The 57,671-nt window shown below is 49.1% G+C and carries 55 protein-coding genes, 3 tRNA genes, 1 pseudogene and 1 riboswitch (2 of these 60 cut by a window edge); of the genes and pseudogenes, 25 read left to right on the top strand and 34 right to left on the bottom strand.

Features of this window, described 5'->3' with window-relative positions; all coding sequences use genetic code 11:
• Positions 1 to 1,543, top strand: the 3' portion of a protein-coding gene (locus tag AB3Y96_RS03635) for a YjjI family glycine radical enzyme (RefSeq protein WP_139130944.1). Its footprint begins 20 nt before the window's first position; only the last 1,543 of its 1,563 coding nucleotides appear in the window; the start codon falls outside the window, past its left edge; its stop codon occupies positions 1,541 to 1,543.
• The gene (locus AB3Y96_RS03630) at positions 1,515 to 2,378 is read left to right on the top strand and encodes a YjjW family glycine radical enzyme activase (protein ID WP_367298518.1); all 864 of its coding nucleotides are present in this window, start codon (positions 1,515 to 1,517) and stop codon (positions 2,376 to 2,378) included. Before AB3Y96_RS03635 ends, AB3Y96_RS03630 begins: the two co-directional genes overlap by 29 nt.
• 169 nt (positions 2,379 to 2,547) lie before the next feature.
• Here AB3Y96_RS03630 and AB3Y96_RS03625 read toward each other — a convergent pair whose 3' ends face one another.
• The 12 genes from AB3Y96_RS03625 to AB3Y96_RS03570 all read right to left on the bottom strand — a co-directional run bounded on the left by AB3Y96_RS03625 (position 2,548) and on the right by AB3Y96_RS03570 (position 11,063).
• The gene (locus AB3Y96_RS03625) at positions 2,548 to 3,528 is read right to left on the bottom strand and encodes a glutathione S-transferase family protein (RefSeq protein ID WP_367298517.1); all 981 of its coding nucleotides are present in this window, start codon (positions 3,526 to 3,528) and stop codon (positions 2,548 to 2,550) included.
• 136 nt (positions 3,529 to 3,664) lie between these two features.
• A complete protein-coding gene (locus AB3Y96_RS03620; RefSeq protein ID WP_072309078.1) occupies positions 3,665 to 4,060 on the bottom strand; it encodes a DoxX family protein in 396 nt (131 codons plus the stop codon).
• Positions 4,061 to 4,380: 320 nt separating this feature from the next.
• A complete protein-coding gene (locus AB3Y96_RS03615; protein ID WP_072309079.1) occupies positions 4,381 to 4,674 on the bottom strand; it encodes a YqjK-like family protein in 294 nt (97 codons plus the stop codon).
• Complete coding sequence (locus tag AB3Y96_RS03610) at positions 4,671 to 5,072, bottom strand: phage holin family protein (protein WP_072309080.1); 402 nt, start codon at positions 5,070 to 5,072, stop codon at positions 4,671 to 4,673. The genes AB3Y96_RS03615 and AB3Y96_RS03610 overlap by 4 nt, the downstream gene beginning before the upstream one ends.
• Complete coding sequence (locus tag AB3Y96_RS03605; protein WP_004846778.1) at positions 5,072 to 5,377, bottom strand: YqjD family protein; 306 nt, start codon at positions 5,375 to 5,377, stop codon at positions 5,072 to 5,074. The genes AB3Y96_RS03610 and AB3Y96_RS03605 overlap by 1 nt, the downstream gene beginning before the upstream one ends.
• Positions 5,378 to 5,513: 136 nt before the next feature.
• Positions 5,514 to 5,903 (bottom strand): DUF1090 domain-containing protein, encoded by a 390-nt coding sequence (locus tag AB3Y96_RS03600; RefSeq protein WP_072309081.1) that lies wholly within the window; start codon positions 5,901 to 5,903, stop codon positions 5,514 to 5,516.
• Positions 5,904 to 6,165: 262 nt separating this feature from the next.
• Positions 6,166 to 6,567 (bottom strand): EnvZ/OmpR regulon moderator MzrA, encoded by a 402-nt coding sequence (gene mzrA / locus AB3Y96_RS03595; RefSeq protein WP_367298516.1) that lies wholly within the window; start codon positions 6,565 to 6,567, stop codon positions 6,166 to 6,168.
• Between the two features lies 1 nt (position 6,568).
• The gene (locus AB3Y96_RS03590) at positions 6,569 to 7,246 is read right to left on the bottom strand and encodes a DedA family protein (RefSeq protein ID WP_072309082.1); all 678 of its coding nucleotides are present in this window, start codon (positions 7,244 to 7,246) and stop codon (positions 6,569 to 6,571) included.
• Between the two features lie 82 nt (positions 7,247 to 7,328).
• Positions 7,329 to 7,847: a hypothetical protein gene (locus AB3Y96_RS03585; protein ID WP_072309099.1), complete on the bottom strand. Its 519-nt coding sequence runs from the start codon at positions 7,845 to 7,847 to the stop codon at positions 7,329 to 7,331.
• A 262-nt stretch (positions 7,848 to 8,109) separates the two neighbouring features.
• A complete protein-coding gene (gene crcB, locus AB3Y96_RS03580; RefSeq protein ID WP_367298515.1) occupies positions 8,110 to 8,505 on the bottom strand; it encodes a fluoride efflux transporter CrcB in 396 nt (131 codons plus the stop codon).
• A gap of 286 nt (positions 8,506 to 8,791) precedes the next feature.
• A complete protein-coding gene (gene exuR / locus AB3Y96_RS03575; RefSeq protein WP_025799089.1) occupies positions 8,792 to 9,565 on the bottom strand; it encodes a transcriptional regulator ExuR in 774 nt (257 codons plus the stop codon).
• Between the two features lie 202 nt (positions 9,566 to 9,767).
• Positions 9,768 to 11,063 (bottom strand): MFS transporter, encoded by a 1,296-nt coding sequence (locus tag AB3Y96_RS03570; protein ID WP_072309083.1) that lies wholly within the window; start codon positions 11,061 to 11,063, stop codon positions 9,768 to 9,770.
• Positions 11,064 to 11,692: 629 nt separating this feature from the next.
• On the opposite strand from AB3Y96_RS03570, the gene uxaC reads away from it, so the two are divergent.
• The 4 genes from uxaC to AB3Y96_RS03550 all read left to right on the top strand — a co-directional run bounded on the left by uxaC (position 11,693) and on the right by AB3Y96_RS03550 (position 16,951).
• Positions 11,693 to 13,102 carry a glucuronate isomerase gene (uxaC, locus tag AB3Y96_RS03565; protein ID WP_367298514.1) on the top strand — a complete coding sequence of 470 codons (1,410 nt, stop codon included), beginning with the start codon at positions 11,693 to 11,695 and terminating at the stop codon, positions 13,100 to 13,102.
• A 229-nt stretch (positions 13,103 to 13,331) separates the two neighbouring features.
• Positions 13,332 to 14,807: a tagaturonate reductase gene (locus AB3Y96_RS03560; protein ID WP_367298513.1), complete on the top strand. Its 1,476-nt coding sequence runs from the start codon at positions 13,332 to 13,334 to the stop codon at positions 14,805 to 14,807.
• Positions 14,808 to 14,829: 22 nt separating this feature from the next.
• A complete protein-coding gene (locus AB3Y96_RS03555; protein ID WP_367300271.1) occupies positions 14,830 to 16,320 on the top strand; it encodes a UxaA family hydrolase in 1,491 nt (496 codons plus the stop codon).
• Positions 16,321 to 16,417: 97 nt separating this feature from the next.
• The gene (locus AB3Y96_RS03550; RefSeq protein ID WP_072309086.1) at positions 16,418 to 16,951 is read left to right on the top strand and encodes a YgjV family protein; all 534 of its coding nucleotides are present in this window, start codon (positions 16,418 to 16,420) and stop codon (positions 16,949 to 16,951) included.
• A 157-nt stretch (positions 16,952 to 17,108) separates the two neighbouring features.
• On the opposite strand, the gene AB3Y96_RS03545 is transcribed toward AB3Y96_RS03550, so the two are convergent.
• The 11 genes from AB3Y96_RS03545 to AB3Y96_RS03495 form a co-directional block, all read right to left on the bottom strand.
• A complete protein-coding gene (locus AB3Y96_RS03545) occupies positions 17,109 to 18,374 on the bottom strand; it encodes a NupC/NupG family nucleoside CNT transporter (protein WP_175421607.1) in 1,266 nt (421 codons plus the stop codon).
• A 227-nt stretch (positions 18,375 to 18,601) separates the two neighbouring features.
• A complete protein-coding gene (locus AB3Y96_RS03540; RefSeq protein ID WP_367300270.1) occupies positions 18,602 to 19,402 on the bottom strand; it encodes a TatD family hydrolase in 801 nt (266 codons plus the stop codon).
• Positions 19,402 to 20,598, bottom strand: a complete 1,197-nt coding sequence (locus AB3Y96_RS03535; RefSeq protein ID WP_072309089.1) for a patatin family protein — start codon at positions 20,596 to 20,598, stop codon at positions 19,402 to 19,404. The genes AB3Y96_RS03540 and AB3Y96_RS03535 overlap by 1 nt, the downstream gene beginning before the upstream one ends.
• Positions 20,599 to 20,608: 10 nt before the next feature.
• Positions 20,609 to 20,797: a stress response protein gene (locus AB3Y96_RS03530; RefSeq protein ID WP_025799074.1), complete on the bottom strand. Its 189-nt coding sequence runs from the start codon at positions 20,795 to 20,797 to the stop codon at positions 20,609 to 20,611.
• 110 nt (positions 20,798 to 20,907) lie between these two features.
• Positions 20,908 to 21,069: a DUF1328 domain-containing protein gene (locus tag AB3Y96_RS03525; protein WP_004846733.1), complete on the bottom strand. Its 162-nt coding sequence runs from the start codon at positions 21,067 to 21,069 to the stop codon at positions 20,908 to 20,910.
• Between the two features lie 137 nt (positions 21,070 to 21,206).
• A complete protein-coding gene (gene osmY, locus AB3Y96_RS03520) occupies positions 21,207 to 21,821 on the bottom strand; it encodes a molecular chaperone OsmY (protein WP_367298512.1) in 615 nt (204 codons plus the stop codon).
• Positions 21,822 to 22,348: 527 nt separating this feature from the next.
• Positions 22,349 to 23,938, bottom strand: a complete 1,590-nt coding sequence (gene prfC, locus AB3Y96_RS03515; RefSeq protein WP_367298511.1) for a peptide chain release factor 3 — start codon at positions 23,936 to 23,938, stop codon at positions 22,349 to 22,351.
• Between the two features lie 267 nt (positions 23,939 to 24,205).
• Positions 24,206 to 25,474 carry a type II toxin-antitoxin system HipA family toxin gene (locus AB3Y96_RS03510; RefSeq protein WP_367298510.1) on the bottom strand — a complete coding sequence of 423 codons (1,269 nt, stop codon included), beginning with the start codon at positions 25,472 to 25,474 and terminating at the stop codon, positions 24,206 to 24,208.
• 2 nt (positions 25,475 to 25,476) lie between these two features.
• Positions 25,477 to 25,806 (bottom strand): helix-turn-helix domain-containing protein, encoded by a 330-nt coding sequence (locus tag AB3Y96_RS03505; protein ID WP_072309093.1) that lies wholly within the window; start codon positions 25,804 to 25,806, stop codon positions 25,477 to 25,479.
• Positions 25,807 to 25,979: 173 nt separating this feature from the next.
• Complete coding sequence (gene rimI / locus AB3Y96_RS03500; RefSeq protein WP_367298509.1) at positions 25,980 to 26,447, bottom strand: ribosomal protein S18-alanine N-acetyltransferase; 468 nt, start codon at positions 26,445 to 26,447, stop codon at positions 25,980 to 25,982.
• Positions 26,416 to 26,826, bottom strand: coding sequence for a DNA polymerase III subunit psi (locus AB3Y96_RS03495; RefSeq protein WP_072309095.1), 411 nt, complete (start codon positions 26,824 to 26,826; stop codon positions 26,416 to 26,418). Before AB3Y96_RS03495 ends, rimI begins: the two co-directional genes overlap by 32 nt.
• Before the next feature lie 184 nt (positions 26,827 to 27,010).
• Here AB3Y96_RS03495 and rsmC point away from each other — a divergent pair, with 184 nt between their 5' ends.
• From rsmC to AB3Y96_RS03475, 4 genes are all read left to right on the top strand, one after another.
• Positions 27,011 to 28,051 (top strand): 16S rRNA (guanine(1207)-N(2))-methyltransferase RsmC, encoded by a 1,041-nt coding sequence (gene rsmC / locus AB3Y96_RS03490; protein ID WP_072309096.1) that lies wholly within the window; start codon positions 27,011 to 27,013, stop codon positions 28,049 to 28,051.
• Positions 28,052 to 28,286: 235 nt separating this feature from the next.
• Positions 28,287 to 28,373: transfer RNA gene (locus AB3Y96_RS03485), tRNA-Leu, on the top strand.
• Positions 28,374 to 28,407: 34 nt separating this feature from the next.
• Positions 28,408 to 28,494 (top strand) — tRNA-Leu (locus AB3Y96_RS03480).
• Between the two features lie 80 nt (positions 28,495 to 28,574).
• A tRNA-Leu gene (locus AB3Y96_RS03475) sits at positions 28,575 to 28,661 on the top strand.
• 98 nt (positions 28,662 to 28,759) lie between these two features.
• Here AB3Y96_RS03475 and AB3Y96_RS03470 read toward each other — a convergent pair.
• On the bottom strand, positions 28,760 to 29,050 hold the full coding sequence (locus tag AB3Y96_RS03470; protein WP_367298508.1) for a DUF1435 family protein: 291 nt from the start codon (positions 29,048 to 29,050) through the stop codon (positions 28,760 to 28,762).
• 304 nt (positions 29,051 to 29,354) lie between these two features.
• On the opposite strand from AB3Y96_RS03470, the gene AB3Y96_RS03465 reads away from it, so the two are divergent.
• The 8 genes from AB3Y96_RS03465 (at position 29,355) to AB3Y96_RS03430 (ending at position 39,878) form a co-directional block, all read left to right on the top strand.
• Positions 29,355 to 30,419, top strand: coding sequence for a GGDEF domain-containing protein (locus AB3Y96_RS03465; protein WP_367298507.1), 1,065 nt, complete (start codon positions 29,355 to 29,357; stop codon positions 30,417 to 30,419).
• A gap of 311 nt (positions 30,420 to 30,730) precedes the next feature.
• Positions 30,731 to 31,522 carry a siderophore-iron reductase FhuF gene (fhuF, locus tag AB3Y96_RS03460; protein ID WP_367298506.1) on the top strand — a complete coding sequence of 264 codons (792 nt, stop codon included), beginning with the start codon at positions 30,731 to 30,733 and terminating at the stop codon, positions 31,520 to 31,522.
• Between the two features lie 133 nt (positions 31,523 to 31,655).
• Entirely contained in the window at positions 31,656 to 32,030 is a 375-nt protein-coding gene (locus tag AB3Y96_RS03455) for a DUF805 domain-containing protein (RefSeq protein ID WP_072310241.1), read from the top strand.
• Positions 32,031 to 32,366: 336 nt separating this feature from the next.
• The gene (locus AB3Y96_RS03450) at positions 32,367 to 34,541 is read left to right on the top strand and encodes a TonB-dependent siderophore receptor (RefSeq protein ID WP_367298505.1); all 2,175 of its coding nucleotides are present in this window, start codon (positions 32,367 to 32,369) and stop codon (positions 34,539 to 34,541) included.
• A 175-nt stretch (positions 34,542 to 34,716) separates the two neighbouring features.
• Entirely contained in the window at positions 34,717 to 36,057 is a 1,341-nt protein-coding gene (locus AB3Y96_RS03445; protein ID WP_367298504.1) for a lysine N(6)-hydroxylase/L-ornithine N(5)-oxygenase family protein, read from the top strand.
• On the top strand, positions 36,054 to 36,656 hold the full coding sequence (locus tag AB3Y96_RS03440; RefSeq protein ID WP_367298503.1) for a GNAT family N-acetyltransferase: 603 nt from the start codon (positions 36,054 to 36,056) through the stop codon (positions 36,654 to 36,656). The genes AB3Y96_RS03445 and AB3Y96_RS03440 overlap by 4 nt, the downstream gene beginning before the upstream one ends.
• A complete protein-coding gene (locus AB3Y96_RS03435) occupies positions 36,653 to 38,488 on the top strand; it encodes an IucA/IucC family siderophore biosynthesis protein (RefSeq protein ID WP_367298502.1) in 1,836 nt (611 codons plus the stop codon). Before AB3Y96_RS03440 ends, AB3Y96_RS03435 begins: the two co-directional genes overlap by 4 nt.
• Positions 38,489 to 38,663: 175 nt before the next feature.
• The gene (locus tag AB3Y96_RS03430) at positions 38,664 to 39,878 is read left to right on the top strand and encodes an MFS transporter (RefSeq protein WP_072310246.1); all 1,215 of its coding nucleotides are present in this window, start codon (positions 38,664 to 38,666) and stop codon (positions 39,876 to 39,878) included.
• Positions 39,879 to 39,941: 63 nt separating this feature from the next.
• Here AB3Y96_RS03430 and ygiD read toward each other — a convergent pair whose 3' ends face one another.
• A complete protein-coding gene (gene ygiD / locus AB3Y96_RS03425) occupies positions 39,942 to 40,724 on the bottom strand; it encodes a 4,5-DOPA dioxygenase extradiol (RefSeq protein WP_130985382.1) in 783 nt (260 codons plus the stop codon).
• 232 nt (positions 40,725 to 40,956) lie between these two features.
• On the opposite strand from ygiD, the gene zupT reads away from it, so the two are divergent.
• A complete protein-coding gene (gene zupT / locus AB3Y96_RS03420) occupies positions 40,957 to 41,730 on the top strand; it encodes a zinc transporter ZupT (RefSeq protein ID WP_367298501.1) in 774 nt (257 codons plus the stop codon).
• A 69-nt stretch (positions 41,731 to 41,799) separates the two neighbouring features.
• Here the strand turns inward: zupT and ribB are convergent, their stop codons facing one another.
• Positions 41,800 to 42,453, bottom strand: coding sequence for a 3,4-dihydroxy-2-butanone-4-phosphate synthase (gene ribB / locus AB3Y96_RS03415; RefSeq protein ID WP_025799042.1), 654 nt, complete (start codon positions 42,451 to 42,453; stop codon positions 41,800 to 41,802).
• Between the two features lie 119 nt (positions 42,454 to 42,572).
• A riboswitch (FMN riboswitch) is annotated at positions 42,573 to 42,750 on the bottom strand.
• A 207-nt stretch (positions 42,751 to 42,957) separates the two neighbouring features.
• Here ribB and AB3Y96_RS03410 point away from each other — a divergent pair.
• Positions 42,958 to 43,236, top strand: coding sequence for a ubiquinone biosynthesis accessory factor UbiK (locus tag AB3Y96_RS03410; RefSeq protein ID WP_278808352.1), 279 nt, complete (start codon positions 42,958 to 42,960; stop codon positions 43,234 to 43,236).
• Positions 43,237 to 43,316: 80 nt separating this feature from the next.
• On the opposite strand, the gene yjeH is transcribed toward AB3Y96_RS03410, so the two are convergent.
• Both yjeH and hldE read right to left on the bottom strand, forming a co-directional pair.
• Positions 43,317 to 44,573, bottom strand: coding sequence for an L-methionine/branched-chain amino acid transporter (yjeH, locus tag AB3Y96_RS03405; RefSeq protein ID WP_367298500.1), 1,257 nt, complete (start codon positions 44,571 to 44,573; stop codon positions 43,317 to 43,319).
• A gap of 30 nt (positions 44,574 to 44,603) precedes the next feature.
• On the bottom strand, positions 44,604 to 46,034 hold the full coding sequence (gene hldE, locus AB3Y96_RS03400) for a bifunctional D-glycero-beta-D-manno-heptose-7-phosphate kinase/D-glycero-beta-D-manno-heptose 1-phosphate adenylyltransferase HldE (RefSeq protein ID WP_367298499.1): 1,431 nt from the start codon (positions 46,032 to 46,034) through the stop codon (positions 44,604 to 44,606).
• A 166-nt stretch (positions 46,035 to 46,200) separates the two neighbouring features.
• Here hldE and AB3Y96_RS03395 point away from each other — a divergent pair, with 166 nt between their 5' ends.
• Positions 46,201 to 47,130 carry a Kdo(2)-lipid IV(A) acyltransferase gene (locus AB3Y96_RS03395; protein ID WP_367298498.1) on the top strand — a complete coding sequence of 310 codons (930 nt, stop codon included), beginning with the start codon at positions 46,201 to 46,203 and terminating at the stop codon, positions 47,128 to 47,130.
• 66 nt (positions 47,131 to 47,196) lie between these two features.
• Here AB3Y96_RS03395 and AB3Y96_RS03390 read toward each other — a convergent pair whose 3' ends face one another.
• The 4 genes and pseudogenes from AB3Y96_RS03390 to AB3Y96_RS03375 all read right to left on the bottom strand — a co-directional run bounded on the left by AB3Y96_RS03390 (position 47,197) and on the right by AB3Y96_RS03375 (position 52,112).
• Entirely contained in the window at positions 47,197 to 47,514 is a 318-nt protein-coding gene (locus tag AB3Y96_RS03390; RefSeq protein WP_072310253.1) for a CcdB family protein, read from the bottom strand.
• Positions 47,514 to 47,759, bottom strand: a complete 246-nt coding sequence (locus AB3Y96_RS03385; protein WP_040046244.1) for a type II toxin-antitoxin system CcdA family antitoxin — start codon at positions 47,757 to 47,759, stop codon at positions 47,514 to 47,516. The genes AB3Y96_RS03390 and AB3Y96_RS03385 overlap by 1 nt, the downstream gene beginning before the upstream one ends.
• A gap of 92 nt (positions 47,760 to 47,851) precedes the next feature.
• Positions 47,852 to 50,596, bottom strand: a pseudogene (gene glnE / locus AB3Y96_RS03380) (bifunctional [glutamate--ammonia ligase]-adenylyl-L-tyrosine phosphorylase/[glutamate--ammonia-ligase] adenylyltransferase); the annotation flags it as partial.
• A gap of 193 nt (positions 50,597 to 50,789) precedes the next feature.
• Positions 50,790 to 52,112, bottom strand: coding sequence for an inorganic triphosphatase (locus tag AB3Y96_RS03375; protein ID WP_072310279.1), 1,323 nt, complete (start codon positions 52,110 to 52,112; stop codon positions 50,790 to 50,792).
• A gap of 158 nt (positions 52,113 to 52,270) precedes the next feature.
• Here AB3Y96_RS03375 and AB3Y96_RS03370 point away from each other — a divergent pair, with 158 nt between their 5' ends.
• From AB3Y96_RS03370 to AB3Y96_RS03355, 4 genes are all read left to right on the top strand, one after another.
• Positions 52,271 to 52,951 carry a TIGR00153 family protein gene (locus AB3Y96_RS03370; protein WP_072310254.1) on the top strand — a complete coding sequence of 227 codons (681 nt, stop codon included), beginning with the start codon at positions 52,271 to 52,273 and terminating at the stop codon, positions 52,949 to 52,951.
• A 53-nt stretch (positions 52,952 to 53,004) separates the two neighbouring features.
• The gene (locus AB3Y96_RS03365) at positions 53,005 to 54,270 is read left to right on the top strand and encodes an inorganic phosphate transporter (protein ID WP_367298497.1); all 1,266 of its coding nucleotides are present in this window, start codon (positions 53,005 to 53,007) and stop codon (positions 54,268 to 54,270) included.
• A gap of 220 nt (positions 54,271 to 54,490) precedes the next feature.
• Positions 54,491 to 55,108, top strand: a complete 618-nt coding sequence (locus tag AB3Y96_RS03360; protein WP_367298496.1) for a TIGR04211 family SH3 domain-containing protein — start codon at positions 54,491 to 54,493, stop codon at positions 55,106 to 55,108.
• A gap of 177 nt (positions 55,109 to 55,285) precedes the next feature.
• Positions 55,286 to 56,533 (top strand): multifunctional CCA addition/repair protein, encoded by a 1,248-nt coding sequence (locus AB3Y96_RS03355; protein WP_072310257.1) that lies wholly within the window; start codon positions 55,286 to 55,288, stop codon positions 56,531 to 56,533.
• Between the two features lie 59 nt (positions 56,534 to 56,592).
• Here AB3Y96_RS03355 and bacA read toward each other — a convergent pair whose 3' ends face one another.
• Positions 56,593 to 57,411 carry an undecaprenyl-diphosphate phosphatase gene (gene bacA, locus AB3Y96_RS03350; protein WP_043490814.1) on the bottom strand — a complete coding sequence of 273 codons (819 nt, stop codon included), beginning with the start codon at positions 57,409 to 57,411 and terminating at the stop codon, positions 56,593 to 56,595.
• Between the two features lie 137 nt (positions 57,412 to 57,548).
• Positions 57,549 to 57,671: the final stretch of a bifunctional dihydroneopterin aldolase/7,8-dihydroneopterin epimerase gene (gene folB, locus AB3Y96_RS03345; RefSeq protein ID WP_040046250.1), read on the bottom strand. It continues 234 nt past the right edge of the window; the window shows 123 of its 357 coding nt (coding positions 235-357); the start codon falls outside the window, past its right edge — the gene reads right to left on this strand; the stop codon is at positions 57,549 to 57,551.

The following is a 57,671-nucleotide window of genomic DNA, read 5'->3' as shown; positions in this document are numbered from 1 at the left end:
TTCTGAACTACCTGCTTTACTACAGCGTTGCCAGCAAATTGCGACCAGCGAAACACTGTCTCCAGAGCAAAAACGTCACTTTCTGGCTCTAGAAGCCGAGAACGCCCTGCCGTATCCCAATTTACCACCAGAAGCTCGTCAGGCACTGGATGAGAACGTGATTTGCGATATGTTTGAAGGGCATGCGCCGTACAAGCCACGCTACGTTCTGCCGGATTACGCCAAGTTTTTGTCACAGGGCTCCGAATATCTGGAATTGGAACCGGCGCAGGACTTTGACGACGCACTAAATATGCTGTGCATCCTGTACCACCATGTACCTTCCGTCACCTCTATGCCGGTATTTCTCGGTCATTTAGACAGCTTATTGCTGCCTTATGTTGGAATTCTAACAGAAAACGAATTATATATCCGCATAAAACGTTTCTGGCGTTATCTGGATCGCACTTTACCAGATGCCTTTATGCACGCAAACATTGGGCCGAACGATAACTTACTGACTCGCCTGATTTTACGCGTAGATGCAGAGCTGAAGCAGGTTGCGCCTAACCTCACGTTTATTTACGATCCACAAATCACGCCTGAATCTTTGTTACTTCAGGCGGCTAAAAATATTTGTGAATGCAGTAAGCCTCACATCGCCAACGGCCCTGTGCATGATAATATTTTCACAAAAGGTGGCTACGGCATTGTCAGTTGTTACAATTCTCTGCCGCTTGCCGGGGGCGGAAACACCTTAGTTCGTATTAATTTGCGGCAGGTTGCGTTACGCAGCGAGTCTTCACAGGACTTCTTCACTCGCCAACTACCGTATTATTGTCGCCAGCAAATTAATATTATTGATGCTCGAACCGACTTCCTCTACAACCAATCGCATTTCTTTGAGCAAAGCTTTCTCGTAAAAGAAGGTTTAATCGATCCTCAGCGCTTTGTGCCTATGTTTGGGATTTATGCGTTGGCAGAAGCCGTAAATATTTTGCAGGAGAAAGACGGTTTATCGGGAGTTTACGGTGAAAACGAGCAGGCTAATCAGCTTGGCTACCGTATCAGTGAGCAATTAGCTGAATTTGTAGCGCAAACGCCGGTTAAGCACGGCTGGAAACAGCGTGCGATGCTGCATGCCCAATCGGGTATTAGTTCTGACATTGGCACCACGCCGGGCGCACGAATTCCTTACGGCACAGAACCCGATCCCGTCACCCACTTGATGACCGTTGCGCCTCACCATGCGTATTACACATCGGGCATCAGCGATATCTTAACGCTGGAAGAGACCATCAAGCGCAATCCTGAAGCCATGATGCAGCTTTGCCTCGGTGGTTTTGCCGCGGGTATGCGTGAGTTTTCAGCTAACGTCTGCGGCAACGATCTGGTTCGCATCACCGGTTACATGGTGCGTCTGTCTGATATTGAAAAATTCAATGCGGAAGGCTCTCGCCTAAATACCACGTGGCTGGGAGAGGAAGCGGCCAAAAACACCGGGATTATGCAACGCCAGCCACGAGTGATTAGCCATGAGCAAACGATGCGCTTCGGTAAGTAAGATCTTACCGTTCTCCTGCGTCGATGGGCCAGGCAGTCGCCTGGCCATTTTTCTGCAAGGGTGCAATCTAAACTGTAAAAATTGCCACAACCCCTACACCATTGGCCTTTGTGACCACTGCGGCGACTGTGTAGCAACCTGCCCTCATCAGGCACTAAGTCTGGTGGAAGGGAGCGTGCGCTGGGATGAGAAAGCCTGCCAGCAATGCGATACCTGCCTGCAAACCTGTACGCGGCAGTCCAGCCCGATGGTGCAGCGCTACAGCGTAGATTCCCTTTTAGCACAGGTAAAACGTAATGCGCTGTTTATCAATGGGATCACCGTTAGCGGCGGCGAGGTAACGCTGCAACTGCCCTTTTTATATGATCTCTTTACCGCGATTAAATCCGCGCCAACGCTCAAGCATTTAACCTGCCTAATCGACAGTAACGGCGAACTATCCACCGCTGGCTGGGAGAAAATCGCACCATGGATGGACGGTGCTATGATCGATCTTAAAGCTTGGGGAAGCGAATGCCACAAGGCATTAACGGGGCGAGATAATCAAAGGATCAAGCAAAGTATTCAGTGGTTGGCAAAACACGACAAGCTCAGCGAACTGCGTCTGCTGGTGATCCCACAGCATAGCGATCATCTGCAACATGTCGATGAATTAGCACAGTTTATTACCGCACTCGGTGAGATTCCGGTACGCCTTAACGCCTTTCATCATCATGGTGTTCGCGGTGACGCGCAGGCATGGCAAAGTGCCACAAAAGAAGATATTGAAACGCTAGCCGCCGCGCTTACCCAGCGTGGCGTAAAGCAGATTATTCGCCCTGCGCTGTATTTGTGAGAAATAAAGAAGTCTCGCTAAGGTGTAATCCCGTTCGTTTAAACGATCGAGATACACGGGGCTAGCGCACCGCGGGGCCTCCGGCAGCTAAAGCTGCTACGACCCCATCGGTGTACTTCCCCTAAAATCACGCTTAAGTGAACAGCATTGCCGCTAAAGTGCGGCTTAATTAACGTTTATCGCGGCCGTGCGGAGCCTCAAGATCTTGCTTTGGCCCGATCGAAATAATGCCCGTTGGGTTGATGGTTTTATGGCTGCGATAATAATGATTACGGATGTGTTCTAGATTGACCGTCTCTTTAATACCCGGTATCTGATAGATATCGCGCAGGAATCCATATAGATTCGGATAGTCACTGATCCGCTGCCAATCGCATTTAAAATGCGTCACGTATACTGGGTCAAAACGCACTAACGTGGTCCACAAACGAAGATCGGCTTCGGTCAAGCGCTCGCCAGTTAAGTAACGTTGACGAGAAAGAATGTTTTCCAGCTTATCTAATGAGGCAAAAACCGCGCTAACGGCTTCATCATAGGCCTCTTGCGACGTCGCAAACCCTGCTTTATAGACGCCATTATTGACAGTGTCATAAACCCAGCTATTGAGTTCATCAATCTCAGCACGCAATTCCAACGGATAGAAATCACCCGGCTTAGCGCCTAAATCATCAAACGCAGTATTAAACATACGAATGATATCTGAGGATTCATTGCTGACGATGGTTTGGGTTTGTTTATCCCACAGCACAGGGACAGTAACGCGCCCGGTATAGTGTGGATCTGCCTGTAAATAGAGCTGATAGAGAAAATCATGCTGATAAAGTTGATCACCGGTCGCGGCCGCGAAAGAACGATCAAACGTCCAGCCACTTTCCAGCATCAGCGGGCTGACCACGGAAACAGGTATCAGCGTTTCCAACCCCTTGAGCTTTCGAACTAACAACGTGCGATGTGCCCACGGACAGGCCAAAGAGACATAAAGATGGTAGCGATCTTTTTCAGCCTTAAATCCCGGTTCATTATTTGGGCCAGCAGATCCATCAGGAGTGACCCAGTTACGGAATTGCGCGTTTGAACGCTTAAAACGTCCACCGGTAGATTTGGTGTCATACCAGATATCCTGCCAGATACCGTCAACGAGTTGTCCCATAAATCCTCCTGATTGTGCCCAATAATTTGCCGGGAAGTGACTTTATACCAAAGCATAAAGGGGCGTTTTCGCCCCTTTACTATCTCACTATAGCCCTTTTTACTCTAAATCATTCGAGCTGTAGAAAGGCAAGTCATTACCATTTTTTGTTCAGTAAACGGTCGATGCTGAATGCGCCAGGGCCTGCAACTGCCAGAACCAAGTATCCACCAGCGATAGTTAGGTTTTTCATGAACATCAGTTGGTTAACACCTTCCGCAAAGTTCGAGTGGAACAGGAACGCGGTCAGAATCGTGAAGCCTGCGGTAAACAGTGCAGTAGTGCGAGTCAGTAAACCGAACAGAACGGCTAAACCACCACCCAGCTCTAATAAAATAGTCAGCGGCAACAGTGCGCCGGGAACACCCATGGCTTCCATGTATTGCTGTGTGCCAGCGTAGCCAGTGACTTTGCCCCAACCCGCAGAAATAAACAGGATTGGCATCAGGATACGGGCGGCCAGCAGTGCGATATTTTCTAATTTGTTGCTCATTTTCATGCTCCAGACAATTTTATGTTGCCGCTTATGCAGCGCTGTTCGGTGTGAGGCGTGCAATCCATGTGGCGTTAGCCATATTGTGGAGCGCGTTTCTCTCGATGGGCTAATACTAGGACAAAGCATGAAGGAGTGTTAGCGAGTAAAATTGCTGGAATTCTTCAAAAAAACTGAAGTCAAAAAGTTATAAGAAAATAATCAAATACAATAAGTTAAAAGATAGTATGCGAGTGATTTCGCAAGTTATTACTTTTAATTTAGATAAACACGCAGGATTTTTGTGGGATTTTTATCGATTTGAAGAAAGAGAAATTGGGCTAGGATTTTGAGTAAAACGCTTTACGTACCACTTTAACCACGCCCCATACACTGAATGCACGGCGCGTCCAGCGAGCGGTTTTAGCCGGATGACGAGCGCCATATAATGCAAGCAGGCTTGAGCCTAACAGCATAAATTTGCGTAACCGCATCACGGCCGAAACACGGTGGTCAAATTTCGCAGTGAGCTGCAACCATGCACGACGCTCACCGGCTAAATCAAGACGTTGCTGCTGAACTTGACGCAGCAAACGTGCTTTCTCCAAAGCGAGTTCTTGTCGATTACGGCTCACTTGCGATCCTCTTCCAGTAGCTCTCGGTCAATCTCTAACTGCCGGCGGGTTGACCCTAGCAGCGTTGATCGTCGAGCTTTGGTGATAGTCCAAATTGCCCCAATTAATGCTAACCCCAGTAAAACAGCGGTGGTGATACCTAAAGCCATCAAACGATAGGCTGGATCAATCGCCCAAAAGAGCAAAACCAGCAACGTCATCAAACCAAACGCCGTAAACAGCAGCGTAATGCCCGCCATCATCAGCAATTGAATAACGTTAGCCTTTTCCTCTTCCAGCTCCACCACGGCCAAACGCAGCCGAGTTTCTACCATGCCAACAATAATGGTGACAATGCGCTGAGCGGTACTCAGAACCCCGCGAGCGGGGCCCTGAGAAGTTGCGTTATCAGCAGGCATTAGCGGCGAGCCAATAGTACGCCTAGCACCACACCGACCGCTGCGCCGATGCCAACACCAGTCCAAGGGTTATCATGAACATAGCTATCTGCACGATCTGCGATCTCTTTGGTTTGTGCAGCCACTTTCTCACCGGCCGCGTTCAAGCGTGCACGGCTACCTTGCAATGCGCTTTCAGCTTTCGCACGGATTTTTTCCAGCTCGGCCTTCGGCTTATCGGTAGAAGAGTTCAGAACTTCTTCTAAGGTATCGGCAAGGGACTTCAGTTCAGCACGTAATTGCTCGGAAGTTGAATCGTTAGCCATTCCTAGACTCCTTAACTTTACTGATATGGTCTTTTAACATAGCGAGCTTTTTCCATGAGCGCAAAGGTAATTGCCACATATCCTTCTGCATCTGCCGTATTTGGTATGAAAAAACTCGGTTTTTTGGCGACGCTAATTACTGCCCTAACGCCTGCTGCGCCTCTTTCAACTCATCTTGAGCTTCGACCAGTTTTTTCTCTTTTTTACTGATTTTGTCAGTTTTACCGGTTTGCTGAGCTTCGCTGAGCTCCTGCTGGCGTTCAGCAACTTTCTGCTGTTTTTCTGTTACGTCCTTTTGCAGATCGGCGCGTAGCCCGGCTTCAGTGCAGTTGCTTTTCACTTCACTAAGCGCCTTCTGCAAACCTGCAACGCGATGCGTATTGTTGTGCTGTTGGGCATATTGGATCTGTTCTTCAATACTTTGTTGCTTGCTAGCACAGGTCACCGCCGCAGCATTAGCAGCTGCGCTCATCATGCCCAAAGAGGCAACGGTCATAGCAAAAATTACGGTTTTTTTGAATGTCATGAAAAGTCCTTATTAAGTTTGAAAGTGCCCCACTCCTGGGACATGTATCTTTGTATCATCGAAACAAACATACGATTCGATAAGCATAACGCGATCGCTGAAGTGCGTCCGACCGTTATAACTATAACCTGCAATTATTAACGATTACTTATCACTATCATTAAATAATAGGTGCTTTGTCGTCAAAAAAGGGAGCCGGTAATCGAAAAATCAGACAATCCTTAAAAACCAAAACAGAGCCATAAGGCTCTGTTTTTAATGTTTAGCTGCTAAGTCTCGGTTGCCTGGGAAGATCCTTGACGTCACCCTCGCCTGACTGAAATAGCGTGCGCCGATGCGTTTTAGAAGCAATGCTATAGCCACGCGGCAGCACCGTCTGAAGCACATGCATTGCCTCATCTTGCTGTTCGGGCTTAGCTAAATGAACCAGCAAACCGTTCCCGTCTGGCGTGATGCTTTTAATACTGATGCCGTGCTCATCGAGTTTCTGGTAGACAAAAAAACCATCGGGCGTTGCTAAACCAGACTGCGTTGCGCTGATTTGCAGCGTGGTTTCCTTATGCACCAAATGTGGCACCACCCACCATGCAAATGCAGCGACGATCAGCGCCAAAAGCAGCAAAGCACGCTTCCATCCAAGCCGTTGAATAAGTAACAGAGTCACGTTATTTCCTTTGCTCAGGCTGTGTTGTTGCATGTTTTTTACGCCATAGCACGACCAATGACCCCACCAATCCCACGACCAGAAGAACCAGCGGCAGCATCATCAACAGGAACATCAGCTGGTCTTCATAACGCAGGAATAACGGCGTTTTACCCAGCACATAGCCTAGCGTTGTCAAAATAATGACCCACAGAAAACCGCTCACCCAGTTAAAGAACTGGAAGCGAGTGCTGCTTAAACCCGAAAGACCCGCAATCAGCGGCAACAGCGTGCGCACGAAAGCAAGAAAACGTCCGACCAACAGTGCCGAAAGACCGTGCTTGTGGAACAAATGATGCGAGCGCTGATGGTAGTGTGCGGGAAGATGAGAAAGCCACTTTTGCACCAGCCTGGTATTGCCTAACCATCGCCCTTGGATATACCCCACCCAACAGCCGAGGCTAGCCGCGGTAGTTAGCACAAAAATAGTCATGCCAAAGCCCATAGTACCTTTAGCAATCAGCACGCCGACGAGGATCAGTAAACTATCACCCGGTAAAAAGGCCGCCGGCAGCAAACCATTTTCCAGAAATAAAATCACAAACAAAATGCCGTAAATCGTCCACACTAGCGATGGATTCGCCAGTGTTTCATAGTCCTGCTGCCACAGGGCGTGTATCAATTCGTTAATCATATCCATCGAGTATTCCTAACTGAAAATTCGGAAGGTCCATCCGCCAGCTCATCTCATGGACGTCACAAAGGACGATGGAGTCAGGGAGCTAGCTAAAGTTAACCAACGTGCGCGTGGCATCCGGTTGGTCATACGTCAGCTTTCCTCTGTATAGAATATTACTCTCTTTCCAGCCACCCAGCCGATTTTGATGTGGGGGAAGCTGTAATGTTCGTAATAGAGCAAGAGAAACAACCTCGGCGCTATACTGTCGAGAGGCTTCGAAATAGGGAATTTCCGCGCGCAGCGGTAGAGGAGCATCCGGCAACTTAGGCGACGCTCGCCCTTGTTCTGATCCCGATTGCATATGGAGGCGCAGCAGCGCCGCCAGTTTCCGCGAATTAGATTTACGAGAAAGATATTGCTGACGTTCACTAGGCAGTTGCATGACCGACATGGACAAACTGTCTATGAATATCTCGTCTAAATCGCTATCTGCTTTAACAACGTAGGCTGGATTAGCATAGTGATTCGCATTGTGCGAATGCCAAGCCGTTTGCTTGCCAGAGGCCATACTGACCCAGCATAACAACAGTAACATAACGGTGGCAGACGAAAGACGCTTCAATATTTTGTTGCTTCCAGACATATGCAGAAAAAAGTCGGCTAACTGTAGCAAAATCACCGTCTAGGAAACAGCAGAAAATACGCATTTATCACGACGAATTTAGCGATATATAGGCTTATTTGCGTCTAGTTTCCACGAGGTTCAAGAAAAGGAAACAAGAAGGAAAAAAAGTAGGTATTAGTATGATCAATGAACCATGCCGTGTTTACCTATTACTCTCAATAAACACACGATCTCAATAAACACGGCTAGACATGACTGGTTAACCTGGCATTGAACCACGGCTTAGCAGCGCATAGCCTGCGGCAACCGCAATCATACACAGCACCAGATTCAAAATAACGTTCATGGCCGCCCGCAGCCAAAATCCTTGAGTAAACAACGCTAGGGTATCAAACGAGAACGTGGAAAAGGTGGTTAATGCCCCCAGAAAACCAACCGCAATCAGTGGGCGCCAATGAGGAGAAATTAGCGTTCCGGTATTTAGCGCCGCAACCAATAACCCCATGATAAAACAACCCACCACGTTCACCGTCAACGTTGCGTAAGGGAATGAACTCCCAAACCAACCGTTAAACCAATTGGTAATTTGAAAACGGGTAATAGCTCCCACGGCGCCACCAAAGGCAACAATCAGTAGTGTTAGGCCATAGCTCATGGCGTGCTCCTTGATAATAACAAGCATGTTATAAATGAAGACTGTTAGCAGCGACGATTTGATTGACTACAGGGAGAGAATTTTAGCCCGGCAGCCAAACACTATCGCCCTGAATAAACAGAGAAATAAAGCTCAGACTTCTGCCAGGCGTCATCAGCGAAAAGAGATAGCTCTTTTGGCGGTTTTTAGTTGCCGAGAATTTAGCAACCAACGGTGGAGCACCATCACCGATTGAATTATAGATTAAGCCGACGATTCTTTACAACATACAATCAGTTGGGTGAAATCATTTAGCGTTGGTCACGCCGTCCAAATGAACCACCGGGTTTTCAGCGAACAGATAGCGATCGACGTTAAACTCAAAGTCATCGGTGGTTGCTTGGAAAAGCATTTGCTTCGTATTTTCCAAATGTTGCCACATCGCCACCTTCGCGCCGTAAGGATCTTTACGCATTAGCGCTTTGAGGATCTTGTCATGATCTTCGCACCAGCTTTCGATCGACACATCATCGATATGCTCATGGAGTTTTAGCCAATACGGGTTATGAATACGCTGGCTCCACATCTGCTCCACAATCGTAGCCATAGCTGAGTTCTGCGTGGCCAAAGCGACCTGCACATGAAATTTCAAATCCCATTCAGAATCACGGAAACGATCTTCCTGACGCGCATGCTCCTGAATTTCCATCAGCGCCACAATGTCCTGTTTGGTGACCTGAGTCGCCGCAAACTCAGCAATATTACTTTCAATCAGCTGACGTGCTTGCAGCAGCTCAAACGGCCCTGCACTCGCAAACTGAATATTGCGGTTGGGCTGAACCAACGTTTTTGGCTGATTGCTGATGACATGGATGCCAGAACCTTTACGCACCTCAACATAGCCCTCTACCTCCAGCATGATGATAGCCTCGCGAACCACTGTGCGGCTCACGTTCATCTCTTCGGCGATAAAACGCTCGGCTGGCAGCTTCTCACCCACAGGGTAAACGCCTGATTCGACGCGCTGTTTCAGCTCTGCGGCTAACTGTTGATACAGTCTTCTGGGTTCTGTGAATTCCATTTATGGTGCTCTATTAGGGTTAAGAGTGGGCAAATGCTGTGATACATGCAGATTTAAATCTGTTATACCACTTTTCCAATATGGGCACCAGAGAGCCCAACGCTCTGGTTATGGGTAAAAAATACAGGTAAAAAAAATCCGCCGATAAAGGGCGGATTTCAAGGATACGGTCGATAACTTAAACCGTTAATATATCAGAAGGTTACACCGTTGCTTTCTGATGGCTCGATGCCGCCTCAACCTCTTCCGCCGTACGGTTTTGCAGCACCGTCCAGATAACCAGTGCCCCCAGCAGGTCAAAGACCGCTAGCGCTGCGAACAGCGGGCTAAAGCCGATAGTATCTGCCAATGCCCCGACGACTAGCGCAAACATGGTACTTGCAGTCCATGCCGCCATCCCGGTCAAACCGTTAGCGGTCGCTACCTCATTACGCCCAAAGACATCGGAAGATAACGTGATCAATGCACCAGACAGAGACTGGTGAGCAAAACCACCTACACACAGCAAAGCGATTGCCGCATAAGGGCTGGTGAACAAGCCGATCATCCCAGGGCCAATCATCAGAACTGCGCCCATGGTGACAACCAACTTACGCGAAACAATCAGGTTTACTTTGAAATATTTCTGGAACAACGGAGGCAAATAGCCGCCCAGCACGCAACCAACGTCAGCAAACAGCATCGGCATCCAGGCAAACATCGCAATTTCTTTCAGGTTGAAGCCGTAGGCTTTGAACATGAATAGCGGGATCCAAGCATTGAAAGTCCCCCACGCTGGCTCAGCCAGAAAACGTGGCAGAGCAATGCCCCAGAACTGGCGGTTACGCAGAATTTCCCATGCAGACATACGCTTAGCGTTGTTGGTTTGGTGATGCGCTTCCTGACCGCTCAGGATGTAATCACGCTCTTCGTCTGACAGTTTCTTCTGGTCTTTCGGATGTTTGTAGAAGATTAACCAGCAGATTGCCCAAATCAGGCTGAGCGCACCGGTAATAATGAAGGCCATTTCCCAACTGTGTGCAACGATAGCCCACACCACTAATGGAGGCGCAATCATCCCACCAATCGATGAACCTACGTTAAAGTAACCCACGGCGATAGAACGTTCTTTCGCAGGGAACCATTCGGATGAGGCTTTCAAACCAGCAGGGATCATCGCGGCTTCAGCCATACCCACCGCACCGCGTGCGATAGCTAAACCACCCCAGCTACTGGCTAATGCAGTACCCATACAGAATACCGCCCACAGGATGGCAAACAGTGCATAACCCACCTTCGTTCCCAGCACATCAAGCACATAGCCCGCAACGGGCTGCATGATGGTATAACACGCAGAATACGCAGCAATAATGTAAGAGTATTGCTGGGTGGTGATATGCATGGTGTCTTGTAAGGTCGGAGCAGCAACGGCAATGGCGTTACGAGTTAAGTAACCCAATACAGTTCCCACGGTAACCAAGGCTATCATGTACCAGCGTAAGCCTTTAATTTTACGCATTTAAACTCTCTCCCAGTATATCCCGTAACCTTCAAGCGACATCAGCATTGGCCGACTTCCGACACCTTGAAATTGTTTGGGCTTAGAACTCTGCCTTGTGGAACGCCTTTGGCGATATGTGCAAGGCTGCAATGAACCGCGCTTGTGACTGCGCCGCGTAATAACTCTCCATATTGAAACGGTGATGGCGTTACTTATGAGGTACGCATCTACCTTATTCATCTGCGCTGTGGTTCTAAAACTACGGCTCTAGATGGAAAGTTCGGACGTTCCTGTTCCGACTTTGAATTGGTTTTCTGTTGCTTGGTCAATAGATATTGGTCAAACCACTATTCATGATTGGTTAGGGCAATACTCATCTCTCAGCGGAGGCTAAGATAACTTGTCATACAGATTTAAAAGTTGAGAGCCATCACAAAAACCATTTTTGGATTAAGGAATAATAAACACACATTTTGGCCACGTAGAAAAGTGGCTTCATAAGCGAAAGTGCTGAGTAATTATTCTGTTTTGTTGCTTTCATTACGCTAATCGCGGAAAAAGTTCTGGACGAGCGCCATAATTGGTGTGATAACTTTAGCCGCAAAAGAATAGCTCACCGAAGCGTTACGCTCCTGAGGAACCCGATTATGTCGCAGTTTTTAACCGAAGATTTCTTGCTTGATACCGAGTTTGCGCGCCGCCTGTACCATGATTACGCGGCTGAACAGCCAATTTTTGACTATCACTGTCATCTCCCTCCTGAGCAGATTGCACAGGATTATCGGTTTAAAAACCTGTATGACATCTGGTTAAAAGGCGACCACTATAAATGGCGTGCGATGCGCACCAACGGCGTTGCCGAGCGTCTGTGCACCGGTGACGCAAGCGATCGCGAGAAGTTTCAGGCATGGGCTGAAACCGTTCCTCATACCATTGGTAACCCGCTCTACCACTGGACACACTTAGAATTACGCCGTCCATTCGGCATTACCGGTACCCTGCTCTCTGGTACAACGGCAGACGATATCTGGAATCGCTGTAATGCGTTGCTTGAGCGCGATGAGTTCAGCGCTCGCGGCATCATGAAGCAGATGAATGTCAAAATGGTAGGTACTACGGACGATCCTATTGACGATCTGAGCCATCATAAAATCATCGCGGAAGACAGCAGTTTTGACGTCAAAGTGCTACCGAGCTGGCGTCCAGATAAAGCATTCAATATTGATGCCGCGACCTTCCCTGAATATATGCAAAAGCTGAGCGCTGCGGCCGACGTTGATATCCGTAAATTCAGCGATGTCTGCGATGCGCTTAAAATCCGGATGGACCACTTTGCCGCGCATGGCTGCAAGGTGTCTGACCACGCATTAGATGTGGTTATGTACGGCGAAGCCGACGAAGCCACATTGAACAGCATTCTGACTCGTCGTTTAGAAGGCAAAATGCCAACCGAGCAAGAAGTTGCCCAGTTTAAAACTGCGGTACTGCTGTTCTTGGGTGCCGAATACCACAAACGCGGTTGGGTGCAGCAATACCATATTGGCGCACTGCGCAATAACAACTCTCGCATGTTTGAAACCGTTGGTCCTGATATCGGTTTTGACTCTATCCATGACGCGCCGGTGGCTTTCGCCCTTTCTCGCTTGCTCGACGCGCAAAGCCGCTCTAGTGGCTTAGCCAAAACCATTATCTATTGCCTGAATCCACGCGATAACGAAGTTATCGGCACCATGATTGGTAACTTCCAAGGCGAAGGCATGGCGGGAAAAATGCAGTTCGGCTCTGGCTGGTGGTTCAACGATCAGAAAGACGGAATGCAACGCCAGATGACTCAGTTAGCCCAGCTTGGTTTGCTGAGCCGCTTTGTTGGCATGCTCACCGATAGCCGCAGCTTCCTGTCCTACACCCGTCATGAATATTTCCGCCGCATCCTGTGCCAAATGATTGGTCGTTGGGTGGCTGATGGCGAAGCACCGGCAGATATCGAATTGCTGGGCAATATGGTGAAAAACATCTGCTTCGATAATGCCAAAAACTATTTTGCGATTGAGTTGTAATTATCCTAGGGCGGTTTAGCCGCCCCTTTTTTCTATACCCAAAATAACTCGAGTTGCAGGAAGGCGGCAACGCAGTGAATCCCTAGAAGCTTACTTGAGTAAGTGACTAGGGTGAGCGAGGAAAGCCAACGCACATGCAACTTGAAGTATGAAGGGTATAACACCCAACGCTTGTTCCTTTTATATGTTGAAGGCCGCCAAATGGCGGCCCCTCTGAGGTAGATCCAGAATGCAAACTCTTAATCGTCGTGATTTTCCCGGCCGCCAGCACCCAGACAAAGTGATTCAGTTTGGTGAGGGTAATTTCCTACGCGCGTTTGTAGACTGGCAGTTGGATCTGCTGAATGAGCATACCGATTTAAATGCGGGCGTCGTTGTCGTACGCCCACTAAATAGCGATTTCCCGCCGTCGCTCAGCACGCAGGACGGTTTATTTACCACCATTATTCGTGGTTTGAATGAACAAGGCGAAGCCGTTCGTGAGTCTCGCATCATTCGCAGCGTGAACCGCGAAATCAATATGTATCAAGACTTTGATGCCTATTTGGCGCTGGCGCATGATGCCAACATCCGCTTTGTGTTTTCGAACACCACCGAAGCAGGTATTAGCTATGTCACCGAAGATAAGCTGACCGATACCCCTCCAACTAGCTTCCCAGCCAAGCTGACTCGCTTACTCTACGAGCGTTTTTGCCATTTCGATGGCGCAGCCGATAAAGGTTGGGTGTTACTTCCATGCGAACTCATCGACTACAACGGTGAGGCACTGCGTGAACTGGTGTTGCGCTACGCTCAGCAATGGGATTTACCGTCAGAATTCGTTCAGTGGTTAGAACAAAGCAACACGTTCTGCTCGACGTTAGTAGACCGTATCGTCACCGGATACCCGCGCGGCGAGGTCGAAGCGTTGACGAGCGAACTGGGCTATCAGGACGCATTTTTAGATACCGCAGAGCACTTTTACCTGTTTGTCATCCAAGGCCCACAGTCGTTGGCCCAAGAGCTTCGTTTAGATGCCTTTGCTCAGGATCATAAGCCGCTGAACATTCGCATCGTTGACGACATCAAACCCTATAAAGAACGCAAAGTGGCGATCCTTAACGGCGCTCATACCGCACTGGTTCCGGTGGCATTCTTAGCAGGACTTAACACCGTGGGCGAAAGTATGAATGACGCTCAGATAACCGAGTTCGTGGAGAAAGCGATTAGCCAAGAGATCGTGCCGGTGCTCGACCTGCCAGCTGATGAGCTGAAATCCTTTGCCGATGCGGTGCTGAGCCGTTTCCGTAACCCGTTTATTCAGCACCAATTGTTGTCCATTGCGTTAAACGGTATGACGAAATACCGCACGCGTATTCTGCCTCAGGTGCTGGCTTACCAACAGAAGACCGGCAAATTGCCACAGCGTTTATGTTTTGCCCTTGCCGCGCTGATCGCGTTCTATCGTGGCGAACGCGATGGTGAAAGCTATCCGCTGCAAGATGATGCTCATTGGCTCGAACGTTACCACTCCGGCTGGAGCGCAGTAAAAGCAGGAAGCGAAAATCTGGAAGGCTTAGTACAAAAAATCCTGAGCGATGCCGAACACTGGGGACAAGATCTTAACCAGATCCCTGAGATGACCCAAACCATCGCCGGATACTTACAGCAAATTGAACAGCACGGTATGCGTTCTGCCGTTTCATCATTATCCGCTACTGCCTGAGCTGAATTGAATTATGCAAAATATGCCAAGCGTTATTAAAATTCACCCGCTGGATAATGTCGCCGTTGCCCTGCGCGATCTCAGCGCAGGTGAAACCCTTAGCGTGGAATCACAATCTATTCATTTACTGAGCGATATTGCTCGTGGACACAAATTTGCCCTCACGCCTTTGGCATCGGGTGACATGATTGTGAAATATGGTTTACCCATCGGCCATGCCTTAACCGCGATTGCCGCAGGTGAACATATTCATTCGCAAAACGCGAAAACTAATCTCAACGATCTGGATCAGTATCAATACCAACCCGATTTTGCCGATCTTCCGGCGCAGATGGCCGATCGTGACGTACAGATCTATCGCCGACAAAACGGCGATGTAGGGATCCGTAATGAGCTTTGGATCTTGCCTACCGTTGGCTGCGTTAACGGTATGGCTCGTCAGATGTTAACCCGCTTTTTGAAAGAAACCGGCGATGCCGAAAGCATCGACGGCGCTTATTTGTTTACTCATCCATTTGGTTGCTCACAGTTGGGCGACGACCACATCAATACCCGTACCATGCTACAAAATATGGTGCGCCACCCTAACGCCGGTGCTGTCCTGGTCGTTGGGTTGGGCTGTGAGAATAACCAAATTGCGGCTTTCCGTGACACGCTGGGTGAATACGATGCCAGCCGCGTACATTTCATGGTGTGTCAGCAACAGGATGATGAAGTTGAAGCCGGTATCGAACATCTGCACCAGCTTTATCAAGTGATGCGCAACGATCGCCGTGAAGCGGGCAAACTCAGCGAGTTGAAATTTGGCTTAGAATGCGGCGGTTCTGACGGCTTATCCGGCATTACCGCTAATCCGCTGCTGGGGCGTTTCTCTGATTATGTGATCGCCAACGGCGGCACCAGCGTTCTCACCGAAGTACCTGAAATGTTTGGCGCTGAACGCATTCTGATGAGCCGTTGCCGCGATGAATCTACGTTTGCAAAGACCGTCGACATGGTTAATAACTTCAAACAATACTTCATCGAACACAACCAGCCTATTTATGAAAACCCGTCTCCGGGCAACAAAGCGGGCGGTATCACCACGCTGGAAGAGAAATCCTTAGGCTGCACACAAAAAGCAGGACAGAGCCAGGTTATCGACGTGCTGCGCTATGGCGAAAGGTTAAAAACACCGGGGCTGAATTTGCTGAGCGCACCGGGCAATGATGCGGTTGCCACCAGCGCTCTGGCCGGAGCCGGATGCCATATGGTGCTGTTTAGTACCGGTCGCGGTACGCCATACGGCGGCTTTGTTCCAACCGTGAAACTGGCTACCAATACCGAAATCGCGACCAAAAAACCGCACTGGATCGACTTCGATGCAGGCCAGTTGTTGCATGGTAAAACCATGGATCAACTGCTGGTTTCATTCATCGACATGATCGTCAATATCGCCAATGGGCATCAGACGCGTAACGAAATTAATGATTTCCGCGAACTGGCCATTTTTAAGAGCGGTGTAACGCTATAAAGCCATAGCAATAGTCGCTCGCAGAAAAAACGGCGTTCGTGTGAGCGCCGTTTTTCTATCTGAAGCGACATGAAGAAAGGATTAAAGGGAGTTAGATATGCATAGCTACGAGTGGTTTGCACAGGGCGTGGGCGTTTTTGCTTTTCTGGTAGGTATCACCACTTTCTTCAATCGCAATGAGCTGCGCTTTAAATACCAACTCTCTATTTATTCAGCCATTATTGGTCTGCATTTTTTCCTGATGGGCGCGCATTCAGCCGCCGCTGCTGCCGAACTTAATGCCATTCGTACTGTGATATCCACTCGCACACGCAGCACTTGGGTGATGTTTATTTTTATTGCTCTCACGTTAGGGTTTGGCGGCTATAGCCTGCAGCACGCGATGGAATTGCTGCCGATTATTGGCACCGTTGCCAGTACCTGGGCGCTCTTCCGAACCAAAGGATTAACCACGCGTTGCGTCATGTGGTGCTCCACCGCCTGCTGGGTCACGCACAATATCTGGCTGGGCTCGATTGGTGGTTCACTGATTGAAGGGAGTTTTTTGCTGATGAACGGCTTCAATATTATCCGTTTTCGCCGCATGCAGCTGCGCGGGATCGATCCGTTTAAAGTTGAAGGTAAAGCTTAGCGACAGAGGTATGCCAGATCGTTTAAGAGATTGAGGTACACGGGTCTACCACCCCGCGGGGCGCTCCCTAAAATCAGGCTTTTAAATAATCGACATTAATCTATCGAGAGGTCAAAACCTCCAGCCCAACGAGCGGGCTGGAGATTGAGTAAAACCATTACAGCGCGAGGAAGAAACCAGCGATTGTGGCGCTCATCAGGTTTGATAACGTCCCTGCGGCCACGGCTTTCAGACCGAAGCGGGCGATATCATGACGGCGCGTAGGTGCCATGCTTCCCAAGCCTCCGAGCAAAATAGCCACCGATGAGAGATTCGCAAATCCACACAGAGCGAAGGAGATAATCGCTTTGGTATGGTCGGAAAGAACCTGCAAGCCCGCGGCGGTAACTTCCGCATCCGCTTTGAGGTATTCGCCAAAGTTCATGTATGCCACAAACTCATTCACGATAATCTTCTGACCAATGAAAGAACCCGCAATCTGGGATTCGCTCCACGGCACACCGATCAGATAAGCAATCGGCGAGAAGACCCAACCCAAGATCAATTCCAGTGAAAGCTGCGGATAGTCAAACCAACCGCCGATGCCGCCCAACATACCGTTCACCAGCGCAATCAGCGCGATAAACGCCAATAGCATGGCACCCACGTTCAACGCCAATTGCATACCGGATGCCGCACCTGCAGCCGCCGCATCAATCACGTTAGCCGGACGATCTTCTTCAGCAATCAGCGCCGCTGCGTCAGTTTTATCGTGGGTCTTTTCCGTTTCAGGCACAATCAGCTTGGCAAAGAGTAAGCCACCCGGCGCCGCCATAAATGACGCCGCAATCAGATACTCCAACGGCACGCCCATTTGTGCGTAACCCGCCAATACTGAACCCGCCACCGAAGCTAAACCACCGCACATCACGGCAAACAGCTCAGACTGCGTCATGGTGGAGATATATGGGCGAACCACCAAAGGTGCTTCAGTCTGACCCACAAAAATATTTGCGGTTGCAGACAGGGATTCTGTTCGGGAGGTGCCCAACAGTTTCTGCAAACCACCGCCGAGCAAACGGATCACGATTTGCATAATGCCGAGGTAATACAGCACAGCAATTAATGAGGAGAAGAAAACAATAACGGGCAAAACGCGCAGTGCAAATACAAACCCGCCACCGCCAAAGACTTCGAACATTTTGTCAGACACTAGCCCGCCGAAAATAAACGAAATCCCTTCATTTCCGTAGGCAATCACGTTGGCGACGCCAGAGGACATGGCACCCAACACATCTCGCCCTGTGGGAACATAAAGCACGAACGCGCCGATAACGACCTGAATAAGAAATGCGCCAATCACGGTGCGTAGGTTGATAGCACGACGATTGCTCGAAAGTAGCACGGCAATCAGAATGAGTACCGCCATCCCTACCACGCTCATAATAAGTTGCATGGAATAGTCCCTGTAACGCGTTAGATTTTTTGATTGAGTATCGACGAAAGATTCATATTGCCGATGGGGGCGATTATACCGAGGAGAGAGGAATTATTGGTCAGTGTCGTCACAGTTTTATACAACTTGAAGCATCTAAAATCATTAAAATGAGATGCACATCACATCAATGAAAACAGGTATTTCATCCGCATTTATAATAGTTAGCAATGAATCTAAAACAGCGCGGAAATACCGAACAATCTATCAGTATTTACCAATATGGCGTCGGCTATCACTGCGGGAGGTTCGGGTCTGAGTTGGCATAGCGTTTCGAATACCTGACGCACACGTTCAGGGCGGTTTGGCTCTCCTTGGTAACCCGCCAATGGCATATCGGGCGCATCGGTTTCCAGCAGTAATGCGCTTAATGGCAATTGGGCGATCACCTGCCGTGTTTTCTGCGCTCGCTCGTAGGTTATCGTGCCGCCAACGCCGATAAAATAGCCTAACTTAATGAATGCCTGAGCCTGTGAAAGGCTGCCAGAAAAACCGTGCACAACGCCACATCGCGGCACCGCGGCATTTCTTAACTCACGAGCTAGCTGATCGTGGGAGCGGCGCGAATGTAAGATCACAGGTAAATCATGCCGCTTGGCCAGCTTTAACTGAGCTTTTAGCAGCGTAATTTGTCGCTCAAGCTGTGGGTCGTCCATAAACAAATCAAGCCCAATCTCACCGATTGCGACTAGCTTATTTGGTTTCTGCGCCAAGGCCTGAGCAAGAACATCAATATCCTGCTCTCGATGCTGGGCGATATACAGTGGATGAAGACCTAATGCGGCGTATAGCATCGAGTAACTGTTCGCCAGTTCAAGCACTCGCTGAAAGCGCTGTGCGCTGATGGTTGGCACGATGATGCTACGCACTCCCTGTGCGTATGCCAGCTCAAGGCTTTCGGACTCATTACCGCTAAACGGCGGAAAATCAAAGTGACAGTGTGTATCGACGAACAGCGCATCAGCCATAGGAGCCATCACGTCGAACTGTCCTGCGAAGACGGTTTATCTGCTTTTTTGGCAGCGCTAGGGTCAATGGTGGTTTGCCGAGCGCTTTTATCCAAATGCACGCTATCAGGCAATATCAAAGACTTCTCCGCCACCATATTGGTTTGCGGTTCCGGCAGGACGATGCCATTTTTAGCCGCCGAGTGCGTTGCCGCCACAATTGGCACTTCAGGAGAAATCGTATCTGACGGCTGCAATAAACGACGAGAGAACGCTCGTTTGTCTGCATTGGTTTGATCTTCTCGTGGCAATAGCCAGTGCCCAACGGTGGCTAAGAAATAGCGACCACAGCGACGCCCGAGATGATAATCCGCATTTAAGGCAGCAGTTTTGCTCCCTAACGCATGGCTTGCCAGCGGCTTCGGCGGATAGATTTCAAATACCCTCACTTTGCCGGGCGGTTTCTCAATGAAACGCTGAATACGACGATAGCTTTTCTCATGGTACTTCATCATCTTGACCATTTGCTGCAGGCTACTTTCACCCAGCAGGGCTTCCATTCGACGCATCCACTTTGGGGTATAGAACATTTGTGATGGCACGGTGCGTATCACCACAATCGTATCCGCTCCGCGTCGATGGGCTTCGCGCACCGGGATCGCATCGCTTATCCCGCCGTCATGATAGCTCACACCGTCTAGCTCAACGCCCCAGCGATAGAATCCAGGGATCGCGCTGCTGGCTTTGATCACATCCAGCCAATTTTTACGCTGAGCGGGGAAATAGGTAGGAGCAAAATCGTCACTACGGCTGGCACACATCAATAATTGGCGGCCATCGACTAAATGTTGTTCCGCATAATCCATCGCTAACGGTAGATCGTTTGCCGTAGCCTCAATCAGCCAATCAAGATCGATTAAGTGCCCACCACGGACAAAACGCAGCGGATTAAAGAAATCAATAGAGGTGGTGTAGCGAGTAATGACTCGTCGTGCGTAGCCTGGTTGGCCACAGACAAAAGCGGAAAGGTTTTGTGCTCCGGCAGAAGTGCCGAGATAGAGATCGAAGGGGTTAAAGCGCGCGCGCAAAAATTCATCCAGCACACCAGCGGTAAAAATTCCACGCTGACCGCCACCTTCACATACCAGCGCAATTTTACCCGGCTGGTAGGGTTTGTACGCCAACGGCTCTATATTGCCCAGCGTAATCGGTATTCTGTATCCCAACCATCCATCCTCAATGAGTCTTCACATCCTCCGAGGATACCCTGTCTTGCGCAATTCCGTAATCCTCTTGCAGCAATCCAAGGAGGCAATCATTGTTGCCAGCAAGCCATTCGCCGTCACTGCCAAGCCATTCAGCCAGAGTAGACCTGACTTGACCGCGAATCTGTTTCCACTTACCGACAACAATGTCACCGTTCATATTTACAAACCTTTAGTGCTTTCCATTAAAAATGGATGGCGAATTTGGTGTTGATACCCCCATCACTCATGTTGAATCATCCTAACAATGAGCGCTGAGGATATCTTTACCTAAGGACGACGACGTCCTGTAAATAGGCTGACCAAGAACAGAATAATACCCACTACAAACACCACTTTAGCTGCCCATGCCGCTGTACCGGCCAGACCACCAAAACCTAATGCTGCAGCGATTAATGCAATGATTAAAAAGATAATTCCCCAACGAAACATATGCTCTCCTTACCTTGCCTAAAATAAAAATGAAGTGTCGACCAACGACGTTCTTCTCTTTGTTTCTAAAAGGTCTTTGTTTCTCATAGGTAATCACACCGAACGCGCTCATAAGAGATACGTCCGGGGAAAGCAGATTACTGTTTTACCGTCAGATCGTTTTTAACGCTTTTTACACCTTCCACCGCGCTAGTAACACTTTCAGCACGATCGGATTCAGCTTTGGTTTTCACCGTACCGGAAAGCTGTACCAAGCCATTTTCGGTTTCCACTTTCACGTTACGTGATGGGACGATGTCATCAGCCAGTAATTTCGCTTTTACTTCGCTAGTGATAGCCGTGTCGCTGGCGTATCCGCTAACGCTGGCCTTGGTGCTATCTTTTACGTGCAGCTTATCGCTCACGGATTTAACGCCTTCAACGCCTTTCGCCAGAGTCACCGCGCGTTCTGCCTGATCCTGTGAGGAGACAAAACCGTTCAAGGTAACGACACCTTTGCTGGTATTCACAGAGATATCGTTGCTTTTGATATCTTTGGCATCAACCAGTGCACTTTTAACTTTAGCGGTAATCCCGCTATCGTCCATGTAACCATCAACTTTTTTCATGGAGCTATCGATTTTCGCACCGGTAGAGTCAGCCGCGCTTTGTGCCTTCTGCATTAAGGTTTCTTCTGCCAGAGCACTACCGCTAACCAGTACAGAACCTAAAACAATCGCCATTATTGAACGTGCAAACTTGGTATTTTTCATCGATTTCTTCCTTTTGATTTCAGTAACGGCTTAACGCCGTGGGCCGTATTTCAGTCAGCCCTTAATCACATCGTCTCATCGGAGACTCGCTGTGCTAATGCTTAAAAGTGTGGCCGTTGTTCACCATCGGCTCAGCAAGAAGCAGTTAAAACCAGCAATTAACAAACAAACGATTAACAAATCACGGTATGAAAAAACGTCTTGTGGACCACTCATCATCCATTATTTAAACTATCAATCGTTAGTCTGCTGATTTAAAATCAATACGTTATGCTTTCCGCTTTACCTTGGTGAAGTACTCAACTGTTAAACTAATCTAATCAAACCGATTAATTCTCGGTGTCATGCGCCACTGGAATAACTATAGCCCAGTAACAAAAAAATGCAGTTTAGATCACAATAACCGGCGTTTTTTTGTGCAAAAAAGCGGCTTATTAAGACGATTCTGCGAATTTTGGGTATAAAAAAACCGCACATGAGTGCGGTTTATCAGCAAATTCAGCAGAAAAATTACACGAACAAAACGATTAATGCTCGCGAGTTTTGCGGAATTTCACTTCAGGATAGCGTTCGCTAGCCAGATTAAGGTTAACCATCGTTGGCGCAATATAGGCTAAATTATCGCCGCCATCCAACGCCAAGTTCAGTTCGTTCTTACGTTTAAACTCTTCGAATTTCTTCACGTCATCGCATTCAACCCAACGTGCAGTTGATACGTTGACGGATTCATAGATAGCTTCAACGTTATATTCGCTTTTCAGACGCGCGACCACCACTTCAAACTGCAGCACACCGACCGCACCAACGATCAGATCGTTGTTGTGAATTGGGCGGAACACCTGCACCGCGCCCTCTTCTGACAGCTGAACCAAACCTTTCAGCAGCTGTTTCTGTTTCAGAGGATCGCGCAGACGAATACGGCGGAACAGCTCTGGGGCAAAGTTCGGGATACCCGTGAACTTCATCTCTTCACCCTGAGTGAAGGTGTCACCAATCTGAATCGTGCCGTGGTTATGCAAACCAATGATGTCACCCGCATAGGCTTCTTCAAGGTGCGAACGGTCACCGGCCATAAAGGTCAGCGCATCAGAGATCACCACGTCTTTGCCCGTACGAACCTGACGCAGTTTCATGCTCTTTTCATAACGGCCAGATACCACACGCATAAAAGCAACGCGGTCGCGGTGTTTAGGGTCCATGTTGGCCTGAATTTTAAACACAAAACCGGTGAATTTCTCTTCATCAGCGCTAACCACGCGGGTATCAGTCTTGCGCGGCATTGGCGCAGGCGCCCAATCCACCAAGCCATCAAGCATATGGTCAACACCAAAGTTACCCAGAGCCGTACCGAAGAAGACAGGGGTCAATTCACCATTGAGGAAATCGTCCTTATCAAATTCAGCGGCGGCTCCTTTCACCAACTCCAGCTCACCGCGCAGCTGCTCTGCCAGATCGTCGCCAACGGCAGCGTCTAGGTCAGGATTGTCCAAACCTTTAACGATGCGAACTTCCTGAATGGTGTGGCCTTTACCTGTTTGATACAGATAGGTTTCATCTTTATAAAGGTGATAAACACCCTTAAACGATTTACCACAACCGATTGGCCACGTGATTGGCGCGCACACGATACGCAGCTCGTTTTCGACTTCGTCCAGCAGCTCCATCGGATCGCGAATTTCGCGGTCGACTTTGTTCATGAAGGTCAAGATCGGCGTATCACGCAGGCGCGTAACTTCCATCAGCTTACGGGTACGATCTTCGACGCCTTTAGCCGCGTCGATAACCATTAAGCAGCAGTCAACGGCGGTCAGGGTACGATAGGTATCTTCAGAGAAGTCTTCGTGCCCTGGGGTGTCGAGCAGGTTTACCAAGCAATTGTGGTAAGGGAACTGCATCACCGAGGTGGTAATCGAAATACCACGTTGTTTTTCCATCTCCATCCAGTCAGATTTAGCGTGCTGGTTGGAGCCGCGCCCTTTTACCGTTCCCGCGGTCTGAATAGCCTGTCCGAATAACAGAACTTTTTCAGTAATCGTGGTTTTACCGGCATCGGGGTGAGAAATAATTGCGAAAGTGCGGCGTTTAGCCACTTCGCGAGCGTATTCACTAGGAGACATGTTTTTACGTTCTATCGTTAGCCACCCTGCGCCAGCGCCCGTAATTCAGACGATTTCTTGTTACGCAAAGCGGGAATAAAAAGGGTTATAACCTAAATAATTCGAGTTGCAGGAAGGCGGCAAGTTTGTGAATCCCTAGCAGCATAGATAACTATGTGACTAGGGTGAACAAACGTAGCCAACGCACATGCGGCTCGAAGTATGACGGGTATAGCGGGCTATTTTCTCTGATTTAATCAGGTTAGACAATCAATCGTTTTTTAAGCGCTAAGGTACAGCGATGCGGAAGTCGGAAGAGAGGCTCGCCCAATGGTTTCTTAATACGATTTTATGTTCCTCCTTCATGGGTAGTTCTTCGAGCATTGAAGGCCAAATTTGGCGTGCCGTAGTCATAGCATCGTGCAAATGAACGGCAATAGCGGGCCACGCAATTTTAAGGCTCTCAGCCCAGCGTTCAAAAGTCGATAATTCAATTCGTTGCCAGCGTTTTTCTTTTGCCATATTTAAAGCAACGCTGTCCTCACCGGCAACATAAGGTAACGTCGTCACAATGTCATAGGCCGGAGACAACCGAGCATGTAACGCATCGCGATAGATCATCGTCCAGTTTTTCAAATGTGCATCACCGTTCGCCAGCAGGATATTTGCCAATAAACGCCGCGCCATTTGTTGTACGTCGGCCAAGCCACCGGAACCAAACCGATATAACAACGCCGCCATAATGTCGTAGTTGTAGCGGCCATATTTTTCATGAGGATAGACATTCAATATTTGGGCAAAATCCTCGGTGTGTATCCTGCCCGCGTCGCTGCGATCAAACCGGCGAATGGCATACGCATAGCGTTCATCAGGTAGATTGATCTTGGGTAAATGATCTAGCTGAGACAGCTCAACTAATTTAATCTCAGGGATCTCAACGCCAATCGCTTTCGCCAGCATCATCGCCGTAAACTCATTTTCCGGTACGTGGGCATGTACCGTTGACGGCGTTTTGATAATCCAGCTATCGCCGTCGGTGTCTGCGCTAACATTAAAGCGGTTGTCTCGACTTTGAGCGGAAAACTTCATCTGCACACCGGCCAAAGAAAATTTATCCGTCTGATGGCGAACTTCAATCTGAACCGCCTCTAAGCGCTCCCCACGGGCAGATAATGCCCATGCAGGAATATCGCCTAAAGCAAGAGGCTTAGCGGTGATAGCCCCTGGCAAATTACCACCGGTGTAAGCAAATAACGGAAACTCGGCGTCATGATGCACTTTTAACGTTCGCGTCATTAAGTCTCGTAGCGCACCTTCGGAAAGAAGGTTAGACAGTACCGGCGGCAATCGCGTGGTCGATCTCAACGGTGACTGTAAATAATTGGGATAGATAACTTGTTGCAACGTAAAAATAGGACGAACCGAGAGTGGCAACGCAGCATATTCAGGATCAAAGGTCAGAATATTATGGTTGCTAGCATAATGCGCTAAAACCCCAATGCGTTGCTGGTTAAGATATAGCGCTAATGCCTGAACGGACTCAGTTTGTTTAGTCACGCTCAATCCTCCAGTTTACGTATGATATCTTCCCACTCATCATTCCAAACCAGCGCTTGCTCATCCGATGGCATCGGCATGCGATGATTATTAAAGATTGGGGCCAACAACTCTTCCACCGCCGGAACTTTATCTCGCGGCACCAGCATCATCTCCAGATCCATCCCTTCCAGAACCCTAAGTAGAGTCGACAAGCGTGGGTCGCCCCCCGCTTCAATACGTTGATATTGCTGTTGTGACATGCCGATTTTCATCAGCATATCTTTTTGGTTGAGATCGAGCTGTTGCCGACGAAGTTTAAGCAAGCTAGGTAGCTCAGAGAGGTGTTTCATGGCGATAAACTCAGCGTATGACAATAACAACAGATTAGTTGTTAATTATGCTATTAACAACTAATGAATTGTTTTTCACTCAAAATACAACTCAATAGTTGTTATTTGTAATAAAAACAACAAATCAGTTGTATTTAACTCAAAAAACAACAAATTCGCTGTTTTTTTTCAGATCAGCCCAGCGGTAACGCCATAATACGGGCATCTTCGCGGCCATCGGGAGTTGGGTAATAATTGCGACGTAGTGAAACTTCGTTAAAGCCTAGCGACTCATAAAGCGCTATCGCTGCGCGGTTAGAGTCTCGTACCTCTAGCCACAATGTCACGATGCCTTTTTCCTCAAGGCCCGCAATCAAGGCATCCAGTAATTCGCGGCCAAGCCCCTGACGTTGATGCGAGGGAGCAACGGCGATGTTGAAAAGCGTGGCTTCATCAAGCACCACCTGCGTAATCGCAAAAGCGGCGAGTTTTCCGTCGCACTCTAATTTCAGATTGTAATAGCGCTCCCCATGATTGCTGAGGAACGTTTTTTCCGTCCACGGAAACGCGTGGCTGGCACATTCGATGTCAAAAGCCGCTTTAAAATCAGCCTCGGTGAGAGGGGAAATCTCACCCTTTAGGGAAGAAATGTTGTTCATCATGACAAATTTGCTGCCATAGCGCGCGTTTGGCGCCTGAGTTATGGTAAAGCGCACTGAGCGCCGGAGAATGCAGCGTGGCGCTTGCGCGTTCAGTAGCCGGAGAGTCGCCTAGCCACCAAACATAATATTCAGCGCCATCATTAAGCATGGCGTACTGTTCAGGCGTGAGGATAACCGCCTGATCCGGTGTGAGCATCAATGCCTTAAGTACGTCACACAGCAAAACGTCGTCGGGAGAAATCGGCTCCGCGGAAACAATTAACAAGCGGGTCGAGCTAGGTACACTCACTGCAATCTCGCCATGCAGCGCCGTTGGACGCCGTAGCACCCACTGAGTAATACCAAGCTGCTGTAAAAGAAGGTCGCGTCGGGTGGCCATACTGTCCTGCTAGAGTGTCAAAGAGACGTTAAATAAACTATTTGGGGCGTATTCTAGCAAACCTACTAAGACCGCGTCATTAAAGCTCAATCTGCTTGTTACGCAAAGCGGCACGGTGTTGGCTGCAACTCCACATAGTTTGGGTATATACTGCGCGGCTAGTTAACCTAAGGAAACACGTTTAATGTCATTATTTACCCCTGCCAGCGAAGTCATTCTGCGCCACAGCGAGGAATTCGAATCACGCCGAGTCCTCTTTGCAGGCGATTTACAAGATACCCTGCCAGCACAGTTTGAAGCGGCAGAGGTTCGCGTTCACACCAATCAGTACCATCATTGGCAACAGCTGAGCCGCACCATGGCTGAGCGCTGCCAGTTTGGTCTGACAGCCGATGCAGAGCTGGTTGCCGATTGCGACACCCTGATTTATTACTGGCCAAAGAGCAAACAAGAAGCGCAGTTCCAGCTGCAAAACCTGTTTTCCTTGCTGCCGGTTGGCACCGAATTGTTTATCGTCGGTGAAAACCGCGCAGGCGTGCGTAGCGCCGAAGGTGTCATCGAGGCGTTTGGCCCGCTGAATAAAATCGACAGCGCACGCCGCTGTGGTTTGTATCACGGACGCTTAGAAAAACAGAGTGATTTCAACCTAGAAGACTGGTGGGAAAGCTATCAGACAGGCAGCCTAACTATCGCCACCTTGCCGGGTGTGTTTAGCCGCGACGGACTGGATGTCGGCAGCCATCTGCTGCTGTCATCGCTTGAGCCACACATGAAAGGCAAAGTTCTAGACGTTGGCTGCGGTGCAGGCGTTCTGTCTGCCGCAATGGCAAAAATGTCGCCAAAAATTAAGCTAACGCTGAGCGATGTCAGCGCTGCTGCGCTTGAATCTAGCCGTGCAACGCTTGCTGCTAATGATATTCAGGGCGAAGTCATTGCCAGTAACGTCTATTCCGACATTACCGGCCGCTTTGACATGATCATTTCGAATCCACCGTTCCATGACGGCATGCAAACCAGCTTAACCGCCGCAGAAACGCTGATCCGCGGCGCGGCTAAACAGCTGCAAATTGGTGGTGAATTGCGCATTGTTGCCAACGCCTTCCTGCCTTATCCACAGCTGTTGGACGATGTTTTTGGCGCGCACGAAGTGCTGGCACAGACTGGTCGTTTCAAAGTGTATTCAGCGCGCTTAGGCCGTGCTGCGATGGCCAAGAAAAAACGTTAATTTCTGCTTTTAGCTGGTAAGCCTCAGTTTACCAGCGCCCCACCTGCTTTTCTGTATGCCGTGTTATTGATCACGATAATTCATTGCCCTATCGTGATTTACAAAATAAATGCCCACATTTTCAGCAAACACGCATCAAACAGGCATTGATGGGGAAATAAGTGTTGACGTAACCGCGAAAATCTCTAGAATTCGCCTCCGTGGTTGTGTTGCTGCAAAGCGACATAAACGGTATGCGAAGGTGGCGGAATTGGTAGACGCGCTAGCTTCAGGTGTTAGTGTCCTTACGGACGTGAGGGTTCAAGTCCCTCTCTTCGCACCAAATAACCACGATGATTTATGCTTCACAGCATCTTGCGAAGGTGGCGGAATTGGTAGACGCGCTAGCTTCAGGTGTTAGTGTTCTTACGGACGTGAGGGTTCAAGTCCCTCTCTTCGCACCAAGCTGGTGAGCATAGTCAGACAATTGCCAAACAATTGTCAAACAATTGTCAAACAGCAGTACAGAAAAGTAATCTGATGTGCGAAGGTGGCGGAATTGGTAGACGCGCTAGCTTCAGGTGTTAGTGTTCTTACGGACGTGAGGGTTCAAGTCCCTCTCTTCGCACCAACAGATTGTTATTTCTCTCTCTAATCCAATTAAAATCCCTTCGTTTTTTTACTTCTTAACACTCCCTTTATATTTAATATCGCTCGTATCCATCAATATCAAATCCCAAAATAATTGTAATTTAATGAAATTGTCGCTAATCCTCCGGCCAGAGCGAGTCCAGATGGAAGCAGCACATAGTTTCGCAAACGTGGGTTAAACAACATCGCCAGCGTGACTAACATAGCCAGCACCATCATGCCTTTTAAAAAAGATAAATTCAGATTGGAAACAATCAGCATAGGCAAAACTAACGTTGGCAAGCTTATCCCCCAAATTCCGCTAAGAGATTTACAAACCCACAAGCTTATCCCCCACACCACCAGAAGCACCATCGCAGCAATCAGCATAACCTTCACCTTAAATGATAATAATTCCCAATATCATATACTGAGACATAGATCGTTTCATCCATGAATTATGTATGTGTAAAAGCATAAAAGCGGCAGGATTCAGTGAAGGGGCAGTATGATTTTCACGCAAAAAAAGTCGATGTAACCCACATTGATTACAAGCACATGACATCTTAGATCAAAGCTGTTAGTTTTATCGCCACATCAGACATCCCTAAGAAAATTCTTGTCTAAGAACTAACATATTACTGCCATTTTATATTTTTATTTGAGCGATATTGACAGTCACGAGCCTTATTTAATGAACGCAAAAAACTACGACGACCTATTAAATAGCAAAAGTCATATGACATTCCTGCTATTTATCCTGTTAAATGGTGCTACATCGTTTTATGCGCTGCTCAATCCATTACAAACAGATCCTCCGTATACGTTTGCGGGGATTGGCGTTTTTGCCTTTTGCCTATTTTCAGCCATCTCATTGATATGGCATCGCGACAAATATTTGCTGAAGCTCAACGTTGCATCTCTATTGCTAGGATTGCTATGGTCGTTTCATATAGCGGCTAAATATCAACATGTTGACGCCAACAGCCATGAATTTTTATTGATCAATCTGTTCAGCATATTTTTTATTGCCGCCGTCACGCTTTCTGACAACTTATTAGCGTTCTGTCTAAATGCCGTTCCCGTAGCAATAACCGTTATTGTGCTGGAAGATTTCCACAATATGACGCGCATTTTATTCGTTCTAACATTACCGATTATCGCACTGTCATTACACCACGCAATGACGCGCCGGCGTGAGGCATTTACCCGTCGACTGGTCACTCAACTAGAACAAGATAGAGCTCGCTTTAGCGATCTCAGCATGATTGATCCCCTTACCACGCTGCTTAACCGCCGTGGTTTAGAGTTTCAATTCCAGCATATGGGCAGCGATTGTGACCTCGAGCACAAACATTTTGTCGTCATGTTGGATATTGATTTTTTTAAACTCTATAACGATCACTACGGTCATCAATACGGTGATATAGCGCTTAAAAGTATTGCTCAAATTATCAAAGAAGCCGTTCGTACCAGAGATTTAGCCATTCGGTATGGCGGTGAAGAGTTTTTACTTATTTTACGCGACGCCTCTGAAAGCCTCGCGATACAAATATGCGAGCATATTCGTTTACATGTAGAACAATTGGCGTTAATCAATGAATATCAGCCAAATGGAAGCAACGTGGTAACAATTTCAGCGGGGCTTTCGGAGATGTACGGCAATAATTTGGAAAATGCCATAACGCGTGCCGATCAGGCGCTGTACATATCAAAACAGAAAGGCCGCAATAGAGTTTTACTGCAAAAAGAAACCTAATTTCTTTTTATAATCTGCTAGATAGAAAAATACTCTCTATCTAGCTAGGTACGAATTATCCACCACCAATAGATAGATTAAAGCATAAATTATTTAAAAAAATATAGTCCCGTATCGTAACCCTTATTTTTCCTGCCCGCCTATTTTGAGGCATCGAATGCATTCACATCCTGCACTTCGTTTTTCATCACCTCAAATTTTCAATTTCACCGTCATTGACGCCATGACACATTTAGTTCAACCACCATCTTGCGATTGATAATAGTTATCAGTATTATTGCGTTTTGGTATTTACTATCTAGGGTGTTGTGGTGAAGATAACTGCGCTGACTGAGTTTAATGCCTACTTTCCAGCCGTCTTTCCTGCTTTTCCGCCAGAAGCGGAAGAACTGACTGCGCTTTTTAGCCAGCACTACCCTCATTTTCTTACTACATTCCTGATCGATGAATCTGCTGCTAGCAACGATTTGTCGGCTATACAGTGGTCAACCGCAGAAACCTACGCCAAACTGATGGCAAGCTATCAGCAAGAACACTACGCTGAATACCCCGATAAAACGCCGGAAGCCAAACCGTTAGAATCACTCTGGGCGCAATGGTATTTTGGTTTATTGGTGCCGCCGATGATGCTGTTGCTACTTGAGCAATCAGCACCTCTCGATCCACATATTCGGCAGTTCAAAGTTCGTTTTCATGAAAGTGGACGCCCTGAGGCATTTATCTATTATCCGCAGTTAATGGCGGGAGATGCACGTAACAGCACTCCGCTGCAACGCATGGTATCTTTGGTTGAGCGTCATCTCATTCCAGCGGTAAACGCCATTGCTCGCCAAGGTGTTTTGAACACTAAGCTGATGTGGAGCAATATTGGTTATGTGATGCATTGGTATTTAGGGGAATTACGACCCCTGCTGGGTGATGCACTTTTCTCACAGCTTGAACAGGCTCTCTTTTTCTCTGCCTCTTTCCCCGATGGCCAAGATAACCCACTCTATCGCACCGTTCTGATGCGTAACGGCACTATCCAACGCCGTACCTGCTGCCAGCGCTATAAGCTGCCCAAGATGAAAGAGTGCGGTGATTGCCCGCTCACGCTGGGCTAGAAAAGCGGAGTCAACTTAAAACATTCTTATCTATTACTACTAAATCAAGTAATAGCTTTCTTGATCGGCGTCAGAAGAATTTCCCCTTCATTACGTATCCTTATGCGACTTAAAAACAAAGGATATGTTTTCAATGAATTGGTATATCAAGGTATTAAAAGATTACGCTAACTTTAATGGTCGAGCCCGCCGCAAAGAATATTGGTTATTTGGCCTTATCAACGGCATCGTGTGTGGGATCATATTTGCTCTAGCGCTCATATCAGGCAGCGCTATCATAAACGTTATCCTGATCTTGTATGTACTTGCGGTTGTCATCCCTAGTATGGCGCTCACAGCCAGAAGATTGCATGACACCGAGCATTCTGGCTGGTTTTACTTCGTTAGCTTCATTCCTTTAGTTGGACCAATCATTCTACTAGTCTATCTCTGTAGAGCAGGAACCACGGGCGCGAACCGTTATGGCGCAGACCCAAAAGCTGAGCAGCCAGTAGGCATCATTCAATAAGATCGCTTCATCACTAACCCACCTCTCGGTGGGTTAGATTGTCTTATAAATAAATAGAATTAACTCACCCCCTGCTAATAACCTTAGCTCGATTAATTTCATTGAGTTATTTATGGTTATTCTTAAATAACCTTTATTAATTCGTGACGAAGATCACAAAGAAAAATAGTTTTCCCGCCTTAGACCGAATAAAAGCTACCAAAGATAACGAGAATAATTATCATTCTGTATCGCATTTAATAAAGCGATGCCATTGACTGGTTAACATCCGGCGATGGCCAGATTGCTCATAATTAATTTTTAGATCTTCGTGCTTTTTCAAGCAGGGATAATTAGATGAAATACAAAGCGTTTCTTAACTCTTCGTTAAAAGCGGTGTTGCCAATCGGTTGTTTGGTCTTCCCTTTGAGCGCCCTTGCGGATACAGCAACAAACACCGCAGCAACGGACAATGAAGACAAAATCATTGTCAGTGCCAAATCAAGCCTTCCTCCATTGGGAAGCTACGAAAATACCGGTACAAAATCAGATCTGACCGCACAAGATACCCCACAGACCATCAACACCGTTGAAGGCCAAGAGCTCGACGAGCGCGGCATCAGCTCACTGAACGAAGCGCTGCGCTATGTGTCTGGCGTAACCACCGAAAACCGTGGTGGAGCTATCACCCGCTTTGATGAATTCACCATTCGCGGATTCAAAAACAGCGAAAACTATCTCGATGGCTTGCAACTGCCTTACAACGAATGGAACATTCAAGGCCAAGTTGATACCTACATGCTCGATCGTATCGAAGTCATGAAAGGTCCGGCATCGGTTTTATACGGTAACGCCTCACCCGGCGGTATCGTCAATATGATCAGCAAGAAACCACAGAAAAACCAAAATACCGACGTAGAATTTGATACCGGCAGCGATAACCGCCGTGAAGGCAAAATCGACTCTACTGGTCAAATTGGTGACAGCGACGTCAGTTACCGCTTTGTTGGCGTAGCGGGTGCCGTTGATGGGCAGGCCGAAGGCTCCAAAAATGAACGTTATCTGTTAGCGCCTTCTCTGCGTTGGGATATCGACGATAACAATAGCCTGCTGGTACAAGCTTTCTTCCAGAACGATCCTAATGCTGGCGTTTATACTTCTCTACCGGGCGAAGGCACCTTCAAGTATTCTCCTTACGGTAAGCTACCAACTGACGTTTATCTGGGCGATCACAATTGGGAATCTTATAAGCGCAAACAAGAATCTGTCGGCTACCAGTTCGATCACCGCTTCAGCGATGAGTGGTCTTTCACGCAAAAAGCCCGCTTTATGCACATCACGGCTTATCAGGAAAACACCTACAGCACCGGTCTCGAAGCCGATGGTCGCACTCTCGGCCGCCGCATGTACATGACCGATGAGAGTATGGACTCCTTCAATATTGATAACCAAATTGCAGGCAAGTTTGATACCGCGTTCCTGCGTCACAATGTGTTGCTGGGCTTCGATTACCAGTGGCAGAACAACAAAACCGAATATCAAGACGCCGTTGCACCAAGCATCGATATCTTCGATCGCAATAATCATGAGATTAACCGCGGCAATATTGCCTGGGACCCGTCGCTGGCCACCAACGTGCGCTATTCCATGCACCAGAACGGCTACTACTGGCAGGACTCTATCGATCTCGACAAACTGACCATCTTGGCCGGTGGTCGTTATGACCAGTACGAGAAGCGCACCTACGGCCTGCAATACGGTGCCAATACGGATGAAACCTTCTCTCAAAGCAAATACACCCAGCGCTATGGCGCGATGTATCACTTTGAAAACGGTATCTCCCCGTATGTTGCTTACTCAGAGGGCTTTGAGCCTCTAGCCGGGCGTAACAAAAGCGGTGGCTCTTACAAACCAGAAACCAGCAAGATGTGGGAAGGTGGGGTGAAATTTGCCACGCCAAGCCAGAACACCATCTTCACGGCCGCTGTGTTTGATATCAAAAAAGAGAACGCGCTGACCTCTAACCCGAACGGCGTTGATCCATACGAGAAGTACCAAAGTGGCGAAATCGAGTCGAAAGGCTATGAGTTTGAACTGCGCACTTCCCCGCTGGAAAACCTGCTGTTGACGGCCAACTACGCTTATACCGACGTGAAAATTACCGAAGATGCTAACAAGGCATTGATCGGCAACCGTCCGGTACAAACGGCTAAAGACAACGCCAGCGCATGGGCTAACTACACCATTGACGATACTTTCCTGCGCGGACTCACCGTCGGTGCGGGTATCCGTTACATCGGTCGTATGGAAGCTAACCAGAGTAATACCGAGCAGTTGCCAGCCGTTACGCTGTATGACATGGCCGCGTCATATGAGTTGGGTAACCTAGCGCCTGCGCTGGATAACGCCACCCTGAAAATGGCGGTGAATAACATCACTGACAAACGCTACGTCGCAAGCTGCTACGACAGCAATAACTGCTGGTTCGGCGCAGAACGCTCCGTGGTTGTTGGTGTGAAATATTCCTTCTAAGTACCTCTAAAAAATAGGGATGCCGATCGTTTCGGCATCCCTTAATAAAAATACCTTTTACATGATTTCATTGGCGATTTAACGCCAGATCCACAGCCCGTATCCGCAATCTAGACATCTGGATAAATGCTGAGCATCGAATTTGTACTACTCGTAATAATCTAAGGTAAGATCTATGACCCAGTTCTCCTTATCCTCTCAGCAGCAGGCCGCCACGCAACCTTATGATTTTATCGCCATTGGTATTGGGCCATTTAATCTTGGGTTAGCATGCCTCACTCAGCCGCTGTCGCAGGTAAACGCGCTATTTCTCGACCAAAATTCTGGCTTTGATTGGCACCCAGGCATGATGCTGGAAAGCGCTCATCTGCAAACGCCGTTTATGGCCGATCTGGTGACGCTGGCCGATCCAACGCACCCACTGAGTTTTCTGAACTACATCAAACAGCAGGGACGTCTGTACTCGTTTTATATTCGCGAAAGCTTCTTTTTAATGCGTAAAGAGTACAACCAGTATTGCCGTTGGGCGACAGAGCGCCTGAGCAACCTACGATTTAATACCAAAGTTGAGCGCGTGGAGTTCGATCAGGATAGCCGCTGCTATCAGGTGCATTGCAGCGATACGCGCAACGGCCAGAAGTTAAAATTTGAAACGCGCCATCTGGTTCTTGGCACCGGCCCCTCGCCGGTTATCCCTGAGTGCTGCCAGCCCTTTGCCGAACGTATGGTGCATTCCGGCCAGTATCTGCATCACAAGGAAGAGCTCCAAACCCGCCGTTCTATCACGGTTGTAGGCAGCGGGCAAAGCGCGGCAGAAATTTACTACGATCTCCTCTCCGAGATTGATAAGTATGGCTATCAGCTAAACTGGGTCACTCGCGCGCCGCGCTTCTTCCCGCTGGAATACACCAAACTAACGCTGGAAATGACATCACCGGAGTATGTGGACTACTTCCACCAGTTGCCCGCAGAAAAACGTGACCAGCTTAATCTGCAAAGCCAGCAGCTTTACAAAGGTATCAACAGCAGCCTGATTAACGATATTTTCGATCTGCTCTATATCAAACGCTTAGACGGTCATGTGAATACCCGCTTGTTCACCAATACCGCCCTGACCGGCGTAAAAAATACCGCCAACCATAAAACCTTGAATCTGGCGCTGCATCAGCATGAACAGGATCAACACTTCGCCATCGACAGCGAGGCAGTGATCCTGTGCACCGGATATCGCCACCAGCCACCTGCATTTTTACAACCGATCCATGATCGGATCGCGTGGGATGAAAAAGGCCGTTACGACGTTGCCCGCAACTACTCGATCGATAACCAGCACCACGAGATCTTCGTGCAAAACGCCGAGCTGCACACTCACGGTTTTGTCACTCCCGACCTTGGTATGGCCTGCTACCGCAACTCATGGATCCTGCGTGAGATCACCGGAACCGAGCACTATCCGATTGAAGAACAAATTGCTTTCCAACAGTTTGCCGCTCCGCAAACCGGAGATTTGCTATGAGTTATATATTTAAACATCAGGTAGAAAATGTGGGCGATTTTGCCCTACGTCCGCTGGATGCGGTTCAAGACGCCGAGCTGCTGCATAGCTGGGTTAGCCAACCTTACGCTCGTTATTGGGGAATGATGGAGCAAAGCGTTGAGCAGGTGCGGGATTTCTATCTCGATCTGCTTAAGCATCATCCCGATGGCGCATTCATCGGCGTGTATCAAGGCAAACCAACGTTTCTGTTGGAACGCTATCAGGCGATCCACGATCCGGTTGGCCAATGCTATCCGGCACAAAACAGCGACTATGGTATGCACATTTTGGTCGCGCCAGCAGATAAACCGGTCAGCGATTTTACCTGGGCCGTGTTCCAAACCATCGTGGCGTTCATGTTTAGCGATGAGCGCGTTACTCGCATTGTGGTCGAGCCCGATGTGCGTAATGAGAAGATCCATCGTCTGAACAAACGCGCTGGTTTCGTCTACCAACATCAAATTGAGCTCGCGAACAAAACCGCATGGCTAGCGTTCTGCGATCGCGAGCAGCACGCCGCCGCACTGCGCCATGATGCACAATTCCATTCTGTTTCCCGTCAGGAGACCCACGCATGACCGCTCATACTCAGTTTTCTCATTTGCCCGTATCGGAACAAAATCGTCACGTTATCGCTCACCTGACCCCCGAACTGTGGAGTAAAGCCAACCGCCTACACGTCCGCAAGGCGATTGCCGAATTCGCCCATGAGCGCTTAATCACGCCTGAATGCGTTAGCCAGCCGACTTCAGCCGATGAAATGGCCGATTACCAACTCACAGCGCCACAGGACGAAGTGATCTATCACTTCCGCGCACGTCGTCTAGCCTTGGAACACTGGGCCATTGATGCTGACTCTATTCAAAAAACGCAAAACGGCGTTGAGCAAGAGCTGGACTCGCTACGCTTTATCATTGAATTCAAAGACGTGTTGGGCATTCCACAGGAAATGTTGCCCACCTATATGGAAGAAATCACCAGCACCTTATACAGCAGCGCTTTCAAGCATCTGCGCGAAGGGGTTTTGATTGAGCATCTGCTCGACGCTGATTTCCAAACGCTAGAAGGCGCCATGATGGAAGGCCACCCCGCGTTTGTGGCAAACAATGGCCGTATTGGTTTCGATGCGTTTGATTATCAGGCCTATGCGCCGGAAGCCGCAGCGCCAATCAACTTTGTTTGGCTTGCGGCACACAAAAGCAAAGCGCATTTCGCCAGCATCGATGAGCTCAGTTACCAACGGTTGCTGGCAGAAGAGCTCACACCAAGCATCGTTGATGATTTCACTCAGCAATTGATCGCACAGGATCTTGATCCGAATAACTACATCTTTATGCCCGTGCATCCGTGGCAATGGCAAAATAAGCTGACTGGGATCTTCGCCCCCGATATCGCCAAGCGTGAGCTGGTTTATCTGGGCATTGGCGACGATAACTATCAGGCTCAACAGTCCATCCGCACCTTCTTCAATACCAGTCACCCGCGCAAACGCTATGTAAAAACTGCGCTTTCGATCCTCAATATGGGCTTTATGCGCGGCCTGTCTCCGTACTATATGGCGACAACGCCGGGCATCAACGAATGGCTGGCCGAGCTTATCGAAAACGACAGTTGCCTGCGTGATTATGGTTTCCGTATGCTGCGCGAAGTGGCGACCATCGGCTATCGTAATCACTATTACGAAAGCGCGGTGAGCGGCGATACGCCATACAAAAAAATGATGGCGGCGCTGTGGCGCGAAAGCCCGCTGGCGCTAATTCAGTCGAACCAGCGTGTTATGACGATGGCGGCGCTATTGCATCAGGATCGCGATGGCAATGCGTTGCTGCCGGCCATGATTCAGGCTTCAGGCTTAGAGACCGGTGAATGGTTAAAGCGCTATCTGCAAAGCTATCTCAGCCCGCTGCTGCACTGCTTATACACCTACGATCTGGCCTTTATGCCACACGGTGAAAACCTGATCCTCGTACTGGAAAACCACACTCCAGTGCATGTCTTTATGAAAGATATCGCCGAAGAGATCGTGGTAATGGATCCCGACGCTGATTTACCTGAAAAGGCCAAACGCGTTGCGGTATTCGTACCCGACGAGCTTAAAATTTTGTCGATCTTTACCGATGTGTTCGACGGTTTCTTCCGCTTTATGGCTGCAATTCTGCATGAGCAGGGAAATTATCCGCAGGAGAAATTCTGGCAACGCGTGGCGGAATGCGTGACGGATTATCAGCAGGCGCATCCTGAGCTGACCGAACGCTTCGAGCGCTATGACATGTTCAGCCCAGCGTTTACTCATTCTTGTCTCAATCGCCTACAGCTGGCTAATAATCGCCAGATGATTAACCTCAGCGATCCCTCACAAAACCTGAAATTTGCGGGCCAGTTGGATAACCCATTGGTAGTTTTTAAATAACGGTCAATGCGACTGGCGCTGACACAAAAGATACACGGGTTTACCGTAGGGTGCGGTTATGGAATACACCCTACGCTCCCCGAAAATCAGACTTGAGCGACTATAGCCCCTGCCGTTCCCTTTTCACTGGGAATGCAGGGGCAAACTCTTTACATAAACCGAGTAATCACCCGACATGTCATCCTATATTGCTGCTTCTAAGCTAACTCGCCGTGCCGTGCTGTTTCCTCTCGCGCTGGTGCTATTCGAGTTCGCAACCTACATCGCCCACGACATGATCCAACCGGGCATGATCCATGTGGTGCGTGATTTCAATGCCGACGTGAGCTGGGTTCCAACCTCATTAACCGCGTATTTATTCGGTGGCATGATGCTGCAATGGCTGCTTGGGCCGCTATCTGACCGCGTTGGCCGCCGCCCAGTGATGCTGACCGGCGTGATGCTGTTTGTCGCCGCCTGTATCGCTACGCTATTCACCAACAGCATTGAACAATTTATTCTGATGCGTTTTATCCAAGGCATCAGCCTCTGTTTTATCGGTGCCGTTGGATATGCCGCCGTGCAAGAAGCCTTCGACCAAACGCTCAGCATCAAGCTGATGGCATTAATGGCCAACGTGGCTTTGATAGCGCCATTGGTTGGCCCACTTGCCGGAGCTGCATTTATTCAATTTGCACCGTGGAAAAGCATGTTTGCCGTTTTTGCCTTAGTGGCATTTATTGCATGGCTAGGTCTATGGAAAGGGATGCCGGAAACCGCGCAGTCGCAGGGCGAAAAATTACGCTTAACCTCCCTGTTGGCAGACTATCGGCAGGTATTCGGCAATCTGCGCTTTGTCTGCGGGGCAGCATCAATCGGCTTTTCAGCTCTGCCGCTGTTGGCATGGGTCGCCATTTCACCGGTGATACTGATCGATGGCGAAGGGCTTACGCCAGTGGCGTATGGCTGGCTACAAGTGCCTATTTTTGTGGCTCTCATCATGGGCAATCTTGTGCTGGCACGCATTGCAGGAAAGATGTCGATTGAAAAACCACTCTGGCTCGGTGCGCCGCCTATCATTACAGGTCTGGCACTGGCCACCTTCGGCACACTATTTACCCCACACGCTTATCTTTGGACCATTGCGGGTTTAAGCCTATACGCCTTCGGCACAGGGCTGATTAACGCAGGGTTATATCGCCTCACGCTGTTTGCCAGCGATATGCGCAAAGGCACCGTTGCCGCCGCGCTCGGTATGACCACCATTGGTATTTATGCCTTGGGCATCGAAATCGCAAAACGTATTTATCTCTGGCAGGGAAGTGGGATCTTTAATCTGTATGGATTAATCAGCGGGCTGCTTTGGCTGGGTCTGATGTGGGTATTTTTGAAGAAAAAGGTCAGCAGCTAATCCCTACATACTGACCCCATCGTAACCCTCCCCTTGGCAGGGGAGGAATTTCGGTTGCGGGAACTATCCCACCACTACCGATAACATACTCAGCGACGCCATAACAATGCCGTCCACCGGCACAGAAATAGGCTCTTCACCGTCCCATGCACCCAGTACATATAACAGCGGCAGGAAGTGCTCCGGCGACGGGTTAGATAATTCAGCGCCTTCATGCTGCATAAAGTTAACCAGCGGATGGTTTTCGCCTTTATATGCCAGATTCTCACGCACAAAATTATCAAAGCTAAATGCCCACGGATAAGGTTCCGCTTCGCCCTGCCACTTAACCATTCGCAGGTTATGTACCACGTTTCCGCTCGCTACAATCATCACGCCTTCATCGCGCAAAGCCGCGAGTTTCTTGCCTAATTCATAGTGGTACGCAGCCGGTTGAGTACCATCAATACTCAATTGAATCACCGGAATATCCGCATCTGGGTACATTTTTATCAAAACGCCCCACGTACCGTGATCCAAACCCCATTCGCTGGTATCCAAATGCACCATTTCTGGAGCCAGTAATTCCTGTACTCGCCGGGCAAGCTCAGGCGAGCCCGGCGCTGGATATTGGGTATCGAACAGTGCCTGTGGGAATCCACCAAAATCATGGATCGTACGCGGCTGCTCCATCGCCGTGACAAACGTGCCACGGGTGTACCAATGAGCAGAAACAGCAACAATCGCTTTCGGACGCGGCAACGTTTTACCTAACTCGCGCCAAGCCGTGGTGTAGTCATTTTCTTCCAGCACGTTCATCGGGCTACCGTGACCGAGAAATAGCGCAGGCATACGAGAGGTAGTCATAACATTATCCTTTTCTGAGTCTGGCGGAGAGCATCGCCTCCGAATGGTTATACATTACTCAGATTTATCTCGATCGTCTGCCGGATAACTATGATGATGATTGTCAGTAAATTTGAATATAAGACGCCGAGGGGGTTGAGTTATTAGAGCCATTGGTAATAACTTTGTATTCGCTATTTACTTAATGATAGGTTAAAACAATAATAGGAATCATTATCAACAAGGAGGCGCTATGTCAGTTCCACTTATTCTGACTTTGCTTGCCGGCGGTGCCACATTTGTCGGCGCGTTATTAGCCATTATCGGACAGAAACCCTCCAACCGGGTTTTAGCTTTTGCGCTTGGCTTTGCGGCAGGGATTATGCTGCTGATTTCTTTGATGGAAATGTTACCCGCCGCGCTGGGTACCAAAGGCATGTCGCCGATGCTCGGCTATGGCATGTTTATCATTGGTCTGGTGGGCTATTTCATGTTGGACAGAATGTTGCCGCACCAGCATGCACATGACCTGATGGATGCCCCTAAAGCAGGTAAAACACGAAACCTGCGCCGAACAGCCATGCTGCTGACGCTCGGTATTAGCCTGCATAACTTTCCAGAAGGCATTGCCACCTTTGTCACCGCCAGCTCCGACCTTGAATTAGGCATGGGCATTGCGCTCGCGGTAGCCATTCACAATATCCCAGAAGGCTTAGCGGTTGCAGGGCCGGTCTATGCCGCTACGGGCTCAAAAATCAAAGCGCTATGGTGGGCAAGCGTTTCGGGCTTCGCCGAAATTTTAGGTGGATTGCTGGCATTTTTCCTGCTGGGCCCAGCCATCTCTCCGGTGTTCATGGCTTCTATTATGGCTATGGTGGCGGGTATTATGGTGGCGCTATCGGTAGATGAACTGATGCCGCTGGCCAAAGAGATTGATCCGCAGAACAACCCAAGCTATGGCGTGCTTTGTGGTATGACGGTGATGGGCTTTAGCCTAACGCTGTTACAAAGCAGCCCGCTCGGTTAAGGCTCTCCCATCTCCAAATAGCAAAAAGGACAGCCTAGGCTGTCCTTTTTCGTGCAGAGCTCAGCGAAATTAGCTCGCGATTTTTTCTTGAGACTGACGGTAAGCCACCAAATCATCGATGGTCACGACTGGCATATTATGTTTGTTAGCAAACACAATCACTTCTGGCGCACGCGCCATGGTGCCGTCGTCATTGGTCAGTTCACACAGTACGCCCGCAGAACGGAAACCGGCTAAAGTCACCAGATCGATAGTTGCTTCAGTATGACCACGACGAGTCAGAACGCCGCCGTTTTGAGCACGCAGTGGGAACACGTGACCAGGGCGATGCAGGTCCGAAGGCTTAGCGCCTTCAGCGCTTGCGGCGCGCACGGTAGTCAAACGGTCTTTGGCGGAAACGCCGGTCGTCACGCCTTCAGCGGCTTCAATGGTCACGGTGAATGCTGTGCCATAATGACTCGTGTTGTTGCTGACCATCATCGGCAGATCTAACTGCAAACGACGCTCTTCGGTGATGCACAGGCAAACAATGCCGCTACCGTGACGGATGGTCAGAGCCATCTGTTCTTCAGTCATGGTTTCAGCAGGGAAAATCATGTCGCCTTCGTTTTCACGATTTTCATCGTCAAGCACCATAACGCCACGGCCTTCACGCAATGCAGCTAGCGCACGTTCAACACGTTCCATCGGAGTACCGAAATCGGAAAGTAAAGTCTGATTCATGGTAAAAAAACCTCATTAATTATATGGATTACCAGAATCAGGGCAGCTTTGAGGAGTGGCAAACGTAAGCCTACGGCTAACGCGCCTAATAACGCGAGTGGGACAAACCCAACAGGTACCGTTACTCTCTCCCATCCGGACTCTAACCGTCGGCTCTGGAATTACACCAGATCTGCTGTCCTTACGCCTTACAGCGTAAGCGCTCGCGGGCTTTTTATGATGCGCTTGCCGTGAAAGACATGCGTTATGCATAAATTTACCGCCGGTGGGGACTTCCACCCCGCCCTGAGAATAAGCAGGTCAACTATAACGCTAATGATTAGTTTGGGCAATCGTCATTCCAGATTATCCAAGAGCGATCACAGAGGTTTATCCGTTTGCCAACTCGCATTACACTATGCAGCTATAGCTCTGCTATTGTGCATCAGCTCAATATCATCGTCATTCGTTCTGATAGTGGTTCTTAAGCCCTAACGCATGACCATAACGACCAAGGAACACGCCATGATTGACCCGAAGAAAATTGAACAGATTGCCCGTCAGGTGCATGAATCCATGCCAAAAGGACTGCGCGAGTTCGGGGATGATGTCGAGAAAAAAATCCGCCAAATCCTACAGGCACAATTTAATCGTATGGATTTAGTGAATCGCGAAGAGTTTGACGTTCAGACGCAGGTTTTGCTGCGCACACGTGAGAAGCTAGCGATGATGGAACAGCGCTTAGCTGCGCTAGAAGAAAAACTGGCAGCAAGCGAAACACCGGCGACAAAAGACGCTGAATAAGCCAGTCGAACATGAACGCAAAAACGGAAGCCTAGGCTTCCGTTTTTTATTGCTGCTTTATTGCTGCTTAGAAAGGATAGCTAATGGGAGTTTAATCCGCTTTCCGCCGCGCGCCGTGGCAACAATGCCCATAATGCAGCTAGCATCACAATCGCATAAATGCTTTTCCAGCCAACCATGTAGAGCAATAACAAACACAATACGCTGCCTATCGCCGCCATCAGACGTGAACGTCCTTTCAATAGACGGCAACCCGCCAGCATACACAGCAGATAGATCATGATAAAAATACCGTTGGCATAAATAATCAGTTCATCCAAAGCCACACCTAGCGCATAAATGCCCACCGCGCACAGTAAACAGCAGCCAAGAACAACATTCAGCGCGTTGACCGGTGCCTGACGCGATGAAAGCTGCGCCAAACGGCTTTGAGGTTTCAGCTGCGCCTGTGACCACACCAGCCGAGCAAAGCTTTGAGTGTAAATATTGAGGCTGGCAAAACAGGCCAGATAGCCAATAATGCAGGCGACCCACAGCGCCTTTTGCCCAAATAGCTGCACCACGATCCCCGGCAGCGATGCTGCGGCGGCTTTTTCCGCGCCAAAGGCATTGAAATGCAAGACTGCAACCGTACAACCCCAGTACACCACGCCAGCCAGCAGCAAGCCGATCATCAATGCACGAGGAAAATCACGTTCGGGATCTTTAAATTCAGAAGCCAAATGGGCAAAGGCTTCTAGTCCAACAAAGCACCAAAACATCACGGCTAATGCGGAAAAGAGGTTATGAGGGCTCACGTCTGACGGGGCTGGGAATGGAATTTCCGCCGGCGATATTCCACCACGCCACCAAATGGCCGCGACCAAAGCCACCACCAGTCCGGCGATCAGCGTCTGTAAGTTCGCGCTGGAACCCGCTCCGCGAGTGCCCAGAAACCACACCACCATCAGCGTGCCGATTTCCACCAGCAGCAGCTCCCAGCCGTGCCAGCCAAACATGGCCTGCCAAAACCCCGCCGCAATTTGCAGTGCCGCAGGTAAACCAACGGGGATAACGGAAAGAAACAGCCAACCGGTCACTCGCGCCATATGCGGCCCAAATGCCATACCAACAAAATGAGCGGCACCGCCCGCGCTTGGAAAGTGACGCCCAAGTGCAGCAAAACCAATCGCGATCGGAAACACGAGGACAATGAGAATTGGCCATGCCCACAGGCTATCATTGCCGGCCACCAGCGCCGCTAATGCAGGCACAGCAAACACGCCCGTGCCTAACAGCGATGTGGATAACAACCCTATTCCCTGAGCCAGTCCTAGCTCTTGCTTTAATCCGCTCACAATGTGTTCCGCTTAACGTTCATCGGGGGATTATTCGTGGCCCTGACGGATCGTTTTGATGATATTGGTGGTTGAACAACCATCTTCAAAGTTCAGCACACGCACTTCACCACCGGCAGCAATCACTTCTTTTCCGCCCGCAATATCTTCAGGTTTGTAGTCACCGCCTTTAACCAGCAGATCCGGCAATACCTCAGAGATAATGCGCTGCGGCGTATCTTCTTCAAATGAGATAACCCAATCCACGGCTTCCAGCGCGGCCAAGACGATCATTCGCTGTGCTAACGCATTGACCGGACGCTCTTCGCCTTTCAAGCGTTTGGTTGACGCATCGCTGTTTACCGCAACGATCAGTCGATCGCCCAGTTTGCGTGCGTTAGCTAGATAAGAAACATGTCCCGCATGCAGGATGTCAAAGACACCGTTAGTCATCACGACTTTTTCGCCACGCTGACGAGCATTAGCAACGGCGGCTTTTAGCTCTTCCTGACTCATCACACCAAAGCCAGTTTCACTGCGCCCACGAATGGCATTTTCCAGCTCGATAGGTGAAACGGTAGAAGTCCCCAGTTTACCTACCACCACACCCGCGCCTGCATTGGCTAAGAAGCAAGCCTCTTCCAATGATGTTCCCGCGGCAATTGCCGTTGCCAGAACGCCAATAACCGTATCGCCAGCACCGGTCACGTCATACACTTCTTGCGCCTGCGTCGGCATATGCAACGGCGGCTGGTCGTGCTGCAACAAAGTCATGCCCTGTTCAGAACGCGTAACCAACAGCGCCGTGAGCTCAAATTCACGCATCAGTTGCAAACCACGTTCAACCAATTCTTCATCGGTTTTACAACGGCCAACTACGGCTTCGAACTCAGACAGATTTGGTGTTAACAGCGTGGCGCCTCGGTAGCGTTCAAAATCAGTACCTTTAGGATCGATCAGTACAGGAACGTTCGCCGCACGTGCTAGTTGAATCATCTGTTGAACCGAATTTAATGCCCCTTTGGCATAATCGGACAAAATTAACGCGCCCAATTTTGGCAATGCGTGCTGAATTCTTTCAAAGATTGGCTGAGGATCAATGCTGCTAAAACCCTCTTCAAAGTCGAGACGAATCAGCTGCTGATTACGCGATAAAACACGTAATTTAGTGATCGTTGGATGCGTCGGCACGGACACGAAATCGCATTTAACGTTAACTTCACCCAGCTTAGCGCTTAGCGCTCTTGCTGCATCATCGATACCGGTTAAACCCACCAAACGAGCATTCGCGCCGAGAGACGCTATGTTCATTGCCACGTTGGCCGCACCGCCTGGACGCTCCTCAACGGTATCCACTTTTACCACCGGTACTGGTGCTTCAGGTGAAATACGGCTGGTAGGTCCATACCAGTAGCGATCTAACATTACGTCACCCACAACAAGTACGTTGGCATGACGGAAATCAGGTAGGGTTACTTTCATCCCCGGACTCCAAAAAAGACTAAGATTGTGCGCGATATTATCACACCCAGCGTTATTTCTATTACACCCTTCTCACGAGTTGTGGCTGCTCGTTGACTGCAACTCCACGTAATTTATGTATACAATAGGATCTCAATTCATTCAGCGAGGTTCTGATTTCCCCGTTATGGCTGACAATCATGTTTACCCGAAATTCGAGCGCGAATTACTGCACCCACGTTACTGGTTAACTTGGTTGGGGTTGGGAGTGCTATACATTTTAGTCCTTCTGCCCTATCCATGGCTGTATAAGTTTGGAACGTGGTTAGGCAGAACTGCGATGAAGTTTATGAAACGCCGGGTAAAAATTTCTCTACGCAATTTAGAGCTTTGCTTTCCCCAAATGAGTGAAGCCGAGCGTAGAGAAAAAGTTGCCAAAAATTTTGAGTCCGTTGGTATGGGGCTCATTGAAACCGGTATGGCTTGGTTTTGGCCAACGTGGCGTATAAATCGCTGGTGTAAAGCTGAAGGCTTAGAAAACATCGCTAAAGCTCAGCAAGAAGGCAAAGGCGTACTGCTGATTGGTTTGCACTTCTTAACGTTAGAGCTAGGCGCACGTATTTTTGGTGTTCATAATCCCGGCGTCGGTGTTTATCGTCCTAACGACAACAAGGTTGTGGATTGGATGCAAACTTGGGGACGTCTGCGCTCCAATAAATATATGCTCGACCGTAAAGACGTTAAGGGCATGATCCGCGCGCTCAAAGAGGGTGAGATCGTGTGGTACGCACCCGATCACGACTACGGCCCACGCAGCAGCGTTTTTGTTCCCTTGTTTGCCGTTGAAGAAGCAGCCACCACAACCGGCACTTACATTCTGGCTCGCATGGGCAAACCGGCTATTATCCCATTTAACGCGGTTCGAGCCGAAGACGGTAGCGGCTATACCATGGTGATTCAGCCACGATTAGAAGATTTCCCGCTGGAAAACGAAACCGTCGCCGCTATCGCCATGAATAAAGTCGTCGAGCAAGAGATCCTACGCGCGCCCACGCAATATATGTGGATGCACCGTCGCTTTAAGACTCGTCCCAAAGGCATGCCTTCACGCTACTAGTCCAAAGCACTAACGCTTATTGTTCTAAATAGATTTCAAAGAAAATGGGTTTCAGGGAAGAAACCACTAATAGCCAAATATTAGAAAATCCATTGCTCCCACAATATCATCTCGGCAATATCCCAAGTCATCGACCTGTTCCCCTAGCTGCGACAACGCGACACCAGCCATCTGCGGCGTCATCAATAACACTTCATATCCTTCAATTTTAAAGCACAGGATCAGTCGATCCTGCTCAGCCAACGATGATGTTGTTTTTAGCCCTAATGGGATAACCATTCGGGTCGCTAGCGATGATAAAAAATCGTGCTGAACATCCAGAAGATACGGGAAACGTTTGGCAGAAGCCCGGTCTCGGTTTTTGTAGACGGCAAACTGGCTCATCAAAAAGACCTCAGGCCATCGCTGAATACACCGTTCTCTTCAACATCTTGATTATAGGCAGCAATGCTTTGTTGATGGCTATCAAGCCACTGTCGTTGCCCCTCTGCGATGACGACCTGCTGCAGAGCCTCTTCCATCACGGCAGATAAATTGATGTTAAGTGCTTTAGCCTGTTGAATCAGTCCCTGATCGATGCTCACATTCACCGCCTTTTTACTTCCCGTCAGAAGCGTTCTACGTTTCATCACGAAACTCCATGCGCATAATTTATGCGCATTATAGAACAACAAAAAGAGAAACGGTTGAAATTTGCGCACAGCTTCGCAAAGATTTTTCTCTATCCCAACCACGTCGCCCAACTGCGGCGCACCTGTTCACGCTCAGCAACAAATGCATCCAGCCCGACGGTGCCCGACTGCTCTTGCAGCGCTAAATGGTGGATCGCATCACGCATCGTCACATAGGCCTGCGTCAGCGCAGCCGCTTCTTCCTCTGGCATGATGTTGTAGTTCGCCATCAGCTCAAAAATACGTACGTTGTCTGACCAACGCGTGAGGCGGGGTTCTTGCGAGGCGTAGTTAAGCACCAGATATTGAGCGATAAATTCAATATCCGTAATGCCTCCCTCATCGGCTTTAATATCAAATTGGTCGCGATGCTTGCCGCCCAGATGTTGGCGCATTTTTTCTCGCATCTCACGGACTTCAGTTTTTAAGGTGCTCGTCTCTCTCGAACGACACAAAATCTCATGACGAATCGCATCAAACTGCTGATGGAGCTGCACGTCGCCATAGACAGGGCGGGCACGTACCAAGGCCTGATGTTCCCACGTCCACGCTTCGTTTCGCTGGTACTCACCAAAGGACTCAACGGTGCTCACCAGCATGCCGGAAGCGCCAGAAGGACGAAGGCGGGCATCTACCTCATACAAAATCCCCGATGACGTACGCGTACTAAACAGATGCATAATGCGCTGCGCCAAGCGCAGATAGAATTGGCGACCATCAATGCTGCGCTCGCCGCTGGTCATCACATCAGACGGGCAATCGAGCAAGAAAACAAGATCGAGATCGGAGCTATAGCCTAGCTCCCACCCGCCTAATTTCCCGTAACCGAGTACCGCAAACCCTCGCCCTTCGCGCCCTTGCAGATGCGTCGGCTGACCATAACGCCCAACCATATGTGTCCATGCCTGCTGCACCACTGCGTCAATCATCGCTTCAGCAAGATAGGTGAGATGATCGCTAACTTTCATCACCGGCAGCGCTCCTGAGATATCGCTGGCAGCAATTCGCAGTTGATGCGCATGTTTAAACTGTCTCAGCGCCTCAAGATTCTGCTCTTCATCATCGGCGGGAACCCGCATTAGATATTGGCGCAGCTCATCGCGATAGGCATCTTGGGGAACGGGCTGATACAAAGTGTTCGGATCGAGCAGTTCATCCAGCAGCAGCGGATAACGTGCTAGCTGCGTCGCCACCATCGGCGATGCCGCGCACAGGCGAATCAGTTGACTCAGCGCCGCGCGATATTCCACCAGCAGCTCCAGATACGTGGTGCGCGTAACGATGTTGAGCAATAGCGGAGTTAAGCGTTGCAGCACGCGTACCGCGTCTTCTCTGGCACAAACTTCACCAAGTAGCGCTGGCATCAGTTGGCCGAGGACTTCGCGGCCACGAGGCCCGATGGTGCGTTTATCAACATCGCTGCGAAAATCATTGATACAGCGCAGCAACAGCTGGCGCGACTCGCTCTCTAACTGCGGCGTGAAGGGATCTAGATCGCGCTCATCCAACAAATCTTGCCACAGGGCGGCAAACTGCTCACGCGGTGCTTCCGCACTTCCTTCTTCACTCTCATCATCGCCGATGAGTTCGTTAAAAATAGCCCTCACAGCCAGCATTTTTTGCTCTAACTGCGCCATCAGCTGAGCCCAATCCGTAACGCCCATTCCCCAAGCTAAGCGGGCCTGATTCAGTTCATCGTTGGGCAGCGTTTGAGTTTGTTCGTCATTGATAGCCTGAAGAAGATTTTCCAAGCGGCGTAAAAACAGATAACTTTCAGTGAGTTCTGTAACCTGTTCAGCCTTAAGTAAACCGAGCTGGCCAATTGCCAACAGAGAAGGCTGGAGCGCGCGCTGCTGTAGAGAAGGCTCACGCCCACCGCGGATCAGCTGGAAAACCTGCGTGATAAACTCGATCTCGCGAATGCCACCAGCACCGAGCTTAATATTATCTTTCAGGCCTCTGCGCCGTACTTCACGGGCAATCATGCTTTTCATGTTGCGCAGCGACTGAATAACACTGAAATCAATGTAACGACGGAATACAAACGGGCGCAGCGTACGGCGTAGTTCTTGGCTATAGGCGTCTTCATTGCCGCCCATCAGACGGGCTTTGACCATCGCGTAACGTTCCCAATCACGCCCCTGTTCTTGGTAATAATCTTCGAGCGCGGCAAAACTCAGCACTAACGGGCCACTGTCTCCAAACGGGCGCAGACGCATATCGACACGATAAACAAACCCGTCCACCGTGGGCTGATCGAGTGCCTTGATCAGCCGCTGCCCCAAGCGAGTGAAGAATTGAGCATTATCTAACTCACGCCGCCCACCTTGCGTCACTCCGCTTTCTGGATAGGCAAAAATCAGATCGATGTCCGATGAAAAATTCAGCTCACCGCCACCCAGTTTTCCCATGCCTAAAATCAGCAATGGCTGCGGTTCACCTTGCGCGTTGCACGGTGTACCCCATTCTGCACAGCAGGTTTTATATAGGCGATCGCGCGCGGCAATAATCAATGTTTCAGCCAGTTCGCTTAATTGGCGCAGCGTATCAGCCGTTTCACAGAGTTTGAGTGATTGCATCCATGAAATTCGCGACAGCATATGACGGCGAAACAGCCGCAGCACGCGCATCAAACACGCTTCATCATCAGCGCCGATTAATTGTTCATCCAACCAATGAGCATAATTTTCCCACTCATCAGGCTGAGGGGGAGTGTCATGCAGTTGCTGCCACCATTCGGGATGCGCGATAAAGTTTTCACTCATGAAATCGCTCAGCGCCAGTGCGCTTCGGTCTTCAAAAGAGGAAATAACCAAACGCTCCGAGATTTGCGCGGCCTGAGCCTCAAGCAAAGGGGGAAACACGCGAGAAGCAGACTCAGACATAAACACTCCCTGAATAAACGCCTATTTGCAGACGAACACGATGATGTAGTGAGTTCTTCCATCTCCTCCCTTCTCAGGGAGGAGAGCCAACTAGCCTATTCAGCTAGTCGTTGACGGACGGTTTTTGAGTACCATTCAACCAGAATGTGGGTTGATCCATCGCATGCTTACGCGTGGATTCAATATAGGCATCTTGCTTCTGAATAATCGCCTGCTGCAGCGTTTGCCAACCAGATAAATACTCCGCCACAGATTCTTCAGGATAGGCCCCTGAAAGCACATGGAACAGCAGCAACTGGCGAACCAAACGGACATATTTGTCCTGGTACTCACCGCCGTGCTGCACATGTTCGAAGGCTTCTTTCAATTCGGCACCGGTACGTCCCAGCATGATATCGGCAAAGCGTTTAAACGAGCCATTCAGCTTGGTTTGCGTTTTATCTGTCACGAAAGAACGCCATTCTGCGGTGGCTATCCAGCGAGTAAGCGCTAACTGGGTATTCAGATACAGCGGGCTAAAGCAGACTTTTTTGGCGTCAAGACGCGGCGTTGCTAACTGCTCTTCTAGCTCAGTGAGACCAGCACGCAGTGCGGTGCTCGCCTTGCGCGGTACTAAACCGCCAAATAACACAAAAATTTGGCGCAGCAGCTCGATCGCCTCAAGCACGCTTTTCTGGGCTTTACGGTCACCGTGCAGCCAAACTTCTTCATTAGCCTGCCAGTGGCGCAGCGCGAAGGTAAAGGCATCGCTCATGCCTTGTTCAACGTTAGCCTTTGGCGCAACGTTTAATATACCTAACGGAACGATCTCTCGTTCAGGATTACCTTTTGCCAAGTGGTAGCCACGCGCGGCTTTGCTCAGGCTACCCAAGCGCAGGCCCCCTTCAGTCGCTAGTTCTTGGGCAAAAGAGAGTAAATCCTCTCGACTACCCGATTTCAGCTCCAGTTCGATTTCATATAAAGGCTCGCTAAGCTCACCGGCTTTCACTTCGCCCTGATCTAGCGCCACCTCAATCTCACTTGAACGGTAAGTAACTACCCACTTCTCTCGTGCAAAATGCGTGCTAAACACCGGTGAAAGTGCGGCTTGAAGCGCCTGAAGATCACAGCCCTCTGGCCATACTTCCGCAGGAAGCAGGTGAATGTCTAATTCGGCAGACTTGAGATCAACGTTAAATTCAGGGCGCTGATGCAACCCTCCCACGGTTTTGCCCGCGGTTTTAAGCGTCATTTCGTAACGATCGCCATATCCGCGAATGCGCAAACCCATGTCATAACTACGCAAGGTGTTATCGGCGGTTTCATAATAGATATTGGTGAGTTTTTGCGCCGCAGTATGAACATTTGGCCACGGAGCCAAACGCTGAGAAAGTTGTTCCGCTACTTCAGGAGTAGCGATGAATTTTAGTTCGATTTCGACGTTCATAGCTTCGGTCATAATTGGTTCACATTAAGGTTTTACCGAACTATATCAATAAGTTCAGGCGGAAATACAAAAATGGTGTGCAACACAAAACACATCAGTTAACATGCGCACCCTTCTGACAACTTTTGCGCAGAAAACCATCAAAAGGTGCATGAGTGATGCCAGTAAATACTATATTAGGATTGTTTGCCAAGTCTCCCCTGAAACCACTTCAGGAACATGCCAGCAGCGTGCACCAATGTTGCTCACTGCTCATTCCATTTTTCCAAGCTACGGCTCAACAACAGTGGGAAAACGCTCAACAGCTTCGTGAGCAAATCTCCATGCTAGAAAAACAGGCTGATACGCTGAAACGAGAAATTCGCCTCAAGCTACCACGCGGGCTGTTTTTACCGGTTGCTCGAACCGACATGCTCGATCTCGTGACTCAGCAAGATCGTTTGGCTAATCGCGCTAAAGATATTGCCGGCCGAGTCATCGGCCGCCGTCTCATGGTACCGGAATCGATGCAAACCGACTTCATGGTTTATTTGCAACGCTGCTTAGATGCTACCACGCAGGCCAACAAAGTGATCCACGAACTGGATGAACTGTTAGAAACAGGCTTCCGTGGGCGTGAAGCGTCACTGGTTGAGCAAATGGTGATGGAGTTGGACCACATTGAAGATGATACCGATCATCAACAAATTTTGCTGCGCCAAGCGTTGTTGGCTCTCGAACCACAGTATAACCCTATCGATGTGATGTGCCTGTATCAGGTCATGGAATGGATCGGCAGCCTTGCCGATGAATCACTGCGCGTAGGGTCACGCCTTGAGCTTATGTTAGCTCGTACGTAGTCATTGGTTTCTCACTGTTAATTTTAATCTTTTGATATTTTGGACTAACACAAATGGCAATTATTGCTGACCACGGCACTTTGCTGATCTTCATCGCGGCATTTTTCGGCTTGCTGATGGCAATTGGTATTGGGGCTAATGACGTTGCAAATGCTATGGGCACCTCCGTAGGCGCTCGCGCAATCACCGTCCGTCAGGCGATCATTATCGCCATGATCTTTGAATTTGCCGGAGCCTATCTGGCCGGTGGAGAAGTCACGCAAACCATCCGCAACGGCATCATTGATACCAGCGCCTTCAGCACACAGCCAGACGTGCTGGTTTTCGGCATGATGGCATCATTGCTGGCGGCTGGGATCTGGCTCATCGTAGCCTCGATGATGGGCTGGCCAGTTTCAACAACGCATTCCATCATTGGCGCTATTATTGGCTTTGCCTGTGTTTCCGTTGGGCCAGACGCCGTGGAATGGGGCGGCGTAAAAGGCATTGTAGGCAGTTGGATTATTACTCCGCTGATTTCCGGCGTGGTGGCTTACGGTATTTTCCTCAGCGCCCAACGTTTAATTTTTAATACCGATAATCCTTTCGCCAATGCACGCCGCTATGGCCCAATTTATATGTTTTTGACCTCTTTGGTTATTTTGCTGGTAACCATCAAAAAAGGCCTTAAACACGTTGGACTGCATCTTACCAACGGTGAAACATGGATTATCTCGATTGCGCTATCTCTGTTAGTGATGATCGGTGGCTATTTCTACCTATCGCGTAAATCATTCACCGATAACTCCGATGAAGAAGACCATTTCCGAGGCGTAGAGAAAGTCTTCAGTTTGCTGATGGTGATTACCGCGTGTGCGATGGCGTTTGCCCACGGTTCGAACGATGTCGCCAACGCGATTGGCCCATTGTCGGCCATCGTCGCCATTGTGCACGATCCCTTAGCGCTCGCGTCTACGTCGCCTATCGTCTGGTGGATATTACCACTGGGCGGAGTAGGCATCGTGGTTGGGTTGGCATTAATGGGACGGCGTGTGATGGAAACCGTAGGCAGTGGCATCACCGACCTTACCCCGAGTCGAGGCTTTGCCGCTCAGTTCGCCACTGCGTCTACCGTTGTGATTGCTTCTGGAACAGGATTACCGATTTCCACCACGCAAACGCTGGTTGGTGCGGTGCTTGGCGTGGGGTTCGCTCGTGGTATTGCGGCGTTAAATCTTAACGTGGCGCGCAACATTGTGGCTTCATGGATTATTACTCTGCCTGCGGGAGCGGGGTTATCTATCGTGTTGTTTTATATTTTGCAGGCACTGTTTGGCTAATTCGTGCTTTTCGTCAAACCATCGATGAAAGCCAAATAAACAGATGAAACATGGGGCCTGATAAGCGATTATCAGGCCTATTAATTTTTAGCCGTGCATTCCAAATGGTGTAACGACCCGCTTTAGAAGTCAGATAGTTCCCATTTCGGATTTTTCATTGCGTCGCCACACTGTTCCCCGTACTATTTTGTCTCTTCACCCACTTGAAAATGAAAATCAGATGCATAAATTTCGCTTAGTTTGTTTAACACTACTCGCCGCCTGCTTCACGCTGAATGCTCACGCTGAAGAGAAGCGCTACATTTCCGATGAGCTGAATACCTACGTCCACAGCGGCCCAGGTAATCAGTATCGTATCGTCGGAACATTAAATGCGGGTGAGGAAGTTGAACTACTGAGCGTTAATGCAGACAACAAATATGGTCAGGTACGCGATGCCAAAGGCCGTACCGTGTGGCTACCTATGGAGCAACTGAGCACTGAGCCGAGCTTACGTAGCCGCGTGCCAGAATTAGAGCAACAGGTAAAAACGCTGACCGACAAACTGACCAATATCGATAATAGCTGGAACCAACGTACTGCGGAAATGCAGCAAAAAGTGGCCAACAGCGATAGCACTATCAACGGTCTAAAATCAGAAAATCAAAAGCTGAAAGAACAGCTCTCCAGCGCACAGAAAAGCGTTAGCGCCATCAACACTCAGTTAGATGATAAAAAGCGCGGCATCATCATGCAGTGGTTCTTATATGGCGGCGGCGTTGCCGGTGGCGGCTTGCTGCTAGGCCTACTCTTGCCTCGTTTAATTCCACGACGCAAAAAAGACCGTTGGATGAATTAATCTTAGAAAACGCCGCTTGCGGCGTTTTTTTATTTCAGTGCGCGGCGCGTTTGTCGTAACCTGTTTGTTATAACCTATAGTTAACAAATTATCTTATCCGAATAACTGTGTTATGCCTTTCACCTCTCGGATTATCCCATCACGAAGAATGTGAAAGGCGTTTGTGAGGAAGTGAGTTTGAAGATTTTTTTGGTCGGCGGAGCCGTACGCGATAAGCGACTGAATTTACCCGTTTATGACCGCGATTGGGTCATCGAAGGTGCAACACCTGAAGAGTTAACGGCACAAGGTTTTCAGCAGGTTGGTAAAGATTTCCCCGTTTTTCTGCATCCTAAATCCCGAGAAGAATATGCGTTAGCACGCACCGAGCGAAAATCAGGCCACGGCTATACCGGTTTTGTCACCTATTTCGCCCCCGACGTAACCCTAGAACAAGACCTGTTACGCCGCGATCTCACCATCAATGCGATGGCTGAGAGCGCTGATGGAACGCTTATCGATCCCTACGGTGGCCTAAACGATCTTAACCACAAGGTTCTACGCCACGTATCAGATGCGTTTCACGAAGATCCGCTACGTGTATTGCGCGTTGCGCGCTTTGCGGCTCGTTTTGCTCATTTGGGCTTTCACGTCGCACCAGAAACAATGGCTTTGATGACGCAGATGACGGCGGATAATGAGCTACAAAATCTGACGCCTGAGCGAGTTTGGCGCGAAACAGAAAAAGCATTGATCACGCAGAGCCCACAGGTTTATTTCCAAGTGCTGCGTGACTGTGGTGCGTTAGCCGTATTGTTCCCAGAAATTGATAATCTGTTTGGCGTGCCGGCACCGGAAAAATGGCATCCAGAAATTGATACGGGTATTCACACGCTGATGGCATTAGCTATCGCCGCCGAACTCACCGACGAGATTGACGTGCGGTTTGCTACGCTAACGCATGATTTAGGCAAGGGGTTAACGCCGCCAGAGTATTGGCCACATCACCACGGTCACGGCCCTGCGGGTGTGAAATTGGTTGAAGCACTTTGCCAACGTTTACGCGTACCCAACGCCATTCGTGAACTGGCAAAAATCGTCGCTGAATATCACGATTTGATTCATACCGTGGAGAAGTTGCGACCGGTCACGCTGCTTAAATTATTTGATTCTATTGACGTTTGGCGCAAGCCACAGCGTTTGGAACAAATGATTATGTCCAGTGAAGCCGATGCCCGTGGGCGTACTGGATTTGAAAACAATCCCTACCCTCAAGGCGATTACCTGCGTGCGGCCTGCAAAGTGGCGGAAAGCGTATCTGTTCGAGAAGTTGTCGATGCCGGTTTCAAAGGACCGCAAATTCGTGAGGAACTGCAACAGCGCCGCTTAAACGCGCTCAAAGAGTGGAAGCAAGAAGTCTCGCCACCGGAAGAAAACCGCGATTAACACCCACAAAAAAGGCCTCGGTAAAAACCAAGGCCTTTTTTCATTGCTCAGCGTACTGTTTACAGGAATACCATGTAAACCACTGCGGCAACGATAAAGCGGTAAATCGCGAAGGGAACAAAAGAGATCCGTTTAATCACGCTCAAGAACGTTTTAATCGCAATTAATGCCACAATAAACGCCGTAACAAAACCAACCGCAAACATCGGTAAGTCAGCCATAGACAGGAACGGCAAGCTCTTATACAGCTCTAACGCGGTGGCACCCATCATCATTGGCACCGCCAAAATGAATGAGAACTCAGACGCTGCAAAGCGGCTCACGCCCATCAACATCCCGCCTGAAATGGTCGCACCAGAGCGAGAGAATCCCGGCCAAAGAGCCAAACACTGAAAACAGCCAATCATAAATGCCTGACGATAGGTAATATCGTCTAGCCCAACCGCGCGAGGTTGCTTTGGCTTAAGCCATTCCGCTGCCAGCAGTAGGAAACCACCGACGACCAACGCATACACTACGGTTCGTGGCGCAAACAGGGTTTTTATCGCATCGTGGAACACCAGCCCCAAGACTACCGCAGGGATCATCGCAAGCAGGATATGGCCTAATGTCAGATGTCCTTGGGTTTTGCCCTCATGCACCGGAGGCTGACCAAAATGAATGCCAATCAGGCCAAACAGACGACGCCAGAACATCACGACAACCGCCAAAATCGAGCCTAGTTGGATAATAACTTCAAAGGTCTTTGCCTTATCACCTTCAAATCCAAGCCAGTGTCCGACGATAATCATATGCCCCGTTGACGATACCGGCAGAAACTCTGTAACACCTTCAACAACCCCAAGAATAAACGCATTGATCAGCAAATGCAGATCCATAAAAGTACTACCCTTTTCAAAAGTGCTACGCACGCAAAAAAGTGACGCAATAGCGTCACTTATGAAGTATGACTGTGACTAGGCTAATTCAATAAAGTTTCGCCAATATGACATTTAAATCTCATTGATCTGATTGATTAAACGCGCTTTCCACGCTCAATCTGCACGCCGACACTTTTCGCATGCGCCACGGCGCCCGGTTTGCTGACTTTGATGCGAACCCACGGACTATTAAATTTATCCATCAGCATCATCGCCAC

The sequence above is a fragment of the Hafnia alvei genome (genome assembly GCF_964063325.1).
GTDB lineage: Bacteria > Pseudomonadota > Gammaproteobacteria > Enterobacterales > Enterobacteriaceae > Hafnia > Hafnia alvei_B.
Note: the sequence above shows the minus strand (reverse complement) of the source record. Positions and strands in the feature narration are given on the sequence as shown.

Bases quoted from the DNA above. Each gene is read 5' to 3' on its own strand.
- AB3Y96_RS03630 (WP_367298518.1), top strand. From the start codon at position 1,515: ATGAGCAAACGATGCGCTTCGGTAAGTAAGATCTTACCGTTCTCCTGC.
- AB3Y96_RS03625 (WP_367298517.1), bottom strand. From the start codon at position 3,528: ATGGGACAACTCGTTGACGGTATCTGGCAGGATATCTGGTATGACACC.
- AB3Y96_RS03620 (WP_072309078.1), bottom strand. From the start codon at position 4,060: ATGAGCAACAAATTAGAAAATATCGCACTGCTGGCCGCCCGTATCCTG.
- AB3Y96_RS03610 (WP_072309080.1), bottom strand. From the start codon at position 5,072: ATGCCTGCTGATAACGCAACTTCTCAGGGCCCCGCTCGCGGGGTTCTG.
- AB3Y96_RS03605 (WP_004846778.1), bottom strand. From the start codon at position 5,377: ATGGCTAACGATTCAACTTCCGAGCAATTACGTGCTGAACTGAAGTCC.
- AB3Y96_RS03600 (WP_072309081.1), bottom strand. From the start codon at position 5,903: ATGACATTCAAAAAAACCGTAATTTTTGCTATGACCGTTGCCTCTTTG.
- AB3Y96_RS03590 (WP_072309082.1), bottom strand. From the start codon at position 7,246: ATGGATATGATTAACGAATTGATACACGCCCTGTGGCAGCAGGACTAT.
- crcB (WP_367298515.1), bottom strand. From the start codon at position 8,505: ATGAGCTATGGCCTAACACTACTGATTGTTGCCTTTGGTGGCGCCGTG.
- exuR (WP_025799089.1), bottom strand. From the start codon at position 9,565: ATGGAATTCACAGAACCCAGAAGACTGTATCAACAGTTAGCCGCAGAG.
- AB3Y96_RS03570 (WP_072309083.1), bottom strand. From the start codon at position 11,063: ATGCGTAAAATTAAAGGCTTACGCTGGTACATGATAGCCTTGGTTACC.
- uxaC (WP_367298514.1), top strand. From the start codon at position 11,693: ATGTCGCAGTTTTTAACCGAAGATTTCTTGCTTGATACCGAGTTTGCG.
- AB3Y96_RS03560 (WP_367298513.1), top strand. From the start codon at position 13,332: ATGCAAACTCTTAATCGTCGTGATTTTCCCGGCCGCCAGCACCCAGAC.
- AB3Y96_RS03555 (WP_367300271.1), top strand. From the start codon at position 14,830: ATGCCAAGCGTTATTAAAATTCACCCGCTGGATAATGTCGCCGTTGCC.
- AB3Y96_RS03550 (WP_072309086.1), top strand. From the start codon at position 16,418: ATGCATAGCTACGAGTGGTTTGCACAGGGCGTGGGCGTTTTTGCTTTT.
- AB3Y96_RS03545 (WP_175421607.1), bottom strand. From the start codon at position 18,374: ATGAGCGTGGTAGGGATGGCGGTACTCATTCTGATTGCCGTGCTACTT.
- AB3Y96_RS03540 (WP_367300270.1), bottom strand. From the start codon at position 19,402: ATGGCTCCTATGGCTGATGCGCTGTTCGTCGATACACACTGTCACTTT.
- AB3Y96_RS03530 (WP_025799074.1), bottom strand. From the start codon at position 20,797: ATGAACGGTGACATTGTTGTCGGTAAGTGGAAACAGATTCGCGGTCAA.
- AB3Y96_RS03525 (WP_004846733.1), bottom strand. From the start codon at position 21,069: ATGTTTCGTTGGGGAATTATCTTTTTAATCATTGCATTAATCGCTGCA.
- osmY (WP_367298512.1), bottom strand. From the start codon at position 21,821: ATGAAAAATACCAAGTTTGCACGTTCAATAATGGCGATTGTTTTAGGT.
- prfC (WP_367298511.1), bottom strand. From the start codon at position 23,938: ATGTCTCCTAGTGAATACGCTCGCGAAGTGGCTAAACGCCGCACTTTC.
- AB3Y96_RS03505 (WP_072309093.1), bottom strand. From the start codon at position 25,806: ATGAAACACCTCTCTGAGCTACCTAGCTTGCTTAAACTTCGTCGGCAA.
- rimI (WP_367298509.1), bottom strand. From the start codon at position 26,447: ATGATGAACAACATTTCTTCCCTAAAGGGTGAGATTTCCCCTCTCACC.
- AB3Y96_RS03495 (WP_072309095.1), bottom strand. From the start codon at position 26,826: ATGGCCACCCGACGCGACCTTCTTTTACAGCAGCTTGGTATTACTCAG.
- rsmC (WP_072309096.1), top strand. From the start codon at position 27,011: ATGTCATTATTTACCCCTGCCAGCGAAGTCATTCTGCGCCACAGCGAG.
- AB3Y96_RS03470 (WP_367298508.1), bottom strand. From the start codon at position 29,050: ATGCTGATTGCTGCGATGGTGCTTCTGGTGGTGTGGGGGATAAGCTTG.
- AB3Y96_RS03465 (WP_367298507.1), top strand. From the start codon at position 29,355: ATGAACGCAAAAAACTACGACGACCTATTAAATAGCAAAAGTCATATG.
- AB3Y96_RS03455 (WP_072310241.1), top strand. From the start codon at position 31,656: ATGAATTGGTATATCAAGGTATTAAAAGATTACGCTAACTTTAATGGT.
- AB3Y96_RS03450 (WP_367298505.1), top strand. From the start codon at position 32,367: ATGAAATACAAAGCGTTTCTTAACTCTTCGTTAAAAGCGGTGTTGCCA.
- AB3Y96_RS03445 (WP_367298504.1), top strand. From the start codon at position 34,717: ATGACCCAGTTCTCCTTATCCTCTCAGCAGCAGGCCGCCACGCAACCT.
- AB3Y96_RS03440 (WP_367298503.1), top strand. From the start codon at position 36,054: ATGAGTTATATATTTAAACATCAGGTAGAAAATGTGGGCGATTTTGCC.
- AB3Y96_RS03435 (WP_367298502.1), top strand. From the start codon at position 36,653: ATGACCGCTCATACTCAGTTTTCTCATTTGCCCGTATCGGAACAAAAT.
- AB3Y96_RS03430 (WP_072310246.1), top strand. From the start codon at position 38,664: ATGTCATCCTATATTGCTGCTTCTAAGCTAACTCGCCGTGCCGTGCTG.
- ygiD (WP_130985382.1), bottom strand. From the start codon at position 40,724: ATGACTACCTCTCGTATGCCTGCGCTATTTCTCGGTCACGGTAGCCCG.
- zupT (WP_367298501.1), top strand. From the start codon at position 40,957: ATGTCAGTTCCACTTATTCTGACTTTGCTTGCCGGCGGTGCCACATTT.
- ribB (WP_025799042.1), bottom strand. From the start codon at position 42,453: ATGAATCAGACTTTACTTTCCGATTTCGGTACTCCGATGGAACGTGTT.
- AB3Y96_RS03410 (WP_278808352.1), top strand. From the start codon at position 42,958: ATGATTGACCCGAAGAAAATTGAACAGATTGCCCGTCAGGTGCATGAA.
- hldE (WP_367298499.1), bottom strand. From the start codon at position 46,034: ATGAAAGTAACCCTACCTGATTTCCGTCATGCCAACGTACTTGTTGTG.
- AB3Y96_RS03395 (WP_367298498.1), top strand. From the start codon at position 46,201: ATGGCTGACAATCATGTTTACCCGAAATTCGAGCGCGAATTACTGCAC.
- AB3Y96_RS03390 (WP_072310253.1), bottom strand. From the start codon at position 47,514: ATGAGCCAGTTTGCCGTCTACAAAAACCGAGACCGGGCTTCTGCCAAA.
- AB3Y96_RS03385 (WP_040046244.1), bottom strand. From the start codon at position 47,759: ATGAAACGTAGAACGCTTCTGACGGGAAGTAAAAAGGCGGTGAATGTG.
- AB3Y96_RS03375 (WP_072310279.1), bottom strand. From the start codon at position 52,112: ATGAACGTCGAAATCGAACTAAAATTCATCGCTACTCCTGAAGTAGCG.
- AB3Y96_RS03370 (WP_072310254.1), top strand. From the start codon at position 52,271: ATGCCAGTAAATACTATATTAGGATTGTTTGCCAAGTCTCCCCTGAAA.
- AB3Y96_RS03365 (WP_367298497.1), top strand. From the start codon at position 53,005: ATGGCAATTATTGCTGACCACGGCACTTTGCTGATCTTCATCGCGGCA.
- AB3Y96_RS03360 (WP_367298496.1), top strand. From the start codon at position 54,491: ATGCATAAATTTCGCTTAGTTTGTTTAACACTACTCGCCGCCTGCTTC.
- bacA (WP_043490814.1), bottom strand. From the start codon at position 57,411: ATGGATCTGCATTTGCTGATCAATGCGTTTATTCTTGGGGTTGTTGAA.